The following is a 57,671-nucleotide window of genomic DNA, read 5'->3' on the forward strand; positions in this document are numbered from 1 at the left end:
CCGCGGCCGGGGCGGCGGACCTCCTCGCCCGCGCCACCGCGCACTGGCGCGGCACCCTCGTGGTCCTCGGCCAGCCGGCCGAGGAGACCCTGACGGGGGCGCGCGCGATGCTGGCGGACGGTCTGTACGAGCGGTTCGGCAGGCCGGACGTCGTCCTCGCCCAGCACGCGGCGCCGCTGCCGTCGGGCATGGTCGCGCACGGCACCCGGCACGCGCCGATGACCGCGGCGAGCAGCGCGCTCGACGTCGTCGTGCACGGGCGCGGCGGTCACGCCGGGACGCCCCACCTGGCCGTGGACCCGGTGGTGACGGCGGCGGCCGTCATCACCCGGCTGCAGACGATCGTCTCGCGCGAGAGCGCCCCCGCCGATCAGCTGACGCTCACCGTCGGCACGCTGCGCGCGGGCACGGCGGTGAACGTGGTCCCGGACACGGCGGAGCTGGGCATCGGCCTGCGGGCCCTCACCGACGCGTCCCTGGACCGCGCGCTCGCGGCGGTGGAACGCATCGTCCGGGCCGAGTGCGCCGCCTCCGCCTGCCCGCGCGAGCCCGGGATCACCACGGTCTCGCGCACCCCGGCCCTGTGGGGCGATCCGGTGGCGACCCTGGCGGTCCGCGCCGCCCACACGGCGCTGTACGGGTCCGCCCGGGTCGCCGACTGGCCGCCGTCGCTGGCCTCGGAGGACTTCCCGCTGTACGGCGGCGCGGGCGCGGCGCTCCACGGCGCGGGGGACGTCCCCCTCGTCTACTGGATGGTCGGCACCGCGAGCCCCCGCCAGTGGGCTGCGTCGGCGGGCCGGCTGCCGCCCAACCACTCGCCCCTCTTCGCCCCGGACCCCCGGACGGCCCTGCCGCCCGCCGTCACCGCCTTGGCGGCGGCGGCGCTCGACAGGCTGGCGGTGCCGGGGGTTCCGGGCTGAGCACCCCCGTCGCCGGGTCGTCGCGGCGCGGTCCCTCCGGTAGCGGCCCTCGCGAAGAGGGCGGAGCGTGGGGTGGGCGTGTGCGACGACGAAAGGCAGAACGATGACCGAAGGCCGACCCGCGACGACGACCGACTCCGGCGCGCCGGTGGAGAGCGACGAACACTCGCTGACCCTGGGGCCGGGCGGTCCCGTCCTGCTCCAGGACGCGTATCTGATCGAGCAGATGGCGCAGTTCAACCGGGAGCGCATCCCTGAACGCCAGCCGCACGCCAAGGGCAGTGGGGCGTTCGGCCGTTTCGAGGTCACCCACGACGTCAGCCGTTACACCAAGGCCGCGCTGTTCCAGCCGGGGACCCGCACCGACCTGGTCGCCCGGTTCTCCACGGTCGCCGGCGAACGCGGCAGCCCGGACACCTGGCGGGACCCGCGTGGCTTCGCGGTGAAGTTCTACACGTCCGAGGGCAACTACGACATGGTCGGCAACAACACGCCGGTGTTCTTCATCAAGGACCCGATGAAGTTCCAGCACTTCATCCGGTCCCAGAAGCGCCGGGCGGACAGCAACCTGCGCGACCACGACATGCAGTGGGACTTCTGGACCCTGTCCCCGGAGTCCGCCCACCAGGTCACCTGGCTGATGGGAGACCGGGGCATCCCCCGGACCTGGCGCCACATGAACGGCTACACCTCGCACACGTACATGTGGATCAACGCGTCCGGTGAGCGCTTCTGGGTGAAGTACCACTTCAAGACCGACCAGGGCGTCGAGTTCCTCCCGCAGGCCGAGGCGGACCGCATGGCCGGCGTCGACACGGACGCCCACGTGCGGGACCTGTTCGAGCACATCCGGGACGGGGACTTCCCGTCCTGGACCCTGCACGTGCAGGTCATGCCGTACGAGGAGGCGGCGGGGTACCGGTTCAACCCCTTCGACCTCACGAAGGTCTGGCCGCACGGCGACTACCCGCTGATCCCGGTTGGCCGGATGACGCTGGACCGCAACCCCACCGACAACCACGCGGAGATCGAACAGGCGGCGTTCCAGCCGAACAACTTCGTCCCCGGCATCGGCCCGAGCCCGGACCGGATGCTGCTGGGCCGCCTCTTCTCGTACGCGGACGCCCACCGGGCCCGCATCGGCACCAACTACCAGCAGCTTCCGGTGAACGCGCCGGTCGTCGACGTCCACACGTATTCGAAGGACGGGGCGATGGCGTACCGGAAGACCTCCGACCCGGTGTACGCGCCGAACTCCAAGGGCGGACCCGCCGCCGACACCGAACGGTACGGAAACCCGCCGAGCTGGAACGCCGACGGCGCGATCACCCGGGCGGCGTACGTCGCGCACCCGGACGACGACGACTGGGGCCAGGCCGGCACCCTCGTCCGCGAGGTCCTGGACGACGCGGCCCGCGACCGCCTCGTGGACAACGTGGTCGGCCACCTCCTCGACGGCGTCAGCGAACCCGTCCTGGCCCGCGCCTACACGTACTGGACCAACATCGACGCGGCCGTCGGCAAGCGCATCGCGGAAGGCGTCCGCGCCGGACGGCGCGCGTAGGCGACCACGGTCCCCCACCGCCCGTCCGGATCCCGGGCGGGCGGTTTCGACCGCCGCCGGGCGGGTCGGGCGAGCGCGATTTCGAGTCCGAGTACGGCTACGAGCCCCGACGCGTTCGCCACCCGTCCTTCACCCCGTCCCGGGGTCCCCCGCCAGGAGGGGCAGGCGGGCCCGGACCCGCTTGCCCTCCGGTCCGGGCTCCACGGCCACGCTCCCGCACACGGCGACGACGATCTCCAGGCCGTGCTGTCCGACCCGCGCCGGATCGTGCCCGTGGGGTACGGGGGCGGCCGCCGCGCGGTCGAACACCGAGATCTCCACGGCGTCCCGCCGCAGCTCCAGGAGGAGCCGGCAGGGGCCGGACGTGTGCCGGACCGCGTTGGTCACCAGCTCGCTGACCACCAGCGTCGCCAGGCCGACCCGGTCCTCCGGCACCGGCGGACGCCCGACCGCCGACGCGGCGGTGAGGAAGTCGGCGGTGAACGCGCGGGCGGACCCGATCGCGCCGCCGTCGGCGGCGCCGTCGAACACGGCACTCGCGGACAGCAGGGGGGCCGACGCGGCACGCTCGGCGGTGGCGGTGGCGGTGGTGGCGTCCGTCATGGCCCGGGAACTCCCCTCGTACGGATGGGCGGGCGCACTGGGCACCTCGCACTCCGCCCTTCCCCACTTCACGGTTTCCACACCGCCCGTATCGGGGATCACGTTCCGTCGGGTGCGCTCCAGTGCGGGTCCCGGCCGCTCAGGCCCACCGTGCGGTCCAGGAGGGGGGCCCGTTCGGGGACGGTCACCACGGGGCCGAAGATGCCGCCGCCGTCGTCGCCCTCCTCGGCCGCGGCCCGCAGGAACGCGTGCGAGGCGCGCAGGGCGGCCGGGTCGGGGGCGTAGTCCTGGCCGGTGGCGCGGGCGAGGTCCCAGCCGTGGATCACCAGTTCGTCGGCGGCGACCATCCCCGCGACCTCGCCGGGCAGGTCCACGCCGCCGGCGCGCGTGAGGCCCGTCCACGCGTCCGGGTCCCGCCATGCCTCGGCCAGTTCCGACAGGGCGCGGGGCAGCTCCGTGCGCCAGTCGGCCGGCAGGACCGGACGGGTGCTGCCGGGCGGGACGGCCGTGCTGGGGCCCAGGTCCTTGCGGGCGGCGTCACGGAACGCCACGGACAGGCCGGCCAGGTGTCCCAGCAGCTCGGTCACCGCGTACTCCGGGCACGGCGTGCGGGCGGCGAGCCGCGCCTCCGGAACGCCCGCAGCGAGCCGCGCCACGATCAGCGCCTGGGGTCCGAGGTCGAAATCGGTCGTGGGTGTCATCTGCCACTCCTCCGCGTGGACGGGTCTGGTGGACCGGTCTGGTGGACGGGTCTGAAGGGTGGACCGGCCGCGCGGCGCGAACTCATCGCGGACGGGTGAGGGAATCGTGCGACGCCCCACACCCGAGTGGCCCCGGTCGGGCACCAGGCGTGATCGAGCGGGCGCGGCCGGGAATCCCCGGCCCCCGCTCCCAGGGTGGGGCGGGGCGGCTCCGGACCACCCGGCCGGTGCTCACCCGATCTCCTCCGAGGGGCGCGCGTCGCCCCTGACGACGATCAGGGTGTCCTCGTGCGACCAGCGGCGGATCCCGGTCCTCGGCGGGTTGAGAAGCGGGGTCCGGGAGCCGCCGGGGCGGTAGCCGAGGGCGGTGGCGCCGCGGCGGCCGGCGGCCTCGACGAGCGCGGCGAAGGGGGCCTCCGTACCGGCGGGGACGTAGTCGGTGGCGGGGTCGAGGCGGACCGCGTTGCCCGTCGGGGAGAACAGCTCGTCGAACGCCGCCGCGAGTTCGGTGGTCTGCGAGACCTGGGCCATCAGCAGGCCGACGAGCCGTCCGCCGACCACCAGGTCCGTGTGCGGGCCACCCGGGGCGAGCGGGTGGTGGTGGGCGTCCGCCAGTTCGGCGACGGTGGGGGTACGGCGCCCCGACTGCCGTTCGGCGGCGCGGAGTTGGAGGAGGGTGACCAGGGTGTGCTCGTCGGGGTCGGGGTGCCCGTCGGGTCCGCCGAGGACGAGGACGTGGTCGGCGTGCCGGGCGTGGTCCGGGGCGGGGAGCGCCTCCTCGCGGATCGCCTCCCACCCGTTGCGGGCGAGGCCGTCGACGATCTCCGGGCCACGCCGGTTCCAGCCGAGGACGAGGACGCGGCGCGGGGGCGTGACGGTGGCGGCGGTGCCGGCGGGGCGGGGATGCGAGAGCTTGGCTGCCTTCCCCGCACGGGCGGGCTTGCTGCGCTTCGTCGGCGTCGTCCGCGCTGCGGAAGGCGGCGGGGGCGGTGCCGGGGGTGTGGTCCAGGTCGGTGGGCTCTCGTCCTCGGCCAGGACGACGACGGCGCCGCCGGGGGCGAGGACGGTGCGCGGCGGCGGATTGAGGAGCGGCGTGCCGTCCGGACGCACGAGGCCGACCACGCACGCGTCCGCGCAGGCCGCCCGCAGCTCGGCGAAGGTCCGGCCGCCGAGCCCGGGGACACGGTGGACGTGCAGCTCGGCGCCGGCGAAGTCGAGCAGGTCCTCCAGGACGAGCGCGAGGCCGGGTTCGAGGACGCACTGGACGAGGATCCGCGCCGCGATGCCGTCGACGTCGAGGACCACGGCGCCGGGCCCGGCCGCGAGCCGTGCCGTGGCCACGTGCCGGGTCTGCCGGACGGCCGCCACGACCCGTACCGGGCGCGCGTCGCCGACCACGGCCCGCAGCGCGAGCAGCGTCTTCACGACCTGGGTGTCGGCCTCGGGCGTGTCCGGCGGCAGCACCACGACCGCCCCCGCGGCGGCCGGGCTGACGCGGGCGAGGGCCACCGGGTCGGCGGGGCGGCCCCGGCGGCACAGCAGCCGGACCCGGCGGGCACCGGCGGCCGTGGCCACCGCCCGTAACTCCCGCTCCATGTCCAGCTTGTCGCGGTCGGCGAGGACCACGACCGCGCCGTACCGCCGCTGCGCGTGCGCGGCGAGGAGTTCGGCGACGAGCGTCGGGGTCTGCTCGGACCAGCCGAGGACCAGCGAGTGGCCGCGTTCCACGACGGTCGACTGGCCGCGGTGGAGTTCGGTCAGGCGGTCCGTGATGGCGGTCGTGACGAGGCCGACGAGCGTGGAGACGTACAGCAGGGAGACCAGGGCCAGCAGCACGGAGAGGACGATCCGCAGCGGCGGGCCGACCTCGCCGCCGAGCCGGAGGGTCTGGCCGACGGTCCGCCAGACCGTCTCCATCTTGCCCTGGACCGTGGCGGGCGAACGGCTGTCGGTCCAGACGAGGAGGACGCTCGCCGGCGCCACGACGGCCAGACTGACCAGCGCCAGCCAGCCCGCGACCGCGGTCATGCCCTTCACCACGGTCCGGTCGATCCAGTACCGGGTCCGGTCCCGCAGCGGCGGCCCCGGCCGGTACCGGGCCTGGCCGGGGACAGGCGGGGGCGGGACGGCCGCGGGGCGGCTCGTCCGCTGGGGCGGGACCGTGTACTCGCGCTCCTTACGCACGGCAGCAGCGTGACGGCGGCGCCGGGGCGAAACACCGTCGTCGGGCTCTGTTCATCCTTTCGGGCAGGCGGCCGGGAATCACGCGTTCGACCCGCGCGCGCCGCCGCGCTCCCTTACGCGCCTGGGGCGGGGCGGGATCGGGTGCCACCACGCCCACCGGCCGCCCCACCGGCCGCCCCACCGGTGGGCGGGGACGCCGGTGGGCGGGGACGGCGAGGCGGGGCCCCTGGTGGGCGGGGACGCCGATGACCGGGGGCGGCGAGGCGGGGCCGCCGGGGTGTCACCGGCGGACCGCCACCGCCGCCTGGTGGCCCGACGGCACGGCCACGTCGGCCAGGAGCCAGCCGGCCGGTGCGGTCGGGGCGGGGCCCGAGCCGACGTACTCGGACGAGGGGTCGGCGCCGAGCCCGACCCCGGTCCCCTTCAGGTACGCCTCCTTCCGCGTCCACACGCGGGCGAAGGCGGCCGGGCGCAGGTCCTGGGCGAGCGCCGCCAGTTCGGCGGACTCGGCCGGGTGAAGGACCTCGGCGAGTTCGGCGACCAGGTGCGGGGCCGGGATCCGTTCGATGTCCACGCCCACCGGGGTGGTCGCGACGGCGATCAGGCTCATCCCCTCGCAGTGCGAGAGCGAGAAGTGCAGCCGCCCGTCCGGGAGCACCGGCCGCCCGTGCGGTTCGCCGCAGCAGGGGCAGGGCGCCCGCTCCACCGTGACGCCGCGCGGTGCGACGCCGAGGTGGGCGCCGAGCAGCCGGCGCAGGCCGACGTGCGCGCACAGGTACGTCGCCCGGTCGCCCGGCCGCCGGAACTCCCCGGCCCGAGCCAGCTCCTCCGCGTCGAGGACCAGCGAGGCGTACCGGGCGGCGCTGTCCTCGTGCGTCTCGGTGGCGACCAGCCAGAGCTGCGGCCGGCCCGTCCCGGGCCCGGGCGGCAGCACCGGCGCCGCGGGCAGCGGCGGGAGCGGGGACGGACGGAGGAGTACGGGGCCGGGCCGGAGGTACGGCTCGGCCGGAGGGACGGACGGAGGGGCGGACGGGTCGAAGGACGGGACGGACAGGCCGGTCGCGCCGACTTGGGCGGCCGGGGCCGCGAGGACGGTCGACGGGACGGACAGGCCCGTGGCGCCGACTTGGGCAGTCGGGGCCGCGAGGACGGACGACGGGACGGACGGGCCCGGGACTCCGGCTTGAGCGGCCGAGGTCCCTGCTCCGGACGACGGGACGGACAGCCCCGTGGCGCCGGTTTGAGCAGCCGGGGCCCCGAGGACGGACGACAGGTCGGGCGGCGGGATGTGGAGGGCCTCGGGCCCGGGTGCGTACAGGGTGGGCCCAGGTGTCTGACGGGTGGACGGCGGTTCGGGGGTCTGGAGGGTCATGTCTGCCTCACACGGACGTGGCGGTGGTCTCCGGTGCGGTACGGATGCGGTCCTCGGTGCGCCGCTCGGCGGCCTTCCCCGTGGTGTCGGCGCGCAGCGCGAAGGCGGCGGCGATCGGGGAGACCAGGGCGAGGCCGGCGCAGAGCAGCCAGGTGCCGGTCACCCCGAGGTGCATCGAGAGCGGGGTGAAGACGGCGAGCGAGAGCGGGGCCGCGCCGATCCCGGACAGGGCGAAGGTCGACATCGCGGCACCCATCCGGCCTTCGGGCACGGCCTGCTGATACGCCGTGACCAGCGCGGGGCCGTTGAGGCCCGAGAGCAGGCCGACGGCTGCGGCGGCGCCGGCGAGCGTCACCGGCGACGGGACGAGGGCCATCGCGCCCATGCCGAGGGCCAGGCCGGTGCCCGTCACCACCAGCTTCAGGTGGGTCGGGATGCGGTGGGCGAGCGCGGCGCCGAGGGCGGCCGAGGCGAGCGCCCCCGCGCTGAACGCGGCCAGGACGAACGCGACCGCGCCGACACCCCAGCCCTGGTCGGCGGCGCGCAGCGGCAGCGCGACCTCCGCCGGCCACAGGAAGGCCAGGTCCATCGCGAAGCAGGCCACGAACATCCAGCGCAGGCGCGGGTGCGCGGCGAGCAGGCGGAAGCCGTCGCCCGAGCGGCTCAGCAGCGACGGGCCGCCGTTCCCCACGGCCTCGGGCCGCCGCATGCCGTGGGTGACGTGCGCGGCGCAGCCGAGCCAGAGGGCGGAGCCGACGGCGGCGGCCGTCATCGCGCCGGGCAGGCCGCCGACCACCACGAGCCAGGCACCGAGCGGGGAGCCCGCGATGGGGGCGAGCCGCAGCACCATGGAGTAGAGGGAGTTGGCGCGGCCCAGCTGCTCCTGGGGTGCCAGGTGGGGCAGCAGGACGCCGGAGGCCGGACCGCTGATGCCCAGCAGGATGCCGTCGACGAGGGCGATGACGATCAGCGGCCACAGGCTGTGGGTGGTGGCGGTGACGACGGTGCCCACGGCCAGGACGAGGACGCGGACGCTGGTGGCGCGCAGCAGGAGGGCGCGCGGGCCGAGGACGTCGGTCAGGGCGCCGCCGAAGAGGAGCAGCAGGGCGCGGGGCAGGGTGGCGGCGAGGGTGACGGCGGTGACGGCGCCTCGGCCGCCGAGCTGGACCGCGGTCCAGCTCATGGCGATGAGGAGCGCGAAACTGCCGGCTTGGACCGCGGCCTGGCCGACGACGAGGCTGCTGATGCGGCGCCAGTCGACGGTGGGGCCGGGCGGATCGGCGAGGGGCGTGGCCATGGGGTCGGCTTTCTGTGGGCGGGAGGCTGCGGGTGGACGGGGCCCGCGTCGTGGCGGGTCGGGCGGGTGCGGGTTCCCTCGGCCGCGGGGCGGAGGCGTACGGGGGCGGGCGGGTGCGGGTTCCCTCAGGTGCGGGGCGCGGTGGCGTACGTGGGTGGACGGGTGCGGGTTCCCCTGGGTGCGCGGGCGGGGGCGTACACGGGTCGGGCGGGTGCGAGTTCCCTCACGTGCGCGGGCGGAGGCGTACGCAGGTGGTCGGGGGTGCGCCGTGGAGGGTGGCGGCGACCGCCAGGGCCACGGCGCGGTCGGTGGCCCTGCGCAGGACGCGGGGGCCGAGGCCCCTGGGGGCGCGGAGTTCGACGTGGCCGCCGAGGTAGCCGCGGCCGGCCTCGCTGAGGGCGCGCTGCGCCGTGCGGCGGGCGGTGCCGTCGACGCCGTACGGCAGGGGGCCGGGGGCGCCGACGGTGACGCCGGGGGTCTCCCGCACCGAGAAGCGGGCGTGCACGGTGCGGGAGGCCCGGCGCCGGGGCGGCCTCAACACGGGACCGCTCCCTGGACCGGGTCCCAGAGGTCGTCCGGCCCCAGGGCGGCGGGCGCGTACTTGCCCAGGGCGCTGATGAGCAGCCGGAGTTCGAGCGCCATGGCCTCGACGAGGCGTTCCAGGCCGTGCTCGGGGTCCTCGTCCACGGCGACGAGCGCGGCGCGGCCGAGGCCGACGGCGGTGGCCCCGAGGGCGAGGGCGCGGACGGCCCGGCCGCCCTCCCAGATGCCGCCGGTGGCGAGGAGGCAGCCCTCCGGGCGCCCGATGCGGCGCAGGCACTCACCGAGGGGCAGTCCGACCTGGTCCAGGAAGACTCCGGGTGCCCAGCCCGTGCCGCCCTCGGCGCCGTCGACGGTGACGGCGTCCGCTCCGGCCGCCCACGCGGTACGGGCGGCCTTCTCGATGTCGCGGCCGGGGTGGAACTTCACCCACGTACGGGCCTTGGGGAAGTTGTTGCGCATGAAGCGGAGCTGCTGGCGGAGGATCTCCTCGGTGAACGTGCCGGGGGTCGCGCAGCGGAGCCGCTGCGGGGCGTCCTCGCCGAAGACCTCGCGGACCGTGAAGCGGCGGGCGAGCTGTTCGGCCTCGGCGCTGCCCACGACGGTCATGCCGCCGAGCCCGGGCTTGGCGCCCTGCCCCGTCTTCAGCTCGAAGGCGAGCCGGCCGGTCTCCAGGAGCGGGCGGAAGGCGGGATCGCTGTAGAGGAGGTTCCACACCTCGGAGTCGGCGTCCTCGGTGGACTGCTGGACGACGATGCCGCCGGCCCCGTCGGGCGCGGCCTCCAGGTAGGCCTCGACCCGGGCGCGCAGGGCGGAGCGGGTCGCGTCGCCGGCCTTGCGGTAGCCGTGGACGGGGACCATGTTCTCGCCGATGACCATGGGGATGCCCAGCCGGGCGGCCTGGCGGCTCGCGTGGACGGCGAGGTCGCCGCTGCCGGCCCGGGTGGAGCCGAACGCGGAGAGGTAGAGCGGCAGCCGGGCGGTGAAGCCGCCGACGCGGGCGGTGAGGTCGACGTCGCCGAACTCGGGCTCGCGGGCCAGGTCGATGAGCTTTTCCAGGCGCTCCGGCATGAAGACGGGCGGGACGATCCGCGTACGGTCCAGGGCGTCTCCGCCGAAGACGGCGGGGGCGGCGGGGGCCGCCGGCCCGAAGAGGTGGGCCCCGTACGCGGCGGGGTCCGGGAACACGGCCGCGGATCCGGTCCTGGCCCTCGCCCGCACCTGTGCCTCGGGGAACCCGGGGGCGGAGAGCCCGGACGGGACGGAGGGGGTGGAGGGTGCGGAGGGTCCGGAGGGGGTGGACGGGGCCGACACCGTGGCGGCGGCCGGGGTCGATACCGATACCGGGGCCGTGAGCGGCAGGTACGACGTAAGCGGGGCGGACGAGGCGGAGTCGTCGCCCCTCTGCTCCACGACGGGAGCGGCGGGGATCATGATGGTCACGGGGTCACCACACCGGGCAGCTTCGGGTAGGCGCTGACCTGCCAGAGGGCGTCGAAGCCGGTGAGGAAGCGGACCAGGCGCTGGAGGCCCATGCCGAAGCCGGCGCTGGACGGGATGCCCTCGCGGGCCTCCTTCAGGTACCAGGCGTACTTCGCGGGGTTCTCGCCGCTCTCCCGCATCCGGGTGACGAGGGTGGCGTAGTCGGCCTCGCGCTCGCTGCCGGAGACCAGCTCGCCGTAGCCGTGCGGGGCGATCAGGTCGAAGTTGCGGAGCACGCCGGGGCGTTCGGGGTCCTCGCGGTCGTAGAAGCCGCGCGAGCCCTTGGGGTAGTCGTCGACGAAGAAGGGCCGGTCGCTCTCCAGGGACAGGATGCGCTCGCCGGCCCAGTCGATCTCGCCGTCGGGGTTCTGCGGGTGGCCGAGGGACAGCAGCCGGTTCACGGCCTCCTCATGGGTGCGCACGTCGTACTTGCCGGCGCGGATGTCCCCGAAGTCGGCCTCCATGCGGCCGAGTCCGGTGAGGACCTCGGGGATGGTCGTCCAGACGTGCTCGGTGACGTGGGTGAGGAGCCCGGCGGCGATCTCCTGGGCCTCCTCGCGGCCCGCGTCGGCGATCTCGACGTCGATCTGGTGGAACTCGACGAGGTGCCGGCCGGTGGTGGCGGTCTCCTCGGGCTCCACGCGCACGTTGGGGGCGATGTAGAAGAGCCGGGGGAAGCCGCGCAGGGATGCCTGCTTGTAGAGGATGGCGCTGGTCATCAGCTTGTACGGGTGCCCGTAGTAGTCGACGTCCAGGGCCTTGGCGCCTCGGCCGCCCGGGTCGGTGACGGGGCCGACGAGCGGCGGGAGCAGCTCGGTGAAGCCCTGGCCCCGCAGGTAGTCGCGGGCGCCCTGGAGGGCCTCCTGCTGGACGGTCATCGCGGCCCGCAGCTCGGGCGAGCGCAGGTGCTCGCCGAGCGGGGGCGGGCTGGCCGGGGCGGAGGGGAAGGGTGCGGGCTGGTCCATGGCGGGGCTCCTGATCTCGTACGGGAGGGGCGAGCGGGTCGGGCGGAGTCGGGGCGGTCGGACGACCGTGCGGGTCGGGCGGGTCGGGCGGGTCGGGCGGGTCGGGCGGGTCGGGCGGGTCGAACAGTCGGAGTAGAGGCAGCAGTTGGGGCAGAGGAGCGGAGGCAGGGAGGAAGGGAGGAGCGGCTTACCGGATCAGACGGCCAGCGGCGTCACAGCCGCCCGACCGTCACGGCCGTCGCCGGATTCGTTCCGCCCGTCGGCGGGCTCCTGGTCGTACCGGTCGGCCACGTACCGCAGGGCGCTGAGCAGCCCCGCCGAGGTGAACGGGCTCGTGTCCGCGCCGCTGTCGGGGCGCAGGGGCATGGCGCCGGTGCGGGCCCAGCGGAGGCGGCCGGCGGGGTCGATGAAGCCGAGGGTGCGGCCGGCGTTGTCGGGGTGGAGGCAGAAGGGCACGTCGAGGAGGCCGCGGGCGAAGGCGAGGGGGAGGGCGCGGGCGAGGTCGGGGTGGAGGCCGAGGACGGTCTCCACGAGGGTGCGGGCCTCCTGGTAGACCTCGCTGTCCGCCGGGGCCCGGTCGGGGGCGGGGGCGCCGGCGAGCGCGGCCGCGGCGGCCGCGGTCTCCAGGGCGCGGACGTTCTCGTCGACGGTGGGGATGCGGTGCGCCTCGGCGGCGGTCTTGACGATGAGGCGCCCGGCTCCGGCACGGACGGCGAGGCGGGCGGACGCCTCCAGGAGCCGGAGGGCTCCGCTCTCGGTGCGGGGGTAGACGCCCATGTACGTGTAGAGGACGACGTGGTGTTCGACGCCGGCCGGGAGGAACTCGGCGGCGAGCCGGTGCAGGGCGAGCAGCGCCTCCTCGTCCTGGGTGGCGTCGGTCTGCTGGGCGTAGCTGAGGGAGACGCTGCGCAGCCCGTGCTGGGCGAAGAACAGGCACTCCAGGACGCTCATGGCGACGAGCAGGCCGGGCGGGCACAGCTGGCCGAGGAGGCAGCCGCCGAAGCTCTCCAGGTGCGGGGTGACCGCGCTCTGTTCCGCGAGGAGTTCGCAGGCGCGGACCCAGGCGGCGACGGACTCCCGCAGCGGGGTGCGGCCGTAGGGCAGGCAGTACGAGACGGGGCCGCCCTCGGTGGCGTCGAGGCCGGCGGCGGTGAGGGCGCGGATGATGGGCTCGGGGCGGGCGGAGCCGTGCCGGACCTGGACGGGGAAGTCGGGTCCGCGGAGTCCGGCGAGGACGGCGCGGGTGGTGTCCGGGGAGTGGGCGGCGATGGGGTAGCCGTTGAGGCGGGCTCCGTCGGCGACGGCGGCGCGGGCGGCGGCGAGGGCGCCGACGCGGGTGTAGCTGTCGACGGTGAGGGTGCCGGCGGTGTGGGCGGTGGCCGCGCGGGTGCAGGCCAGGCCGGTCCGCATGAGGTCCGGGTCGCCGAAGCCCATGCGGGGCTGGACGACGAGCCGGCCGGCCGCGGAGGCGGCGGCGACGAAGGCCCCGAAGCCGGCGCCGGGCGCGGTGGTGGCGGCGTCGGCGCTCACGCCAGGACCTCCGTACGGGCGCGGGCGGCGAGGAAGGACCGCAGGGCGTCGACGTCGTCGCCGAGGACGGCGTCGCAGCCGGCGTCCAGGAGGCGCTGGAGCTCTTCGTCCTGGCGGCGTCCCACGACGCCCAGCTTGCCGCCGAGCACCACGGGCAGTGCGGCGAGGGCGGGTTCGGCGCGGAGCGCGCGGACGGCGTCCAGGCCGTCGCGGTAGCCGTGCCCGTTGACGCTGCTGAGCACGACCGCGTCGGGGGTGTGACGCAGGCAGGCGTCGGCGAGCAGTCCGGCGTCGACGCAGGGGCCGAGGCCGACGACCTCGTGGCCGTGCTCCTCCAGGAAGAGCCGGAGGTACACGAGATTCCATGTGTGGGAATCCGAGGCGGTTCCGCTCAGGAGAATCTTCATGTCTGAAGAGTAATTTTCCGAGGGCTCCGGAAGGGGAAGTCCGAGCGGCAGCAACGACCGGCACTTTCGATTCCGATAAATGCCGGGGACGGCGCGGTAAAAGCACGCGGAAAAGGCGCCGCGCCCTGCTGCGGATGCAGGGCGCGGCGCCTTCGGGGCGTGCTCGGAGGGGACTGAGTCCAGGGGCGGGGCAGGGGGTCAGGCGTACTGGGCGACGAGGCTGCGCGGGCGGATGTCGGCCCAGTTCACCGTGATGAACTCCAGGGCTTCGCCCCGCTCTCCGGGGCCCCAGACGCTGGTCCAGCCGGCCGGTACGGCGGCGAACGTCGGCCACAGGGAGTGCTGGCCCTCGTCGTTGACGACGACGTGGAAGGTGCCCTCGGCGTTGTCGAACGGGTTGATGGAATCGCTCATGACTGAGTCCTCATTTCCTTCTTCTGGAGTGCGGAGAGCTTCTCCGCGAGAATGCTTCCGATGTGTGCGAGTGGTTCCGGTTCGGCCATCTGGAGATGTCCGTATTCGATGGTGTGGTTCTCGATGATTCCTTCGGTGAAGGGAATCCAGGTGGCGGCGAGCGCGCCTTCCGGTTCGGCCGGCCTGCGGGCGGTGAAGAACAGGAGGTCGGTGTCGGCGACGCCGGGGACGTGCCGGGCCATGAGACCGGCGTGGGTCTCGGAGGCGCGGAGCACGGCGCGCAGTTCGGAGGCGGTGAACCCGGCGAGGACCGGGTCCTCGCGGCGGATCCGTTCCATCGCCTCGGCGAGGTCGGCGGGCGGCTCGGCGGCGGCGCGCTCCTCGGGCGGCAGCACGGAGACGCTGCCGGGTCCGGTCTGGTGGACGTCCATGAGCGCGAGGAGTTCGACCCGCTCCCCCGCCTCCCGGAGCCGTACGGCGACGGCGTGGGCGACGAGGCCGCCGAAGGACCAGCCGAGCAGCCGGTAGGGGCCCCAGGGCTGGATGCCGCGGATCCGCTCCAGGTAGGCGTCGGCCATCTCCTCGACGCTGCCCGGCCGGTGGCCGGGGTCGCTGAGGGAGCGGGCCTGGAGGGCGTAGAGCGGCTGGTCGTCGCCGAGGTGCCGGGCGAGGCCGGCGTAGGCCCAGCCGACGCCGGTGCCGGGGTGGACGCAGAACAGCGGGCGGCGGGTGCCGCGGGTGCTGAGCGGGAGGAGCACCCCGAGGGCGGAGGCGTCGCCGCCCTCCGTTCCGGAGTCCTCGTGCGCGTCGAGGAGCCCGGCCGGGGTGGGCGAGCGGAACAGGTCGCGGACGGTGCGCTCGACGCCGAGGACGCCGCGCATCCGGTTGACGAGGCGGACGCCGAGCAGGGAGTGCCCGCCGAGGGTGAAGAAGTTGTCGTCGATGCCGACTTCGGGGACGTCGAGGATCTCGGCGAACAGCGCGCAGAGGACTTCCTCGCGGGCGTTGCGCGGGGCGCGGCCGCCGGGGTCGGCGGCGGGCCGGTGCGGGGCGGGCAGGGCGGCCCGGTCGGGCTTGCCGTTGACGGTGAGCGGGAGGGCGTCGAGGACGACGACCGCGGACGGCACCAGGTGCTCGGGGAGCTGGGCGCGGGCCTCGGCGAGGAGTTCGGCCTCGGTGACGGAGTCGCCCGCGCGGGGGACGGCGTATCCGACGAGGCTCTTGTCGCCGGGCCGGTCCTCGCGGACCACGGCGAGGGCCTGGCCGACCGCCGGGTGGGCGGCGAGCACCCGCTCGACCTCGCCGGGCTCGATGCGCACGCCCCGGAGCTTGATCTGGCCGTCGGCCCGTCCGAGGAAGCGGAGTTCGCCGTCCGCCGTCCACAGCACGCGGTCGCCGGTGCGGTACATGCGGCTGCCGTCGCCCTCGAAGGGGTCGGGGACGAACCGTTCGGCGGTCAGACCGGCCCGGCCGACGTAGCCCCGGGCGACGTGGCCGCCGGCGACGTACAGCTCGCCGGGGACGCCGGGCGGGACGGGGCGGAGGTGCTCGTCGAGGACGTGGCTGCGGGTGTTGTCCATGGGCCGCCCGAGGTGGAGTCCGGCACCGCTCAGGACGCGCCCTTCGCCGGGCTTCGTGGTGAACCACTGGTTGTGCGAGGCGAAGGTGGTCTCGGTGGGGCCGTACGAGTGCACGAGGACGGTGTCCGGGCAGTGGGTGAGGACCCGCTGGACGGCGGCCGGGGAGGCCACGTCGCCGCCGGTCCACACCTCGCGCAGCAGACGGAGGGTGTCGAGTCCCTCGTCGGCCATGACATGGAAGAGGCCGACGGTGAAGTAGGCGGTGGTGACGCCGTGGCGGCGGACGGCCCGGGCGGTCTCGTCCAGGTCGGTGCCGTCGCCGGCGAGCAGGACGAGGCTGCCGCCGCCGAGGAGCGGGGCCCAGATCTCGAACACGGAGGCGTCGAAGCCGGTCGCGGAGTGGACGAGCATGCGCCGGTCCTGGCCGAGGGAGAGGTCCCGGTCGGCGGCGAGTTCGACGACGTTGCGGTGGGTGACGCCGACGCCCTTGGGCCGTCCGGTGGAGCCGGAGGTGAACATCACGTACATGAGGTCGTCCTCGGAGGCGACGGCCTCCGGCGCGTCCGACGTGTCCGCTGCGTCTGCCATATCTGCCCCGCCCGCCGCGTCCACGCGCAGCACGGACGTGCCCTCCGGCGGGGTGTGGGTGCCGTCGGTGGCGACGAGGCGGACCCCGGCGTCCTCCAGCATGAGCCGGATGCGCGCCTCGGGCAGCCGGGGGTCGAGCGGCAGGTAGGCGGCGCCGGTCTTGAGGGCGGCGAGGGCGGTCACGACCAGGGGGACGCCCCGGCCGAGCAGGACGCCGACGGTGTCGCCGCGCCGGACTCCGGCCGCGCGCAGCCGGGCGGCGAGCGCGTCGGCGCGGGTGTCGAGACCGGCGTACGTGAGGGTCTCGTCGTCGGTGAGGAGGGCGGGCGCGTCGGGGGTGCGGGCGGCGCGGCGGGCGATCAGGCCGTGGACGGTGCCGCGTTCGGGCAGGACGGTGGCGGTGTCGTTGTAGTCGGCGACGAGGCGGAAGCGGTCGGCGTCGGTGAGCAGGGGCAGTTCCCCGATCCGTACGCCGGGGTCGGCGGCGGCGGCCCGCAGGGTCCGCTCCAGGTGGGCGGCGATCCGGGCGGCGGTGGAGGCGTCGAACAGGTCGGTGGCGTACTCCAGTCCGCCGGCGAGACCGGCGGGGCGGCCGTCGGCGTCGCGCCGCTCGTCGAGGGCGAAGGTGAGGTCGAACTTGGTGGTGACGGTGGTGAGGAGACCGGGCCCGTCCTCGCGGAAGAGGCGGGCGGCGGTGTCCGCGCCGGGGACGCCCCGCGTGTAGTCGTGGTGGAGCTGGACGACGATCTGCGCGAGCGGGTGGTGGGCGGTGGTGCGGACCGGGTTGAGGTCCTCGACGACCCGGTCGAAGGGGAGTTCCTGGTGGGCGTAGGCGGCCAGGTCGGTGCGCCGGACGCGGTCGAGCAGTTCGGTGAACGCGGGGTCGCCGGAGGTGTCGGTGCGCAGCACGAGCGTGTTGACGAAGAACCCGACGAGTCCGCCGAGGAGTTCGTCGTCGCGGCCGGCGGTCATGGTGGCGAGCGGCAGGTCGGTGCCCGCGCCGTGCCGGGTGAGGACGGCGGCGAGGGCGGTCTGGAGGACCATGAAGAGGGTGGCGCCGTTGTCGCGGGCGAGCTTCTCCAGGGCCTCGTGGGTGGCGGCGTCGACGGTGACGGGGGCCCGGTCGCCCCGGTGGCTGGCCTCGGCGGGCCGGGGTCGGGCGGCCGGCAGTTCGAGGGCGGCGGGGGCGCCGGCGAGGGTGCTGCGCCAGTGGTCGCGGTGGGCGTCGGCCCCGGGGCCTTCGAGGAGGTCGTGCTGCCACAGGGTGTAGTCGGCGTACTGGACGGGCAGCGGCTCCCACTCGGGGGCGCGGCCCTCGGCGCGGGCCCGGTAGGCGCCGGCGAGGTCGGCGAGGAGCGGTCCGGTGGACCAGCCGTCGGCGGCGATGTGGTGGACGACCAGGACGAGGACCTGCCCGGGCCCGCCGGATCGGTCGGTGCCGTCGGTCCCGTCGACGGCGTCGGCACGGTCGGTGCCGTCGGCACGGCCGGCGTCATGCGCACGGTCGTCACCGTCGGCACAGTCAGCGCCGTGCGCACGCTCGGCGCCGTCGTCCTCCGATTCGAGGAGGGCGGCCCGCAGCGGGATCTCCTCGGCGAGGTCGAAGACGTGTCCGGCGGCCTCGGCGGCGGCTTCGGCGAGCCGGCCGGCGGGGACGGTGCGCAGGTCGAGGGCGGGCCGGACGCCGGTCAGGATCTCCTGGTGGGGTTCGCCGTCGACGGCACGGTAGCGGGTGCGGAGCACCTCGTGCCGGTCGGTCACGTCGGCGAGGGCGTCGGCCAGCACGGCGGGGTCGAGGCGCTCGGCGGGGTGCAGGACGAGCGGGATGTTGTAGGAGGCGCTGGGGCCTTCGAGGGTGTCGATGAACCAGAGCCTGCGCTGGGCGTACGAGAGGGGGACGCGGTCCGGCCGGTCGGCGCGCGGGGCGGGCCGGGGCCGGGCGGCAGCGGCCGGTACGCCGTCGGCCGCGGCGGTCCCGTCGGCGGCCGTGGCGGCGGTCGCGGCGGTGATGCGGCGGGCGAGGGCTTCGGGGGTGGGGGCGAGGAGCAGGTCGCGGACCTGGATGTCGGCGCCGAGGCGGGCGCGGATGCGGTTGGCGAGGCGGACGCCGCTCATGGAGTGCCCGCCGATGGTGAAGAAGCCCTCGTGCGGGCCGACCTGGTCGAGCCCGAGGACCTCGGCGAACATCGCGCACAGCGTGTCGACGAGCTCGGCGTCGACGCCCGCACCGGAACCGGCGGTCCCGTCGGTGTCGGCCGTGCCGGCCATGTCGACGGGCGTCTCCGGGTCGCCCGTGCGGGCCCGGCGCTCGTCGAGGGCGCGGCGGTCGGCGGCGGCGACGAGGGTCTCGTCCGCCATCGCGGTGCCGGGGTCGGCGGCGGCGGCGCGCAGGGCGCGTTCGAGGGCGGTGAGCAGGAGCCGGGGCACCTGCTCGTTGGCGAAGACGTCCCGGGCGTACTCCAGGCCGAGGCGGAGCCCGGCGGGCGCCCCGTCGGCGTCGCGGGCGTCGACGCAGGCGGCGGTGAGGTCGAACTTGGTGGTGGCGGGGCCGTCCTCCTCGGCGAACCGGCCGGTGACCGGGCCGAACGGGAAGGCGCCCTGGTCGGGTCCGGTGGCGCGCAGGGTGAGCATCACCTGGAAGAGGGGGTGGACGCCGGGGTGCCGGGGCGGGTTGAGGTGTTCGACGAGCAGGTCGAAGGGGATCCGCTGGTGGGCGAAGGCGCCCAGGTCGGTGTCGCGGACGCGGTCGAGGAGCGTGCCGAAGGCGGGATCGCCCGAGGTGTCGGTGGGCAGCACGAGGGTGTTGACGAAGAAGCCGACGAGCTCGTCGAGGGCCTCGTCGTCGCGGCCGGCGACGGGGGTCCCGATGGCGACGGAGTCACCCGCGCCGGTGGCGCGCAGGGCCAGCCCGAGGGCGGACTGGAGGACCATCAGGAGGCTGGCGTCGTGCTCTTCGCCGAGGTGGACGAGACGGGCGTGGACGTCGGCGTCGAGGGCGGTCTCCAGCATGGCGCCCGCGTGGTCACGGACGGCGGGCCGGGGCCGGTCGAGCGGCAGCGGGGTGACGGCGGGCTGTCCCGCGAGGGCGGCGCGCCAGTGGGCGAGGCCCTGGGCGAGGACGGAGTCCGGGTCGGCGGCGTCACCGAGGACGTCGTGCTGCCACAGGGTGTAGTCGGCGTACTGGACGGGCAGCGGCTCCCACTCGGGGGCCCGGCCCCCGGCGCGGGCCGTGTAGGCGTGGGCGAGGTCGGTCATCAGCGGGGTGAGGGACCAGCCGTCGCCCGCCACGTGGTGGAGCAGCACGGCGAGGGTGGCGCCGGCCGCGTCCTCGGCGGAGAACAGGGCGACGCGCAGGGGGAGTTCGCGGGACAGGTCGAAGGTCTCGGCGGTGAACCGGGCGATCAGGCCGGGGAGTTCGGCCTCCGGGGCGTCGACCGTGCGGAGCCGGACGGCGGCCGGGGCGAGGATGTGCTGGTACGGCTCGTCCTCGGGGGCGAGGAAGACGGTGCGGAGCACCTCGTGGCGTTCGACGAGGTCCGCGACGGCGGCGGCGAGCGCGGCCCGGTCGGGGGCCGTGTCCAGGTGCAGGACGATCGGCATGTTGTAGGCGCCGGACGGCCCGTCGAGCTGGTCGAGCAGCCACAGGCGCCGCTGGGCGTGCGAGAGCGGGACGCGGTCCTCGGCGGGCAGCGGCTCCTCGTGGACGACCGGCAGCCGGGGGTCGGTGGTCCGCAGCACCTTGCGGTTGATCTTGCCGGAGCTGGTGCGGGGCAGGGCGACGACGACGGAGACGGTGGGGACCGCCGCGGCGGGCATCCGGTCCCGTACGTGGTCGCGGAGCTCCTCGGCGCCGGTGCCGCCGTCGGTGACGACGAAGGCGACGAGCCGCTTGACGCCGTCGGTGTCCTGCTGGGCGACGACGGCGGCCTCGCGGACGGCGGGGTGTCCGGCGAGGACGGAGTCGACGGCGGCGGGGTCGATGCGCTGGCCGCCGATCTTCACCTCGTCGTCGAGGCGCCCGTGGTAGAGGATCTGCCGGTCCTCGCCGAGGGTGACGAGGTCGCCGGTGCGGTAGGCGCGTTCGCCGTCGAGCTCGGTGAAGCGGCGGGCGTTCAGCTCGGGCCGGTGCAGGTAGCCCCGGGTGAGGCCGCCGCCGAGGAGCCACAGCTCGCCGCCGACGATCGCGGCCCGCACGCCGGGCAGCGGGCGCCCGATCGGCACCGGCCCGGCGGCGTGCCGGGTCAGGTCGGCGACGGTGGCGACGACGGTCGTCTCGGTCGGCCCGTACGCGTTGAGCAGCCGTACGGAGTCGCCGACGAGCCCGCGCCACTGGGCGATCCGCTCGGGCAGCGCGGCCTCGCCGTAGATGATGACGGTCCGCAGGCAGTCCGGGAGGCGGACCGAACCGGTGGTGAGGACGTAGACCAGCTCGTGCCAGTACGCGGCGGGCAGGTCCAGCAGGGTGATGCCGTGCCGGGCGCAGCCGGCGAGGAGCTCGGCGACGTCGAGCATGTCGTCGGTGCGCAGCACGAGGGTGCCGCCCGCGCCGAGGGTCGCGAAGACCTCCTGCACGCTGGCGTCGAAGTGCAGCGGGCTGAACTGGAGGACGACCGCGTCGGCGTCGATGCCGTACGCGGGGGTGGCGCCGGCGATGAAGTGCGCGAGGGAGTCGTGGGCGACGACGACGCCGTTGGGGACGCCCGTGGAGCCCGACGTGTAGATCACGTAGGCGGCGCCCGCGTCGGTGCCGGGTCCGCCGAGGACCAGTTCGCCGTGGCGGGCCACCTCGGACGGGGCGGGCGCGGCGGCGCCGCAGGCGTCGTTGAGGATGGCCTCGTTGCGGGCGTCGGGCGCCTGGACGTCGAGGGGCAGGTAGGCCGCGCCGGTCGCGAGGACGGCGAGCAGGCCCACGATCGCGTCGATGCCGCGCGGCCGGTGCAGGGCGACGAGCCGGCCGGGACCGGCCCCGTCGGCGGCGAGCAGGGCGGCCCGGGCACGGACCGCGGCGCCGAGCTCGGCGTACGTCAGCCGCGCGTCGGCGTGGACCAGGGCGACCGCGTCGGGACGGGTCCGCTCCTGGCGGGCGATCAGATCGAGCACGGGCGGGGCGGGGGCGGGAGAGGCTCCGCCGTCGAGCAGGTCTTCCGTTCTGCTGGGGGCCATGCTGACTTCCTCCGGTGACTGGGGCCGAGAGACCGGGGCGAACGGTTCCTCTCGCCTCCGTGCCGTCCACGCTAGGTGCGCCCCGGGCGCTCCCGGGGCAGTAGACGCGGCAGCTCCGGGCGGCAGAAGTGCCGCCCGGAGCTGCCGGTGCGCGGGATGCCACGGGGTGGGTGGACCCCGGTGTCGCCGGGCCTCGTGGGGCCGGGACGGGTGGGTGGCCTGGTGCGGCCGGAGGGTGGAACGAGGAGGGGCCTTGTGGGCCGGGGGCGGGTGGTGGCCTGGTGTGACCGGGGGGCGGACTGACGGCCTCGTGGGCCCGGGTCGGGCGGTGCGGCCTGGTGCGGCCGGGGCTGACTGGGGGCTTCGTGGGCCCGTGGACGGGCGGTGCGGCCCGGTGCGGCCGGGGAGGGATCGGCGGGCCTTCTGGGCCCGAGGACCGGCGGTGTGGCCGGGGAGGGATCGGTGGGCCTCGTGGGCCCGGGGGCAGGTGCTGGCCTTGAGGTGTCGGCCGGCCCCGGGGGTCAGCGGCCCTGGCGGCTGCCCGCTCGGGTGCGGCGCTTGAGGGTCGGGGTGGGCGGGACGGGGCGGCCCGGGGTGGGGATGGGGGGCTTCGGGGGCGTGGGGTTCTTCGGGTCGGGGTGGGGCGCGGTCTGGTCGGTCGTGGGGGTGGCGAGGCGGCGGGCGAGGGAGGCGGCCGTGGGGTTGCGGAAGACGTCCCGGAGGGTGAGGTCCTGGCCGAACTCGCCGCGGATGCGGTTGAGGAGGCGGACCGCGAGCAGTGAGTGCCCGCCGTTCTTGAAGAAGTTGTCGTGGCTGCCGAGCTGCCGTCCGCCGAGCACGTCCCGGAAGAGCCCGAGCAGTCGCTCCTCCCGCTCCTGCGCGGAGGCGTCCGCGCCGGGTGCGGCCTCCGTCGGGGGCTCGGCGGGCGGGGCGCCGGTGAACTCGATCCGGGCCGGTGCGAGGTACTCGGGCAGCCGCTCGGCGGCCCAGTCGAGCAGTTCCTCCGCGGTGGCGTGCGTACCGGCGGCCCGCGTGACGGTGGCGTGCAGGCGGGCGTCGCGGACCTCCACGACGGCGCCGGTCACGGCCGGGTGGCCGTGAAGGACCTCCTCCACGCGGCCGGGCTCGACCGGGTATCCGGCGACCGTGAGGGTGGCGACCGTACGGAGGGAGCCGTCGGCCGTGGCGTACGCCCTGCGGCCGGTGGCGCGCAGCCCGCCGCCGGGGTTCGGCTCGTACACCTCGCCCGGCACCCGTACCGGCGCCCGGCGGCCGTGCTCGTCGAGGACGGTCCCGGCACCGAGCGGTGCGGGCGTGACCGTCTCCGGCGTGGCGTACCGCGGGGCGGAGAGGGCGAGTCCGGGGTCGGCGGCGAAGGCGTCGAGCGTCTCGACGAGGCGCCGGGCGAGGAGCCGGGCGGTCTCCTCGTCGTAGAGGGCGGTGGCGTACTCGAGGGCGCCGGCGAGTCCGGCGGGCGTGCCGTCGGCGTCGGCGCGTTCGGTGAGCGCGAAGGTGAGGTCGCTCTTGGCTCCGGTCCCCTGGAAGCCGACCGGTTCGCCTTCCAGCGCGGACGGGCGGGACGCGCCCTCCGCCGGGCCGGCCGGGGTGGCGGCGGCGTGGACCTGGAGCATGACCTGCACCAGCGGTGCGTGCGCGGCGGACCGCTGCGGGCTCAGGTCCTCGACGAGCCTGTCGAAGGGCAGGTCCTGGTTGCTGTAGGCGGTGAGCCCGGCTTCGCGGACCCGCCGGACCAGGTCGGCGAAGGCGGGGTCGCCGGAGGTGTCGGTGCGCAGGACGAGCGTGTTGACGAAGAAGCCGACGAGCGGGTGGAGGGCGTCGTCGGCGCGGCCGGCGACGGTGGTGCCGAGGGCGACGTCGGTGCCGGCTCCGTGGCGGGCGAGGAGCGCGGCGAGGGCGGCCTGGACGACCATGAAGAGGGTGGCGCCCTGGGCGCGGGCGCAGCGGAGCAGGGCCCGGTGGGTGGCCGCGGTGACCTCGAAGCCGGTGAGGGCGCCGGAGCCGTCGCTCTCCAGCGGGCGGGGCCGGTCGGTGGGGAGGGCGATGAGCGGCGGCATTCCGGCGAGGGCGGTGCGCCAGTGGGCGAGCTGGTCCTCGGCGAGGCCGTGTTCGCCGTCGAGGAGGTCCCGCTGCCAGAGGGTGTAGTCGGTGTACTGGACGGGCAGCGGCTCCCACTCGGGGGCCCGGCCCTCGGCGCGGGCCGTGTACGCGGTGTCGAGGTCGGCGAGCAGGCAGGGCGTGGACCAGCCGTCCCCGGCGATGTGGTGGGTGAGCAGGACCAGGGTCTGCCGCCCGTCGTCGCCGGTGACGAGCGTGGCGCGGAAGGGGAGTTCGGCGGCGAGGTCGAAGACGTACCCGACGGCGCTGTCGACGGCCGACCGCACCTCGGCGTCCCCGCCGGCGAGGATCCGGTCGAGTACGGGCCGGGCGTCGTCGAGCACGAGCTGGTACGGCTCGCCGTCCGCCGCCCGGTAGACGGTGCGGAGCACCTCGTGGCGCGCGGCGACGTCGGCGAGGGCGGCGGCGAACCGGGTGTGTTCGACGGGGCGCCGCAGCCGGGTGACGACGGAGATGTTGTAGGTGGCGGAGGGCCCTTCGAGCCGGTTGACGAACCACAGGCGCCGCTGGGCGTAGGAGAGCGGGATCCGGGCCGGGCGCAGGGCGTCCGGTACGGGGCGGAGCGCGGGCCGGGCGGGACCGCCGCCCTGCTCGTCGAGCCGGCGCAGCAACTGCCCCGGCGTCGGCGCCAGGAACACGTCCTTGATCGCCGCCTGAAGCCCGAGCGCACCCCGGATCCGGTTCGTCAGCTTCCCCGCGAGGAGCGAATGCCCGCCCTGCTTGAAGAAGTTGTCCCCTTCCAGGATGTCGTCCCGGGCCAGGACCTCGGCGAACAGGCCGCGCAGGATCTCCACCCGGGGGTCGGCGGTCGCCGTACCGGGGCCGCTCCCCCGCTTCCGGTCGCCCGTCGGGGCCTCGGCGGCGGCCGCCCGGGCGAGGGCTTCGTGGCGGGTGTCGAGGGCCTTCCGTTCCTCGTCGGTCGTCCACGGCACCGCGCTCAGCCGCGTGTCGCCGTCCTCCCTGCCGAGGGCGGCGAGGGCGCGGTGGAAGAGCCCGAGCAGGAGCCGGGCGGTGGGCTCGTCGTACAGGTCGGTGGCGTACTGGAGCCCGATGAGCAGCGGTCCGGCCTCGCCCTCGGTCCCCTGGGTGCCGGCGCAGTGGAAGGAGAGGTCGAACTTGGCGCTGCCGAGGTCGGCGCTGTCGAGCGTGCCGGGGATCCCGCCGAGGGAGACCGTGCTGTCGCCGTCGGCGTCCTGGGCGCTGACCATGACCTGGAAGAAGGGGTGGCGGCCGAGGGATCGCTCGGGGTTGAGGTCCTCGACGAGGAGGTCGAAGGGCAGGTCGTCGTGGGCGAAGGCGGCGAGGTCGGCGTCCCGGACCCGGCCGACGAGTTCGGCGAGGGTGGGGTCGCCGGAGAGGTCGGTGCGCAGGGCGAGGGTGTTGACGAAGAAGCCGACGAGGTCGTGCAGCGCCTCCTCCGGCCGTCCGGCGACGGGTGTGCCGACGACGAGGTCGGACCCGGCCCCGGCGGCCCGCAGGGCGAGGGCCAGGGCGGCCCGGACGACCATGAAGAACGTGGCCCGCTGCTCCTTGGCGACCTTGGCCAGCGCCCGGTGGGCCGCCGCGTCGAGTTCGCCCGTGACGACGGCGCCCCGGTTGCTCGGCTCGGTGAGCCTGGGCCGGTCGGCGGGCAGCCGGGTCTCGCCGGGAATGCCGTCCAGCGCCTGCCGCCAGTGCGCCAACTGCGCTTCCTTGACGCCGTGTTCGCCGTCGAGCAGCTCACGCTGCCAGAGGGTGTAGTCGGTGTACTGGACGGGCAGCGGCTCCCACTCGGGGGCCCGGCCCTCGGCGCGGGCCGCGTAGGCGGTGTCGAGGTCGCCGAGCAGACCGGCGAGGGACCAGCCGTCGGTGGCGACGTGATGGACGGACAGCACCAGCACGGCACCTCCGACTCGCGCGTCACCGTCCACGTCGCCGTCCGTGTCGCCGTCCACCTCGCCGCTTACCTCGAAGAGACGTACCCGCAGCGGCAGTTCACGGGTGATGTCGATCGGCAACCGCGCGAACTCGGTCACCCGGGCATCGACCTCACCCACCCCCACACCGACGACCTCCACCGGTACCACCGCACCGGCCACGATCTCCTGATACGGCTCCCCGTCCACCGCCGGATACACCGTCCGCAACACCTCATGCCGCTCCACCACATCCCGCAGCGCCGCCTCCACCACCGACACCACCGGCCGCCCGGCGAGCCGCAGCACCACAGGCGCGTTGTAAGCCGCCGAGGAACCCTCCAGACGGTTCAGGAACCACAGCCGCCGCTGGGCATAGGAGAGCGGGATCCGGGCCGGGCGCAGGGCATCCGGTACGGGCCGGAGCGCGGGCCGGGCGGGACCGCCGCCCCGCTCGTCGAGCCGGCGCAGCAACTGCCCCGGCGTCGGCGCCAGGAACACGTCCTTGATCGCCGCCTGAAGCCCGAGCGCACCCCGGATCCGGTTCGTCAACTTCCCCGCGAGCAGTGAATGCCCGCCCTGCTTGAAGAAGTTGTCACCCTCCAGGACCTCGTCCCTCCCGAGGACCTCGGCGAACAGGCCGCGCAGGATCTCCACCCGGGGGTCGGCGGTCAGCGGGCCCGCGCCCTTCGGCCGGGCGCCGTCGCCCCGCAGGCGGCGGGCCTCCGCCTCCGCTCCGGCGTCCGCGGCGGCCTTCGCGGCGGCGGCCGCGTCGGCGAGGGCCCGGTGGCGGCGGTCGAGTCCGGTGCGCTCGTCCTCCGTCGGCAGGGTGACGGCGCTGAGCCGGGTGTGGTCCGGCCGCTCGGCGAGCGTGGTGAGGGCGCGCCGGAAGAGGCCGAGGAGGAGGTGGGCGGTGGGCTCGTCGTACCGCTCGGTGGCGTACTGGAGGACGAGCGCGAGGCCGCCGGGTTCTCCGGAGGCGTCGCTCCGCTCCAGGCAGTGGAAGCTGAGGTCGAACTTGGCGGTGGCCAGGTCGGCTTCCACGAGGGTGGCGGGGATGCCGCCGAGTGTGTGCTCCTTCTCCGGCCGGCTCTGGGCGCTGACCATGACCTGGAAGAAGGGGTGGCGGCCCAGGGAGCGCTCGGGGTTGAGGTCCTCGACGAGAAGGTCGAAGGGCAGGTCCTCGTGGGCGAACGCGGCGAGGTCGGTGTCGCGGATCCGGCCGAGGAGTTCGCCGAGGGTGGGGTCGCCGGAGAGGTCGGTGCGCAGGGCGAGGGTGTTGACGAAGAAGCCGACCAGCTCGTGCAGGTCCTCCTCGGGGCGGCCCGCGACAGCCGTGCCGACGACGAGGTCGGACCCGGCACCGGCGGCCCGGAGCGCGAGGGAAAGGGCGGCCCGGACGACCATGAAGAAGGAGGCCCGCTGCTCCTTGGCGACCTTGGCCAGCGCCCGGTGGGCCGCCGCGTCGAGCTCCGCCGTCACCGCGGCGCCCTCGTGGGTCGGTTCGGTGGTGCGGGGGCGGTCGGCGGGCAGCCGGGTCTCGTCGGGGATGCCGGCCAGGGCGCCGCGCCAGTGGGCGAGCTGCTCGTGGGCGGTGCTCTCGGGGTCGGCGGGGTCCCCGAGCATGTCGTGCTGCCAGAGGGCGTAGTCGGCGTACTGGACCGGCAGCGGCTCCCAGTCGGGGGCCCGGCCCTCGGAGCGGGCCGTGTAGGCGGTGTCGAGGTCGCGGAGGAGGAAGCCCACGGACCAGCCGTCGGTGGCGATGTGGTGGACGGACAGCACCAGCACGGCACCTCCGGCTCCCGCGTCACCGTCCACGCCGCCGGCCGCATCGCCGGGTGCCTCGCCGTCGACCTCGCCGTCCACCTCGAAGAGGCGTACCCGCAGCGGCAGTTCACGGGTGATGTCGATCGGCAACCGCGCGAACTCGGTCACCCGGGCGTCGACCTCACCCACCCCCACACCCACGACCTCCACCGGTACCACCGCACCGGCCACGATCTCCTGATACGGCTCCCCGTCCACCGCCGGATTCACCGTCCGCAACACCTCGTGCCGCTCCAGCACGTCCCGCAGCGCCGCCTCCACCACCGAGACCGCCGGCCGCCCGGCGAGCCGCAGCACCACAGGCGCGTTGTAGGCCGCCGAGGAACCCTCCAGGCGGTTCAGGAACCACAGCCGACGCTGGGCATAGGACAGGGGGATCACGGTTGCTGCTCCTCGTGGATGGCGGAACGGGTGGGGTGGGCCGGAGACGGAGGGCGGGGCGCCGGTCGGGCCGGCGGTCAGGCGTCCCGCGCGGCCGTCAGTTCCTCGATGTGGGCGGCGAGGTCGCGCAGCCGGGGGTTGGCGTAGACGGCCTTGACCGGCAGGGCGACGGAGAGTTCGGCGCGGACCCGGGAGACCAGCTTGATGGCGAGCAGGGAGTGGCCGCCCAGCTTGAAGAAGTTGTCGTCGGGGCCGATGGAGGCGGCGCCGAGGACCTCCTTCCACACCCGGCCGATGAGCTCCTCGGCGCGGCCTTCCAGGCCCGTGTCGGAGGCGGTGTCCGCCGGGGCGGCGGCGGGCGCCTCGATGCGGGTCGGCAGGACGGAGCGGTCCAGCTTGCCGCTGGGGGTGGTGGTGAAGCGCTCGACCGGTACGAAGGCCGCGGGCAGCATGTACGCGGGGAGGGTGGCGGCGAGGCCGGTGCGGAGGGCCTCGGGGTCACCGCCCCGGTGGTAAGCGATCAGCGCCGGGCTGCCGGAGGCGTCCTCGCCGAGGACGACGGCGGCTTCGGCGACGCCGTCCTGGCGGGTGAGGGCCGCCTCGATCTCGGGGAGTTCGATGCGGTGGCCGCGCAGCTTGATCTGGCCGTCGGCGCGCCCGAGGTAGGCGAGCCGGCCGTCGGGGAGGAGGCGGCAGCGGTCGCCGGTGCGGTACATGCGGCCGCCGTCGGCGGCGTCGGCGGCCGGGTCGGGGTCGGCGAGGAAGCGTTCGGCGGTGAGGACGGGCCGGTTGCGGTAGCCGCGGGCCACGCGCGGTCCGGCGAGGTACAGCTCGCCCGCCTCGCCGGGGGCGACCGGGGTCAGCTTCTCGTCTAGCAGGCGCATCCGCAGGCCGGGCAGGACGGTGCCGATGTGGGCCTGGCCGGGCCGGTCGATCCAGCCGGCGGTGGCGTCGACGGTGGTCTCGGTCGGGCCGTACACGTTGAGGGCGCGCAGCAGGCCCGAGGTGTGGGCGGCGGCCAGCCGGTCCCACAGGGCGGGGCTGATGGCCTCGCCGCCGACGAGCAGGGTCAGCGGGCGGGGGCCGCCGTCGGGGGTGAGCAGGTCGAGCAGCGGGTCGGCGTGGGAGGGGGTGATGTCGAGGTCGGTGAGGCCCTGGGCGTCGATGAAGGCGGCGAGGAGGGACGGGTCGCGGCGGGTCTCCTCGTCGATCATGACGAGGGTGTCGCCGCGGCAGAGGCGTACCCACTGCTGCACGGAGGCGTCGAAGGACGGGGAGGCGTTCCAGCCGACGCGGGCGGCCTCGCCGGTGGCGGCGCCGACGCCCTCCAGCTCGGCGAGGAGCAGGGAGGCGGCGCCGCGGCCGATCTCGACGCCCTTGGGGCGGCCGGTGGAGCCGGAGGTGTAGATGACGTAGGCGAGGGTGCCGGCGGTCACGGGCGCCGGGCGGTAGGCGGCGTCGGCGTCGGGGGCGGCCGTCAGTTCGGCGAGGGTGACGGTGCGGGCGCCGGGCGCCGGGGACTCGCCCGGGGCGTCGAGGACCACGAGGTCGGCGCCGGAGTCCTCCAGGAGGTAGCGGCGGCGGTCGGCGGGGAGCGCCGGGTCGACCGGCAGGTAGGCGGCGCCCGCGGTGAGGGTGCCGATGAGGGCGGTGACGAGTCCGGCGCCGCGCGGCAGGCAGAGCGCGACGACGCTCTCCGGGCCGGCGCCGAGGGCGGTGAGGCGGGCGGCGACGGCGGTGGCCTCGGCGCGCAGTTCGTCGAAGGTGAGGCTGCGGTCGGCGGCGACCACCGCCGTACGGCCGCCGGGGGCGGTGGCGAGCCGGGCGAGGAGGTCGGCGTGGCCGGTGCCCGCGGCGCAGGCGGCGCAGGCGCAGTCGGCGGGTCCGGTGAGCGGCGCGGCGGCGGAGGGCGCGGCGAGGGTGGCGGGCTCGGGGAGGACGGCGGTCATGGCGGGGCTCACATTCCGAACGGGGTGGCGGAGGGGGCGACGGTGGGGGCGCAGTCGGCGAGCGGCACGGGCTCGCCCATGGCGACGAGGATCTTGCGGGCGCCGGTGTACGCCTCGCGGCCGTGGGCGCAGAGGATGTTGTCGACGAGCATCAGGTCGCCGTCCTGCCAGGTCTCGCGGACGGTGACGGCCTGGTAGGCGTCGATGATGGCGTCGACCTCGGCGTCGGTGAGGGCGGTGCCGTCGCCGAGGCGGGTGTCGAAGGGGAGGCCGTCGGCGCCGAAGGTCTCGGTGAGGACCTCGCGGACGTCCTCGTCGAGGCCGCGGGCGTTCCAGAAGGCGAAGTGGTTGAACCAGACGCGCTCGCCGGTGACCGGGTGGGTGATGACGGCGGAGCGGAGCTGGCGGGTGCGGAGGGTGTCCTCGTCGAGCCACTCGTAGCCGATGGCGTGCTCGTCGCAGTACTCCTCGGCGCCGGCCGGCTCCTCCGAGGAGAACGCCTTGCGCCAGGGCATGCCCGCGAGGTCGGAGTAGTTGCGGACGAGGAGCCAGCCGGCCTCGGTGAAGCGGGCGACGAGCTCGTCCGGGAGGAGCGCGAGGGCGCGCCGCATGTCGCCGACGGTGGTGGCGCCGCCGGTCTCGGGGGCGGTGACGCAGCCGAAGAGCAGGACGCCCGGGAAGTCGAGGGTGTAGCTGTTCTCGTTGTGGAGGCGGATCGGCTGGATGGCCGGCAGGTCGGTGGAGGAGAAGACGCCCTCGCCGAAGTCGGTGCGCGGGGTGGCCTTCTCCTTGTATCCGGCGCGGGTGGCGATCAGCGCGTCGCGGGCCTCGGCGAAGGTCTCCGCGTCGGTCATGGGGAGGCCGCGGAGCAGGACGGCGCCGGAGCGGTGCAGCTCGGCCTGGATGTCGGCGCGCCGGGCGGTGAGCCAGCCGGTGGCCTCGGCCATCGTCGCGTGGCGGGGGACCTGGACGACGGCGGGCTTGCCGGGCTCGCGGACGACGCTGATGCCGTCCTCGGTGACGGCCGGGTTCGGGGCGAAGGTGGTCATGGCGGGGTTCCTCTGCTTCACGGGGTACGGGCGGGGCGGGGCGGGCGGGGTCGGGCGGGGTACGGGCCGCGCGGGCCCGGGGTGTCCTGGGGCGGGGTCAGGCGGCGGTGGCGGGCGCGCCCTGGAGGGAGGTCAGGACCGGGTTGAGGCGGGCGAAGAAGCCGGCCAGGTCCTGCTGGAAGTAGAAGTGGTCGCCGGGCAGCACCACGGGGGCGACGTCGTTCCCGGCGACGAGGGCCCAGCCGTCGAGGAGGCCGACGGGCACGATCGGGTCGACGTCGCCGCCGAAGACGGCCACCGGGCAGTCGAGCCGTACGTCGGGGGCGGTGCACTGGTAGGCGTCGTCGATGGCGAAGTCGGCGCGGATGGAGGGCAGGACGATCTCGCGGAGCTCCGGGTCGTCGAGGATGCCGTCGTCGGTGCCGCCGCGCTCCTTGATGGAGGCGACCAGCTCGTCGTCGTCGAGCCGCTCGGGGTGGACGGGCGCCTGGTTGGGCAGGACGGGGGCCCGGCAGGCGGAGGCGACGAGGCCGAGCGGGGTGCGGCCGGCGGCCTGGAGCGTGCGGACCACCTCGAAGGCGACGAGGGAGCCCATGCTGTGTCCGAGGACGACCAGCGGGCCGGTGTCGGCGGGGAGGGCGTCCACGACGGGGAGGGCGAGGTCGTCGACGGAGCCGGGCAGGTCCTCGCAGTAGCGGGCGCCGCGGCCCGGGTACTGGCCGATGAGCAGCCGGACGTCGGCCGGGAGGTGCTCGCGCCAGGCGCTGTAGGCGTGGGCGTTGCCGCCGGCGTGCGGCAGGACCAGCAGGGACAGGCGGTGCGGGGCGTCGCCGGGCAGGTCCCAGACGACGTCCTCGGGGGCGGGCGTGAAGGCGGGGGTGGCGTGGGTGCTCATGAGCTGATCCGATCCGTGTCGTTGCGGCGGCGGAGGGCGGGGCGCGCCTTCCTGGCCGGAGCGGTCCTGAGGGAGTCGATGTGCGCGGCGAGCCGGGCGGGGGTGGGGTGCTGGAAGACGTCGCGGACGGTGAGCCGTACGTCGAGGGCTCCGGCGATGTGGTTGGTGAGGCGGGCTCCGAGGAGGGAGTGGCCGCCGTGGTGGAAGAAGTCGTCGTCGACGGTGAGGGCGGTGGTGGTGTCGAGGGTGCGGGCGAAGAGGCCGAGGACGGTCTCTTCGAGCGGGGTGCGCGGGGCGCGTCCGCCGCTGGAGAGGGCGGCCGGGGCGGGCAGGGCCCGCTTGTCGATCTTGCCGTTGGGGGTCAGGGGCAGCCGGTCGAGGACGGTGACGTGGCTGGGGACCAGGTGCTCGGGGAGCCGGTCGGCGACGTGCCGGCGGATGTCCTCCGGGGCGACGGCCTCGCCTTCCACCACCAGGTAGGCGGCGAGCCGTTCGGCGTGCACGGTCACCACGGCCTGGCTCACCCGCGGGTGCGTGAGGAGCGCGGCCTCCGTCTCGCCCGGCTCGACCCGGAAGCCCCGGATCTTGATCTGGTCGTCGGCCCGGCCCTCGTACACGAGGCGGCCGTCGCGGTCGAAGCGGACGAGGTCGCCGGTGCGGTAGAGGCGGGTGCCGGGCGGGCCGTAGGGGTCGGGGACGAAGCGGGTGGCGGTGAGTTCGGGCCGGCCGAGGTAGCCGTGGGCGAGTCCGTCGCCGGTGAGGTACAGCTCGCCGGTCACGCCGGGCGGGCAGAGGTTCAGGGAGGGGTCCAGGACGTAGGCGCCCTTGTTGAGGAGCGGGACGCCGATGGGGACGAGGGTGTGGGGCCGGTCGGCGGGCGGGACGAGGTGGGTGGTGGTGAAGCCCATGGACTCGGCCGGGCCGTAGCCGTTGACGACCTCGATGCCGGGGCGGATCTGGTGCAGTTTGTGGACGTGGGCCGGGGAGGCGGCCTCGCCGCCGGTGTAGGCGACGGTGACGGTCCCGAAGGCGCCGGGGTGTTCGTCGACGAGGAAGTTGAAGAGGCTCGCGGACAGCTGGAGCATCGTCACCCCGTGGCGGCGCGACAGCTCCTCGATCAGTACCGGTTCGGGCCGCTGGCCCGGCTGGAGGACCGTGGTCCCGCCGTGCAGCAGCGCGCCCCAGAACTCCAGGCTGAACGCGTCCCACGACACCGGCGAGCACTGGAGGAACACCTCCGCCTCGTCGAACCGCCCGTACGTCTGACCGCTCACCGTCGACACCAGGTTCCGGTGCGAGGACAGGATGCCCTTCGGGCGGCCCGTGGAGCCCGACGTGAACATGAGGCAGGCGGGGTCGTCGGGCCCGAGCGGGACGCCCAGGTCGGCGGCGTCCGCGTCGGCGGGCCGGTCGGCGGCGTGGGTGACGGTCCAGGGGCCGGAGACCCGCCCGGCCAGGGCCGGGGAGGTGACGAGGTGGCCGATGGCGGCGTCGGAGGCGGCGGAGCGCAGGCGCTCGTCGGGGAAGTCGGGGTCGAGGAGCGTGTAGGCGGCGCCGGTCTTCAGGACGGCGAGGACGGAGATCGCGAAGTCCGCGCCCCGGTCGAGCAGCACGCCCGCCATGTCCCCCCGCCCCAGGCCCTGTTCGGCCAGGTGGCGGGCCAGACGGTTGGCGGAGGCGTTGAGTTCGGCGTACGGGATCCTCCGGTCGCCGTCCACCAGCGCCGTCCGCTCCGGAACCCGGGCGGCCTGCTCCTCGAAGCGTCCGACCAGCGAACCCTCCCCCGCTCCTGGGGCCTTGGTCCCGGCCCAGGAGCCGGTCAGCAGCTGCCGCTCCTCCTCGGTCAGGACGTCCAGGGCGGAGAGGGCGAGGTCGGGCTCGGCGAGCGCGTGGTGGAGGACCTGGCCGAGGACCGAGGCCGTGCGCCGGACCGACTCCGCGTCGAAGAGGTCGGCGGCGAAGAGGACGGTGGCGCGCAGGCCGTGCTCGTCGTCGGAGCGGAGGAAGAACTCCAGGTCGAACTTGGCGGAGCCGCTGGTGATGTTCTCCATGGGCGCCGGCGCGACTCCGGGGAGCACGAGGGGCTTCGAGGTGCCGGCGCCGCTCTCCACGGTCAGGCAGATCTGGAAGAGGGGGTGCCGGGACAGCGTCCTGGTCGGGTTGAGCGCTTCCAGGACGAGGTCGAAGGGGGCTTCCTGGTGGGCGAAGGCGTCCAGGTCGGCGGTGCGGACGCGGCCCAGGAGCTCGCGGAACGTCGGGTCGCCCGAGCTGTCCGTGCGCAGCACCAGCGTGTTCACGAAGAACCCGACGAGATCGTTCAGCGCCTCGTCGTTCCGGCCCGCCACCGGCGAGCCGATCGCCAGATCCGGACCGGCGCCCAGCCGTGCCAGCGCCGCCACGAGAGCCGCGTGCACCACCATGAAGGGGGTGCAGCCCTCCTCCCGGGCGAGCAGCCGCGCCCGTTGGAAGAGGTCGGCGCCGAGGTCGAGTTCGACCTGGCCGCCACGGTGCGAGGCGTGGGCCGGCCGGGGGCGGTCGAGGGTGAGGCCGTGCGCCTCGGGGAGGCCGGCCAGGTTCTGCCGCCAGAAGTCGAGTTCGCGTCCGAGCAGGCTGTCCGGCTCGTCGGCGGGGCCGAGGACACGGCGCTGCCAGGCCGCGTAGTCGGCGTACCGCACCGACAGCGGTGCGAGGACCGCGCCCTCGCCCGCCGCACGGGCCGCGTAGGCGCGCTCCAGGTCGGCGAAGAACACCCCGTTCGACAGGCCGTCCGTCGCGATGTGGTGGAGGAGCAGGGCCAGCACCACGGATCCGTCGGGGAGTTCGAAGGCGGTGGCGCGGACGGGGAGGTCCGACGCCAGGTCGAAGACGTGTCCCGCGGCCTCGGCGAGGCCCGCGTCGAGGGCGTCGGCGTCGGTCCGGCGGCGCTCGATCGTCGGGCGGGCCCGCTCCGGGTCGAGGACCCGCTGGAACGGTTCGCCGTCCACGGCCTCGAAGACCGTCCGCAGCGGAGCGTGCCGGGTGACCACGTCGTGGAGCGCGGACTCCAGTACGGCGAGATCGGGGCCGGGGCCGTCGAACCGGACGACCGTGGGCACGTTGTAGGCCGCGCTCCCGCCGTCCAGCTGGGCCAGCAGCCACAGCCGCCGCTGCGCGTACGAGGCGGGCACCAGCTCGCCGTCGCCCTCCCCCGGCACCAGCGCGGGCAGCGCGGTGGTGCCCGGGGACTCGCCGCCGCGTTCCACGATCAGCTCCGCGAGCGCGGCGACGGTCGGGTGTCCGAAGACGTCCCGGATGGTCAGCCGCACGCCGAGGGCGTCGGCGACGCGGTTCGTGAGCCGGGCCGCGAGGAGGGAGTGGCCGCCGAGGGCGAAGAAGCTGTCGTCGATGCCGATCGTGTCCGGGTCGGTGTCGAGGGTCAGCCCGTACAGGCCCGCGAGGACCTCCTCGGTGCGGTGGCGCGGGGCGCGGCGGACGGTCAGGAGTGCGGCGGGGGCGGGCAGGGCCCGCTTGTCGATCTTGCCGTTGGGGGTCAGGGGCAGCCGGTCGAGGACGGTGACGTGGCTGGGGACCAGGTGCTCGGGGAGCCGGTCGGCGACGTGCCGGCGGATGTCCTCCGGCTCCGCGCCCGCCTCGTCGACCACCAGGTAGGCGGCCAGGCGTTCTTGATGGACCGTCACCACCGCCTGGGTGACCCGCGGATGGGTCAGGAGCGCGGCCTCGACCTCCCCCGGCTCGACCCGGAAGCCCCGGATCTTGATCTGGTCGTCGACGCGGCCCTCGTACACGAGGCGGCCTTCCGCGTCGAAGCGGACGAGGTCGCCGGTGCGGTACAGCCGGCCGCCCCGGGCGGTGCCGAACGGGTCCGGTACGAAGCGGGTCGCGGTCAGGTCGGGCCGGCCGAGGTAGCCGTGGGCCAGGCCGTCCCCGCTCAGGTACAGCTCGCCGGTCACGCCGGGCGGGCAGAGGTTCAGGTACGGGTCGAGGACGTGGGCGCCCTTGTTGACCAGGGGCGTTCCGATGGGGATGACCGTCTCCTCCGTGTCCCCCGCCGACGGCGCGTGCGTGGTGGTGAAGCCCATCGACTCGGCCGGGCCGTAGCCGTTGACCACCTCGATGCCGGGCTTCAGCCGCTGCAACTTGCGTACGTGGACCGGGGAGGCGGCCTCTCCGCCGGTGTAGGCGACGGTGACGGTGTCGAAGGCGCCGGGGTGTTCGTCGACGAGGAAGTTGAAGAGGCTCGCGGACAGCTGGAGCATCGTCACCCCGTGGCGGCGCGACAACTCCTCGATCAGCACCGGCTCCGGACGCTGGCCCGGCTGCAACACCGTCGTCCCGCCGTGCAGCAGCGCGCCCCAGAACTCCAGGCTGAACGCGTCCCACGACACCGGCGAGCACTGGAGGAAGGTCTCCCCCTCGCCGAACCGCCCGTACGTCTGGCCGCTCACCGTCGACACCAGGTTCCGGTGCGAGGACAGGATGCCCTTCGGGCGGCCCGTGGAGCCCGACGTGAACATCACGCAGGCGGGGTCGTCGGGGCCGATCGGCACGCCGAGGTTCTCGGCGACGGCGTCCGGGCCGGGGCGAGATCCGGCGTGGGTGACGGTCCAGGGGCCGTCGGCGCGGGCGGCGAGGTCCGGGGTGGTGACGAGGTGGGTGATGCCCGCGTCGGAGGCGGCGGAGCGGAGCCGCTCCTCGGGGAAGTCGGGGTCGAGGAGGACATGGCCGGCGCCGGTCTTGAGGACGGCGAGGAGAGCGGTGGCGAAGGGGATGCCGCGCTCCAGCAGGACGCCGGCCAGGGCGCCGCGCCCGAGGCCGCCGTCGCGCAGTGCGCGGGCGAGGTGGTTGGCGGAGGCGTTGAGCTCGGCGTAGGTGACGGCGCCCTCGCTGTCGATCAGGGCGGTGCGGTCGGCGTGCAGCCGTACCCGCTCCTCGAAGCGGGCGACGAGACCGGTCTCCACCGGCTGCCCGACGGGCCCCGCCCAGGCGCCGGTGAGCAGCGCGCGCTCGTCGTCACCGAGGAGCGCGAGGCCGGCCACGGTGGCGTCCAGGGCCTCGTCGTCCGCGAGGAAGCGGGTGACGAAGGCGGTGAAGCGGTCCTGGTGGGCGGCGATCAGGGCCGGGTCGACGTCCTGGACCGGGGTGTCGAAGTCGATGCGCAGGCCGTGCGCGGGGCCCAGGTCGAAGACGGCGAGGCTGAGGTCGTCGACGGGGCCGTTGCTGACGTTGTGGTTGACGGTCGGATGGCCGCCGACCGTCAGTTCGCTCTGGAAGCCCATGATGTTGAGGACCGGGGTGGCCAGGCGGCGGGTGCCGTCGATGACGCCGGCGTCGCGGCCGAGGTCCTCGTACCGGGTCCGCTGGTGGCGCAGGCCGTGCTTCACCTCGGCGGACACCGTGCGCACCAGGTCGGCGAGGCGGTCCTCCGGGCGGACCCGCAGGCGCAGCGGGACGATGTTCGACATCATGCCGGGGGTGCTGCGGGCGGCCCGGGTGGTGCGGCCGGTGACGGGCAGGGCGATCATCAGCTCCTGGCGCCCGGTGACGCGCTGGACGTACGCGGCGAAGAGCGCCACGAACAGCACGGACCAGGAGACGCGGGAGGCGCGGGCGACGGTGCGGAGACGTTCGGCGTCGGCCGGGGAGACCGGGACGCTGCGGCGCCCGAAGGGCAGCCCACCGTGGGCGGACGGCACCCGCTCGCGGCCCCGGACGAGACCGGCGGGCGCGTCGGGGGCGCCGGCCAGGTGGGTGCGCCAGGCGGCCCGGTCGGCGACGGCCTCCTCGGAGGCGCGGTAGGCGGCGTCGTCGGCGAGCAGCTCGGCCAGGGTGCCGAACGGGGTGTCGCCCCACGGCTCGCCCGCCACGGCCCGCTCGTACAGCTCGACCAGACGGGCCAGCGCCATGGAGGCGCCGACGCCGTCGACGACCAGGTGGTGGAAGCCGTAGAAGTAGAAGAAGCGGTCCTCCGCCAGCTTGATCAGCGCGCACCGGACGGGGGACTCGCCGGTGAGGTCGAAGGGGGTGCCGATCAGGCCGTCGACCAGGTCCCAGGCCGCGCCCTCGGGATCGGCGGCCCCGCTGAGGTCGGTGAAGGCCAGCGCGCGGTCCCCGGCGTCGGCGTCGAGGAGCTGCCAGACCTGCTCGCCGTCCTCCACGAAGCCCCGCACCCGCAGGAAGTCCGCCTCCTCGACCAGGCGCCGCCAGGCGGCCGCCATCAGCTCCGGGTCGACCGGGCCCTGGATCTCCCGGCACTCGCCGACGTTGTACGTGATGCCGGTGGGGTCGAGGAGGTGGGCCGTCCAGATGTCCCGCTGGGCTACCGAGAGCGGCAACCGGACGGCGGCCGGTGCGGAGGCGACGGGCTGGTCGAACGGCATGGGGGCTCCTGGTGGGTGACCGGGGTCGGTGGCCGGGTCGACGGCCGGGAACGACGGGAAAGACGGGGACGCGCGGGAACGGCGGTGACGTCGGTGACGCGGTGCCGTCGGCCGCCGCGTTCGGCGGCCGGGCAAGCGCCATACAACCCGTGCGGGAGCCCCGCGAGCGGCAGTTGATCCGGCGGTACGGCAGCGGATCGGCGGCGCTGCGGCAGTCAGGCGGCAGGGGCGGGGGCAGCGGCGGCCGGAACCTCCGCCGCCGTGGCGCCGGCGCCGTCGGCCTGGCCCAGGGCGGCGCGGACCACGCACAGCACCCGGAAGCCGGAGCGGCCGTGATCGGTGCTGGGACGGATGAAACCGCCGATGAGCAGGGCGCGGACCATGCGGCCGGCGTCCGCGAGGGTCCTGCCGGTCAGCCGGACGACGTCGACGAGCCCGAAGTCCGGGGCCACGGAGCTGTCCTGGGCGGCGCAGAGCGTGGTGAGCAGGTTCCGCTGCTCCGGCGGCAGGGCGGCGAGGGTGTGGGCGACCCGGTCGCGGAGGCGGGAGCCGCCGTGTCCGTCGGCGAGGTGGTCGAGGACGGCCGCGGGGTCGGACTCGACGATGTCGCGCAGGGTGGGCAGGTCGCAGACGCCGAGCCAGGAGGCCGCGGCGGCGAGCGCGCGGGGGTGCCCGTCGAGGCGGTGGGCGATCCAGGCGGTGTGGGCCAGGGTCTGCTCGTCGGGGAGGAGTTCGGGGCGCATCCGGCGGAGCCGGGCGAGGAGGAACCGTACGGCGGGCGCGTCCGCACCGGTGCCGGGGGCCGCGGGGCCCGCCGGAAGGGGCGCGTCTAGCGGGGCGAGGAGGAAGAGGCGCTCGCCGGGGACGTCCCAGGGGGTGTCGGCCGTGAGGAGGAGGCGCAGGCCGGGGAGTTCGCGGCGGAGCCGCGTGAGGCGGGAGAAGTCGAGCCCGGCGGTGTCGACACCGTCCAGGACCAGCAGCGCCTCACGGTCGCCGAGCGCGGCGGCGAGGGCGAGGGGCGGCAGCTCGCCGGAAGAGAGGGAGGAGGGCGAAGGGGAGGCTGTGCCGCCCCAGGGTCTGTGCCCGTCTGCGGAGCCGTACGGGTCGGCGACGGCCCGCGCCGCGGGGGCGGCGCCCGCGTGCGGACGGCCCGTCTCCGCGCGCGTACCGGCGGTGCCGGCGCCCTGGAGATAGGCGGCGCAGTCGGCGACGAGGGCGGCGAGGGGGGCCTCGTCGGCCGGGGGGAGGCAGTCGGTGACGGCGTCGGGGGCGGTGTGCCAGAGGACGGGGAAGCCGCTCGTGTGCAGGCGGGCCGCGGTCTCCAGGGCGAGTCGGGTCTTGCCGACGCCGCTCAGGCCGACGACGGTGACGAGCCGTTCGGCACCGGAGCGCAGTTCCTCGGCGAGGATCGCGGCCTCGGCGTCCCGGCCGATCAGCGGGTGCAGCGGGACCGGCGGGGCGCAGCGCTCCGGGAGGAGCGAGCGGCCGGCGCCGCCCTGGTGGCCGCGGGAGACGGACTCCTCCAGGGCGGTGCGGGCCCGCGGGCCGAGCCGGAGCGCGTCGCCTATCAGCCGGATCGTGTCGGCGCGGGGCCGCAGGGCCTTCCCCTTCTCCAGGTCGCGGATGGCGCGGACGCTGATGGTGGAGAGGTCGGCGAGCTCGCGCTGGGTGAGGCCGATGCGGCGGCGGTGTCCTTGGATGAGGGTGCCCAGTGCGGCGGTGGCCGTCGGCGCGCCCTCAGGAGAGAGACTGGTGGTCATGGAGAGCTCCCGCTGGTCAGGTGGGGGCGAGGGCCGGAAAGCGGCCTGGTCGGGGCTGCTTCGGGCGGCGTCTCGCCGGCTGCTGGGAACCATCCTCCGAATGCGCCTATCCGGGGGGCATCCCGCCACTAACCGGCATCGGGGGCGGGTCGGGCGTCCGGGACCGTCCCGCGATAGCGCGACGGCGTCGGGGATAGCGATGCCGGGGCCGTGATAGGGGGTGCGGTCCGGTGATAGCGGGGTGATAAGGCTGCGGCCGGTGCGGTGAATCCGCTCGTTCCTAAGTTGGTGTCCAGAAGGAAACGCCAGCCCCGAACACTACGGAGAATCCGATGTCGAAGACCGCCGCCACCACCCGCACCGCCCTCCGCGCCGCCGTCACCACCGCGCTGATCGTCCTGGTGACGGGCGCCGGCCTCCAGACCAGCTGGGCCGACGAGCCGGTCCCGGCGACGGGCACCCCGGGGACCGCCGCCACGGCGAACGCCACCACCCCCGAGGGCTGCGTCCCGGCCGGAACCGGCACCGGCACCACGGGTACGGGCACCCCCGGCACCACCCCCACCTGCACCGACAACAACCCCTGGGACTGACCCACCCCGGGGACCGACCGACCCCTGGGACAGTCCCACCCCGTACGACGAGGGGGCGTCCGCGTCTCAGCAGGCGCCGAGCAGTCGCTCCGCCTCCGTGAGTTCCCGGGCCATGCGCCGGTCCCGGAAGACCTCGACCGCCGGGGTGAGCAGTTCCCGTGAGCGACCCGGCTCCGTCGTCAGGAGCCGTGCGAGGTCCAGGCGCGCGAGTGCGCCGCCACCGAAGTCCATGATCTGTTCCCGCGCCGAGACGGCGCGGTCGAAGAAGTCCCGCGCCCGGTCCGGCCGTCCCATCACGGTGAACGCGTGACCGAGGTCCCGCAGCAGGTGCCCTTCGCCGATGGCGTCGCCGGAGTCCCGGCAGAGTTCGAGCACTTCGGTGAAGGTGAGGACCGCGAGGTCGCTCCGGCCCTGTTCGAGGAGGAGCTGGCCGACGCGGCGCAGGGTGCGTGCCCGGCCGCCGGTGTAGCCGATGCCCTCGTAGATGTCGAGCGCCTCGTCGAGCTGCCGCTGCGCGCTGTCGCTCTCGCCCTGGCGCATGCGGATCTGGGCGCTCTGCGTGAGGACGATCGCGCGGCCGACGACGTCGCCGGCCCGGTCGAAGTCCGCGAGGGAACGCCCGTAGAGCTCCAGTGCCGTGGTGTCGTCGCCGCCGCTGCGCGCGATGAGCGCCATGTCGCGGCGGCAGAGGGCCTCGCCCATGGGTTCGTCGAGGGCCTGGAAGACGTCGAGGGCCGAGTTCAGTGCCTGGCGGGCGGTGTCGTACTGGTTGCGGCTCATGTAGAGCGAGCCGAGCGAGGCACGGACGGCGGCGGTGCCGCGCAGGTTTCCGGCCTTGCGGACGGCGGCGAGGGCGATCTGGTGGGTCCGCTCCCAGAGGTCGTAGTGACCCCGCACCTCGAACAGGGTGACGAGTGAGGTCGCGAGGTCCCAGCTGAGGTCGTGGAGGCCCTCCTCCGCGGCGTGCTCGACCATGCCGCAGAGGGCGCCCTGCTCGGCGTCGAGCCAGGCGAGCGGGTCGGCCAGCGCCTCGTCGGTGTAGGCGGCCGGGGGTTCCCAGCGGGGCGCGTCGCCGTGCAGGACGGTGAAGTCGCCCCCGTACACCTTGCAGTGGGCCTGCTGGGCGAGGTGCATCCAGCCGCCGGCCATGCGGGCGAAGGCGGCCTTCCGCTCCTCGGGCGGGTGCTGGACGGCGAGCTGCTCGCGGGCGTAGACCCGGATGATCTCGTGGAAGCGGTAGCGGAAGCCTCCGGTCTCCATTCCGGCCACGTCGAGCATCTGCATGTCGACGAGGGGTTCGAGGAGGTCCGAGGGGAAGGGCCGGCGGTCGTCGAGGAGGGCGCCGGCGAGCCAGCTCGGCAGGGTGGGCGCCTGGGCCATGCTGAGAAGCCGCAGCAGCCCCCGGTCGCCGGGCGCGAGTCCCTCGTAGGTGAGCGAGAGGCTCGCGCGCATCGTCATCTCACCGTGTGCGAGTTCGTCAAGTCGGTGGCGTTCGTTGGCGAGCCGGTGGACCATGGACGCGAGGGTCCAGTGCGGCCGGGCGGCGAGCCGGGCGGCCACGATGCGCAGGGCGAGCGGCAGCCGGCCGACGGTGCGGACGAGCGCTTCGGCGGCGGCGGCCTCGCCGGTGACGCGGTCCTGCCCGATGATGCGGGAGAGCAGTTCCAGCGCGCGGTCCTCGTCGAGCACGTCGAGTTCGACCCGGTGGGCGCCGGGCAGCGCGGTGAGGCGGGCGCGGCTGGTGACGAGGACGGCGCAGCCCCGGCTGCCGGGGAGCAGCGGGAGGACCTGGCCCTCGCCGGCGGCGTCGTCGAGGACGACGAGGACGCGGCGGGAGGCGAGCCGGGTGCGGTACATCTCGGCGCGCTCGTCGAGGGATTCGGGGATGAGCTGGCCGGGGATGCCGAGGGCGCGCAGGAAGCGTCCGAGGACCTCGACGGGGGTGGCGGGGGCGCCGGTGGTGCCGCGCAGGTCGCAGTAGAGCTGTCCGTCGGGGAAGCCGGTCTCGGCGAGGGCGTGGGCGACGTGGACGGCGAGGGTGGACTTGCCGGTGCCGGGCTTGCCGGTGATCGCGGCGAGGGGGACGGTGCCGCGCCCGTCGCCGCCCGCGAGGGCCTTCTCCAGGGCGGCGAGGCGCTGTCCGTCGGCGACGAAGTCGGCGATGTCGGCGGGCAGCTGGTGCGGGACGGTGTCCTGCCGAATCGTTTCAGCAGTGGGCGCCGCAGGGGCCTCGGCGGAGGTCGGCGGCTGCTCCGGGCGTGCTTCGGGGGCCGGGCCGGCGGGTCTCGCGCCGGGTCTCGCACCGGCTGCGACGGCAGGCGCGGCGGCGTCCGGCGGGGGGAGTTCGCCCGCGAGGATGGCGGCTTCGAGCTCGCGGAGTTCACGGCTCGGTTCGAGTCCCAGTTCCTCGGCGAGGTAGCGGCGTGCGGTGCGGAAGGCTTCGAGCGCCTCGGCCTGGCGTCCGGACCAGTAGAGGGCCTGGATGAGCTGTCCGTGCAGCTTCTCGCGCAGCGGGTGCTCGTGGGTGAGGCGCTGGAGCTCGCCCACGAGCCGGTCGTGCCGGCCGAGTTCGAGCTCGATGCGGATGCGCAGCTCGACGGCGGCGAGGCGCTCCTCGTTGAGCTGGCGGGCCTTGTTGGCGAGCGGGCCGCTGTCGAGCCCGCTGAGGCACTCGCCCTGCCAGAGGGTGACGGCGGACCTGAGGAGGCCGACGGCCTGCTCGGCGTCGCCGCTCTCGCGCAGCGCGCGGGCGCGCTGGACGAGGCTGGTGAAGAGGGCGGCGTCGACGTTCCCCGCGCCGGTGTGCAGCACGTAGCCGGGCGGCCGGGTCACCAGGGCGACCTCGCCCTCGGCGCCGGCGAGCAGCTTGCGGAGCCGGGAGACGCAGATCTGCACCTGCGTGCGGGCGGTCTCCGGCGGGTTGTCCTCCCAGATCAGGTCCACGAGCTGGCTGGTGCTCACGACCCGGTTGCTCTCCAGGAGCAGCGCGGCGAGGATCACCTCCTGCCGGCCCGGCGGCACCCGCAGCGGCCCGCCGGAGCCCTGGACCTGGAGCGGCCCCAGCACCCGGAAGGTCAGGCGCGGCCCGCCCTGGACGTCCTCGTCCGCTAACCCACCGGCGGCAGCAGCCACTGATCCCCCACCCAAACAAGAAGAAGTCGACTCGCCAGGACCAGACCGGCCACGCCGGGATGTCAGGCTCAAGTGAGGACAGTCTCCACATCTCTTCCCGCCCTGTCCATGCCGTGTAGAGCCCGGTCGGGGATAGGGAGGCGATAACGCGGAGTTGGGGAGGCGCCGCAGAATCCTGGAGCGAGAGTGAAGGGGGTTGACACCGTTGAACAGCCATGACGACACGAGGACCGTGTGGGCCGACGGAAAGGGGGCGGTGGATCTGGTGACCGCCGCGGGGATCGACCACGTGCGGCTGGTCTACGACTACCTCGACGCGGGCGACCTGGACGGCTGCGCGTCCCTGTTGCACGACGCCGTGGTCTTCGAGCTGCCGGGCCTGCCGCCGGCCCGGGGCCGCAGCGAGGCGGTGCGGGCGCATGTGGGCCATGTGCTGCCGACGGCGCGCCACGAGGTGGAGCGGCTGGTGGCGCGGGACCGCACGGTGATCGCCACGGGCCGCCGGGTCCCGGCGCCGACGGCGGCGGCGCCGCAGCCGGCGGACCACCGTTTCGTGGACGTGTTCACCATCGCCCCGGACGGGATGGTCCGGACCTGTGTGCGCTACTACCACGCGACGCCCTGAACGGAGCGCTGGAGTCCGCTTCCGGTTGGCCTCCGCTTGATCCCGACAGGGGGTCAGGACGACAGGAATCATGGGGCAATTGGAAACTTTCCCATCACTCCGGATGCCAATCGGATCACACAAGTTCCGAAATGATCAAAGACGCCTCTATAGTGCGGTCGTCCCCGCACCTCCCCTGCCTGCTCTTGAGAGTCCGGTTGATGTCGGCGTCACCCAGCCCGTTCCGTCCCGCCCTGACCGCCTCGCTGCTCACCGCCGCCGCGGGCGGTGCGCTCACCGTCGCCGCGGTCACCGCGGCGCCGGCCGACGTGCGCTCCCCCATCGCCTGGTTCGCCGCCTGCGGCGTCCTCCTCCTGGCCGCGGCCTCGTTCGCGGTCACCTGGTACGCGCGCGCCCTGCGCGCCCTGACCAAGCGGGCCGACCGGCTCGCCGCGCAGGTCTCCTCCCAGGACGCCTACGCCGCCCACCGTCAGGCCGCCGCCGACAGCGAGGCAGCGGCCCTGAGGGAGCGTCACGAGGCCACCGCCGCCGCCGAGGCCGCCGCGCACGCGGCCCGCACCGGCGCCCTCGCCCAGCGGCACCGCGCCGAGGCCGAGGAGCTCGTCCGAAGCCACCGCGAGGAGGCCGAGCGGCTCGCCACCGAGCACGCCGTCGGCCTCGCGCGCATGGAGGAGCGGATCCGCCGCGCCGAATCGGCCCGCTCGGCCGCCCTGGCCGCCGCCGCCAACGCGGCCGGCCGGATGCAGGCCCTGGCCACGAGCATGATGGCCGACCTGCGGGAGATGGAGCACCGGCACGCCGACGAGGACGTGCTCACCGACCTGCTCCACCTCGACCACCGCACCGCCCAGGCGGGCCGGCTCGCCGACTCCGTCGCCGTCCTCACCGGCGCCCGCTCCGGCCGCCGCTGGGCCCGCCCCATCGTCATGGAGTCGATCCTGCGCGGCGCCATGGGCCGCATCGCCGGCTACCAGCGGGTCCGGCTGCACTCCAGGAGCGAGGCCGCCGTCGCCGGGCACGCCGCCGAGGGCGTCATGCACGCGCTCGCCGAGCTCCTCGACAACGCTGCCAACTTCTCCCCGCCCAGCGCCGAGGTCCACGTGTACGTGGAGGAGGTCCCCGCCGGTGTCGTCATCACCGTCGAGGACAGCGGCCTGACCATGAGCGACGTCCAGCTGCGGCGCGCCGAGTCCGCCGTCGACACCGCCGCCCAGGACCTCGGCCGGCTCTCCGGCACCCGCCTCGGCCTGCACGTCGTCGGCCGCCTGGCCCGCAAGCACAACCTGTCGGTCTCCTTCCGGCCCTCCGCCCGCGGCGGCACCGGCGTGGTCCTGATGCTCCCCCAGGAGATCATCAGCCGGGGCGCCGAGACGCCCACCGCGCCCGTGCCCGTACCGGCACAGCGGACCGCGCCGCCGGCCGCCCCCGCGGCCACCCGGGCCGCCGAGCCCGAGACCGCGCACACGTCGCCCGCCGACACCGGGGCGCAGCCCGAGGACGCCCCGGGGGACATCGTCCTGCCCCGCCGCCGGCGCGGGAAGACGCTCGCCGCGCACCAGGAGGCCACCCGCCCGGCCGCCGAGCGCGCGCCCCGCACCGCCGACGCGCCCACCGTCTCGATCCGCTTCGGCGGCTTCCACAAGGCCGTGCGCGGCGCGGAGTCCGCCCCCGACGAGGCCGCCCGCGAGGGCTCCGCACCCGACGAATCCGTACCCGACGGCCCGGCACCCGACCAGGCGGCCGCGCCCGCCACGCCGCCGTCCTCGAACCACCCCCATTCGGAAGGCGATCCCCGATGACCGGCACCACCACCGACGAGAAGCTGAGCTGGCTCCTGGAGGGGCTCCTCGAACGGACCCCCGGCACCCGGCACGCCCTCGTGCTCTCCCGTGACGGCCTCAAGCTCTGCCGCACCACCGGGCTCTCCGTCGACCAGGCCGACCAGCTCGCCGCGATCGCCGCGGGCATCCAGAGCCTGTCGCACGGCGCCTCCGTCGAGTTCGGCGACGGCACCGGCGGAGTGCGCTCCGCGATGGCCGAGTTCTACGGCGGCATCCTCTTCATCGTCGAGGCCGGGGAGGGCGCCCACCTCGCGCTCATCGCCGACGAGGAGGCCGACGCCGGCCTCGTCGGGCACAACATGACCGAGCTCGTCGAGCAGCTCGGCGAGCACCTCGTCGCGAGGCCGCGGGGATGAGCCGCGTCAGGCCGGGTCGGGACGACTCCCCCGACCGGCTCTACACCCTGACGGGCGGCCGCAGCCGCAGCGGGTCCACCGCCTTCGACGTGGTGACGCTCGTGGTCGCCGAGAGCGACCCGGTGCCCGGCATGCAGTCGGAACACGCGGCGATCCTGCGCATGTGCCGCTTCCCCACCGCCGTCGTGGAGGTCGCGGCCGGGCTCGGGCTGCCCGTGTCGATCACCCGGATCCTGCTGGCCGACCTGCACGACACGGGCCGGATCAGCGCGCGGCACCCCCGCCCCTCCTCGTACCGCCTTCCCGATCACGACATCCTGGAGCAGGTGCTCGTTGGACTCCGTAACCTCTGAACCGCATCCGACCGCACCCCCGCACCAGACCCTCAGCAGCACCGCCGACAACGGACTGAAGATCGTCGTCGTCGGCGGCTTCGGGGTCGGCAAGACCACCCTGGTCCGCTCGGTCAGCGAGATCCGCCCGCTGAACACCGAGGAGACGATGTCGCAGGCCGGCGAGGACATCGACGACACCGACGGCGTCGCGGCGAAGACCGCCACCACGGTGGCCTTCGACTTCGGCCGGATCTCGCTCGACACCCGCAACGTGCTGTACCTGTTCGGGGCGCCCGGCCAGGAGCGGTTCTGGTTCCTGTGGGACCGGCTGTTCTCCGGGACGCTCGGCGCGGTCGTGCTCGTCGACACCCGGCGGATCGCCGACTCCTGGTACGCCGTGGACCGGCTGGAGCACCACGGCACGCCGTTCGTCGTGGCCTGCAACGACTTCGGCGGCCCCGCGCACGCGCCGGCCGACGTCCGGGAGGCGCTGGACCTCGGCGAGGACGTGCCCCTGGTCTTCTGCGACGCCCGGTCCCGCGAGTCGAGCAAGCAGGTCCTGATCGCCCTCGTCGAGCACCTCAAGGCGATCACCGAGCCCAGCGGCCGCCCGCACGCGTCCCACCCGCGGACCCACCCCGAGCCGATACCGGAGCACGCCCCGTGACCACCACCGAGCCCGCGCCCGTCCCCCTGAGCGGACCCAGGTTCCACACCGACCCCACCGAGCTGTACCGGCGGATCCGGCGCGAGCACGGCTCCGTCGCCCCGGTCGTGCTCGACGGCGACGTGCCCGCCTGGCTGGTGCTCGGCTACCGCGAACTGCACCAGGTCACCAGCGACCCGGTGCTCTTCTCCCGCGACTCCGAGCTGTGGAACCAGTGGGACGCGATCCCCGCCGACTGGCCCCTGCTCCCGATGATCGGCCGCAGGCAGCCGTCCATCCTCTACACCGTCGGCGAGCGGCACCGCGAGCGCGCCGGGGTCATCTCGGCCGCGCTGGAGGGCGTCGACCCCTTCGAACTGAAGCGCCGGGCCGAGCACTTCGCCGACGAGCTCATCGACGCGCTCTGCGCGAAGGGCTCCTGCGACATCATCGCCGAGTACGCGACGCTGCTGCCGGTCCGGGTCCTCGCCAGCATCTACGGCTTCGCCGACGAGCAGGGCCCGGCGCTGGTCACCGCCATGAACGACATGATCAACGGCCGGGAGAACGCGCTGGCCGGCCAGCAGCACCTGGCCTCGTCGATGGGGGCGCTGCTGGCCGCCAAGCTGGCGGAGCCCGGCGACGACGTGGCCTCCCGGATGCTCGGCAACACCCTGGGCTTCACCGTCGAGGAGGTCGCCCAGGACCTCATGGTGATGCTCGCCGCCGGACACCAGCCGACCGCCGACTGGATCGGCAACTCGCTGCGCCTGATGCTGACCGACGACCGCTTCGCGGCCTCGCTGTCGGGCGGCCGGCACAGCGTCGGCGAGGCCATGAACGAGGTCCTGTGGGAGGACACCCCCACCCAGAACGTGGCCGGCCGGTGGGCGTCCCGCGACACCCAGCTCGGCGGGCGGCTGATCGGCCAGGGCGACCTCGTGCTGCTCGGCCTCGCCGCCGCCAACGCCGATCCGCACGTACGGGCCGACGCCGGGTCCGCCCTCACCGGCGGCAACAACGCCCACCTGTCCTTCGGACACGGCGAGCACCGCTGCCCCTTCCCCGCCCAGGAGGTCGCCGAGACCATCGCGCGGACCGGCATCGAGGTGCTCCTCGACCGGCTGCCCGACGTGGACCTGGCGGCCTCCGAGGACAGCCTCACCCGCCGCCCGTCGCCGTGGCTGCGGGGACTGACCGCGCTCCCCGTCACGTACACCCCGACCCCCGCCCTTGGAGCCCACGCATGACCTGCCCGATGGACCACACCGCCGGATCCGGCACCGAGCCGATCGTCCTCGACCCGTTCGTCTCCGACCTCGACGGCGAGAGCGCCCGGCTGCGCGCGGCCGGGCCGCTGGCCCGCGTCGTGCTGCCCGGCGGCGTCCCCGTCTGGGCGGTGACCCGGCACGCCGAGGCACGGGCCCTGCTCACGGACTCCCGGCTGGTGAAGGACATCGGCGTGTGGGGCGCCTGGCAGCGCGGCGAGATCCCGCTGGACTGGCCGCTGATCGGCCTCGCCAACCCCGGAAAGTCCATGCTGACCGTGGACGGCGAGGAGCACCGGCGGCTGCGGACCCTGGTCGCGCAGGCGCTCACGGCCCGCCGGGTGGACCGGCTGCGGGCCGGGATCGAGGCCCTGACGACGGGCCTGCTCGACCGGCTCGCGGAGCGTCCGGCCGAGGGGCCGGTGGACCTGAAGGCCGAGTTCGCCTACCCGCTGCCGATGAACGTGATCAGCGAGCTGATGGGCGTGGACCCGGCGGACCACCCGCGGATGAAGGCGCTGTTCGACAAGTTCTTCTCGACGCAGACGCCGCCGGAGGAGGTGCCGCAGATGATGGCGGACCTCGGCGCGCTGTTCGCCGGGATCGTGGCGGCGAAGAAGGAGACGCCGGGCGACGACCTGACGAGCGCGCTGATCGAGGCGTCCGAGGACGGCGACCGGCTGACCACCGAGGAGATCACCAACACCCTCCAGCTCATGGTGGCGGCCGGTCACGAGACCACGATCAGCCTGATCGTGAACGCCGTGGTGGCCCTGGAGACCCACCCCGAGCAGCGCGAGCTCGTCCTCAAGGGCGAGGTGCCGTGGGAGAACGTGATCGAGGAGACGCTGCGCTGGTCGACGCCGACCTCGCACGTCCTGATCCGGTTCGCCGCCGAGGACATCGAGGTCGGCGACCAGGTCCTGCCGCAGGGCGAGGGCCTCGTGGTGTCCTTCGGCGCCATCGGCCGCGACGAGGCGCAGCACGGCGGGACCGCCGGCGACTTCGACGTCACCCGCACCCCGAACCGGCACATCTCCTTCGGCCACGGCCCGCACGTCTGCCCGGGTGCGGCCCTGTCCCGCCTGGAGGCCGCGGTGGCGCTCCCGGCGCTCTACGCGCGTTTCCCGGGGCTGCGGCTCGCGGTGCCGCGCGAGGAACTGCGGAACAAGCCGGTCGTCACCCAGAACGACCTCTACGACCTGCCGGTCCACCTGGCCTGACCCGAACCTCGCCCGGCCCGGCCGGCCGGCGGTTCAGCCGGCGGTTCAGCCGCCGGGACGGGCGCCCTCCGGGGCGCCCTGGGCGGGCCCGAGGTCGACGCGGGCCGCGACGGGGAGATGATCGCTCGCCGTCGCGGGCAGGGTCCACGACCCGGTGGCCCGCACCCCCTTGACGAGGATCTGGTCGATCCGTACGAGCGGGAGGCGGGCCGGCCAGGTGAAGCCGAACCCGTCGCCGGACGCCGACTGGGCCGACACCCTGCCGGTGGTGAGCGGGCGCAGCCCGTGGTCGTCGGTGGAACCGTTGAAGTCGCCCAGGACGAGGACCCGCGGGGAGCGCTCGGCCCGCAGGAATCCCGCCAGGAGCGCGGCGGCGGCGTCGCGGCCGCCCGAGGTGAAGCCGGTCGCTCCGACGCGGACGGACGGAAGGTGGGCGACGTACACGGCCACCGGGCCCTCGGAGGTGTCCGCCGTGGCGCGCAGGGCCCGGGTCCACGGCATGATCGGCACGGCCCGCGCGTCCCGCAGCGGGCGGGTGCTCCACAGGCCGACCGTGCCCTCGTAGAAGTGGTGGGGGTACGCGGCGGCCAGCGCGCGTTCGTAGGCGGGCGCGGTGTCCGGGGAGAGTTCCTGGAGCGCGACGATGTCGGCCCCGGAGGCGATCAGGCTCCGCGCGGTGCCCCCGGGGTCGGGGTTGTCCTGGTTGACGTTGTGGCTGACGACGGTGAGGTCCCCGCCGGGCGTCGACTTGTCGACGAGGGTGCCCGCGAAGACCGTCAGCCAGGCACCCACCGGAAGGATCAGGGCCGCCGTCGCCGTCCGTGACCGGCGCAGCAGCGCCGGGGCCGCGAGCACGGGGATCGCGAGGGCCGTCCACGGCAGCAGGGTCTCGGCCAGACTGCCGAGGTGACCGGGAAGGTCGGGAAGACCTCCGTGTCCGGCGAGGACGATGACGAGGGCGAGCAGGGCGGCGCAGAGCACGAGGGCGGCCGTACCCCGGCGTCCCGCCCGCGCCGGACGGGCCTCCGCGCCCCGCTCCGTCGTCGGGGTGTCCGCCGGACGGATCGTGGTCGTCACGGTTCACCCCTCCCGGGTCAGGCTGTCGCGAAGTCCCGTGATCAGACGGCGGCTGCCGTCGACGGCCTCCCGGAGCCCCTCGGCGGGCGTGGTGTCCGCCCGCTGGTGGAGGACCGCGCCGACGAGCAGGCGGGTCGTGCCGCCGACGCGCACCTCGCAGGCCCACAGCAGGTTCCCGCCGGCCGGGGTGCTGGAGCCGGTCTTGATGCCGACGACTCCCGGCGTGTCCAGCAGCGGGTTGGTGTTGGTGATCGTGCCGACGCCGGGCACGGTCACGGACCGGGTGGCCACGATGTCGCGGAAGACGGCGTTCCTCATCGCCTTCCGGGCCAGGGCGAGCTGGTCCGTCGCGGTGCTCGTGGTGGTGGCCTCGATCCCGCTCGCCCCGGTGTACGTCGAGTGGTTCATGCCCAGCCGGGCGGCGGCGCGCCGCATCTTCTCCACGAAGGCCTCCTGGCTGCCGGCGTCCCAGCGGGCCAGCAGCCGGGCGACGTTGTTCCCGGAGGGGATCAACAGCAGCTCCAGCAGCTGACGTTGGGAGTAGCGCCGCCCGGCCTGGAGCGGCACGGTGGACTCGCCGCCGACGCCCACCTCGTACGCGGCCTGCTGGTCCACCTCGATCAGGGGACCCGACTCGCCCGGTTTCAGGGGGTGTTCCTCCAGGATGACGTGCGCGGTCATCACCTTCGTCAGGCTCGCGATGGGGACCGGCCGCCCGTCGCCCCGCGTGCCGACCGGGCCGGACCCTTCGAGGACGACGGCGGTCTGCCCGCCCGCCGGCCACGGGAGCGCACCGTCGTCGACGACGACCCGGGGCCGTCCGCCGTCCTGGTGCGGCACGGAGGCCGAACCGCCCGCCGTCCCGGCCACGGCGACACCCAGGCCCGTCACGAGGAGCAGGGCCAGCGCGCCACCCGCGACGCGGTTGCGGTGCGAGGGGGAAAGGGACATGGGGGCCACCTCCGGGGCTGCCGTACAAGATCGGTACGACAGTCAGGCTGCGGGACCGGTGTGTCCGGACGGCGGAGGCGAGGGCTTCACGGGGGCTCGGGAAGCCGTCGGTCGTGTATCGGGCGTGTATCGGGGCCGGGGCTCGGGGCCGGGGCTCGGGGCCGGGGCGCGGGGCCGGGGCACGGGGCCGGGCACGGGGCCCGGGGAGGCTGACCTACGGGCCGGCCGTGCCGGGGCCCGCCTCCGGCAGGCGCAGCGTCGCCACCGCTCCCCCGTCCTCGGGATGGTTCGCGAAGGTCAGCACCGCGCCGATCACCGCCGCCTGGCCGCACGCGATCGTGAGGCCCAGGCCGTGCCCGCGGCCCCGTTCGGCGCTGCCCGTCCGGAACCGCTGGGGACCCTCGGCGAGGAGGTCCGCCGGGAAGCCGGGGCCGTGGTCCCGGACCGTGACGGTCCGGTCGGAGACGGTGATCTCCACGGGGCCGGCGCCGTGGCGGTGGGCGTTGACGACGAGGTTGGCGACGATCCGGTCCAGGCGCCGCGGATCCGTGTCGGCCACCGCCGTCTCGTCGGCGGTCACCCGGGCCGTCGTCCCGGTCCGCGCCACCGACTCCCGGACCAGCTCCGCGAGGAGCACCGGCCGGAACCGGGGCTCCTCGGCCCCGGCGTCGAGCCGGGAGATCTCCAGCAGGTCCTCGATCAGGTCGCGCAGCACGCCGATCCGGTCCCTGACCATGTCGGTGACCTCGCCCTCGGGCAGCAGTCCGGCCGAGGTGACGAGGCCCATCAGCGGGGTGCGGAGCTCGTGCGCGACGTCGGCGGTGAAGCGCTGCTCGCTCGCGATGCGCTGCTGGAGGCTGTCGGCCATCGAGTCCACGACGGCCCCGATCTCCCCGATCTCGTCGACGCCGCCACGGCTCGTCTCCGTACGGGCGTCCAGGTCGCCGGCCGTGATGCGGCGCGCCGTGCGGGCCACCCGGCGCAGCCGCCGGGCCGGCAGTTCGGTCGCGAGGACCGTGACGGGGACGACGATGCCGAGGGTGAGCAGCGAGTACTTCCACATGTGCCGGTCCAGGGCCTGCCGGGTGAGCAGGTCGGCGGTCATGTCGACCCTGGTCGCGTAGAGCTGCCCGTCCTGGGTCCGCGCGGCCCAGAAGACGGGGGCCGGCGGCCGGTTCTCGTACAGGGTCGCGACGCCGTCGCTCTCGACCTGTCGCAGCAGGGCGTCGGGGAGTTCGCCGGGCTGGGTCGTGGTGCCCGCCCGTACGACGGGTTCGAGGGCGGCCAGCGCCTTGCCCGCGCCCTCGTGCATCGACCGCCGCAGGGTCGACTCGTGGACGAGCACGCCGACCGTGAGGGCCATGGCGGAGCAGGCGAGTCCCACCAGCAGAACGATCTTCCAGCGCAGCGACCGGAGGTTGAGCAGCGCGCGTACGGGGGCCATCCGGAGCTCCTCCCTCAGCGCCGCAGCTTGTAGCCGAAGCCCCGGACCGTCTCGATGCGGTCGGCGCCGATCTTCTTGCGCAGCCGCTGGACGCAGAGGTCGACGACCCGGGTGTCGCCGTCCCAGCCGTAGTCCCAGACCTCGCGCAGCAGGGTCTGGCGGTCCAGCACGATCCCGGGGTGGGCGGAGAACTCCAGGAGCAGCCGCAGTTCGGTCGGGGCCAGGGCGAGCTCGCGGCCGTCCCGGCGCACTTCGAGGGCGGCGGGGTCGATGGTGAGGTCGCCGAAGGCGAGGAGTCCGGCCGGGCCGGAGGCGTCGGGGCCGGCGGGCGGCGGGGAGGCGGCGGAGGCCCGGCGGAGCAGGGAGCGGATCCGGGCCACCAGGACGGCGGTGTCGACGGGCTTGACCACGTAGTCGTCGGCGCCCGCCTCCAGCCCGGAGACCACGTCGAGGGCGTCGCCGCGCGCGGACATCATGAGGATCGGGGCCGTGCTGGTCTCCCTGATCCGGCGGCAGAGCCCGATGCCGTCCAGGGCCGGCAGCATGACGTCGAGGAGCAGCAGGTCGTGCTGTCCCTCGCGGAAGAGTTCGAGCCCGGTCAGTCCGTCGCCCGCGACGGTCATGCGGTAGCCGTAACGTTCCAGCGCCATCGCGACGGACCGGCGGATCACCTCGTCGTCCTCGACGAGCAGGATCGTCACGGGGGTGGGCTCGGGCTCAGGCATGGGCACGCATCGCATCTCGGGGGTCGTCGGCGGGCCTCCCATCATGCCGCACCCGCGGAAGACGACGGGGCCTCCCCCACCGGTGGTGGGGGAGGCCCCGTGCTCGGTCATGCCGGGTCCGGTCCGGATCAGCGGTGACGGCACCGCCGCTCCGGATCGGACCCTCGCGCGGTCACGCCACGGGCAGCATGTGCACCGTGCCGCCGACCGGAGGGTAGGCCGCGGCCTCCTCCTTGTTGTCGGCGTCGAGCGGACTCGGCAGCGTGAACGGGACGGGCACCAGGAACTCGGCCCAGCGCGCCTTCCCCGCCACCACGTAGCTCTCGACGGAGTCCGGCTCCAGGAGGAAGACCTCGCCCCAGCGGAGGGGCCCGATCCGCTCCTCCAGCGCGCTCCGCTCGTCGGCGCTCGCGATCCTCAGGTGCAGGGGTCCGATGTCGCGCCCGCAGGCCACCCGCTGGACGCCGTTGAAGCAGACGTCCAGGACGGTGCCCTCACCGTTCTCGACCACCAGGTCGTCGAAGGGAGGGAACCCGCGCAGGATCACCTGCGCGTGGCTGTGCCGGTAGCCGATGAGGCTGAAGCTCCGGCCGTCCGAGAATCCCGTGCCCGGCGATGCCGTCATCAGGTGGCCACCCTCCTGTATTCGTTGAACCGCCGGTTCCACCGGTAGAAGTCCACCGTATCCATCAGTCCGGCGTCGGCGACCTGGACCAGCTCCCATTGTGTGGCCAGGGGGCCGCCCTTGGCGGTCATCGCCTCTCTCGCGAGCTTCAGCGCCTTGGCCGGACCCTGGCTGGCTCCTGGCAGGCCGTCGAGCAGGAAGGAGATCCGCGCCTCGCCCCGGGACGTGGCGGCGACGGCGTCGAGGACGTCCGCCTGCCAGTCGGTGGAGCTCATGAAGTGGCGCGCGCCCACCGTCTCGGCGAACTTCGTGACGCTGGCCGTGCCGTCCTTCATCTCGCGGCCGAGCGCGACGTGGTCGAGCTCGTCGGCCGCGCCGTCGGCATCCGCGGACTCACCGCAGTTGTGGACGAGGAACGGGGTGGCCCCCGCCAGCACGTAGTAGGTGTGGACGTCCGAGACGGTCAGGTTGTGGACGGCGGACCTGACCTCGGACCACCGCTCGATCGCGGAGATCTGGACATGCGTACCGCTGCTCGTCCGAAGCCACTGGCCCGACTTCAGGTCGGTGGCCTTGACCCAGTCCCGAAGCTCCGGGACCCAGATCGGGTGCCCGTCGGTCGCGGTGACCCGGGCCGTCTTCGAACCCTTGGCGCCGTCGACGTCGATCGTGATCCTGACCAGGTGCTTGAGGCCCTGGCCCTTGATCTCGGCGGTGACCGTCTCGGTCCGGGTCTCCCCGGTCCCCGGGTCGGTCGCCAGGACCTCGTCACCCGTCCTGACCTGCTCGATCGGCTTGGTGGAGCCGTCGGCCATCAGCACCTTCGTGCCGGGCACGAAGCTGTTGCACTTCCCGCCCTCGGCCTTGCCGGAACCGCCGCTGCCGCTGGTGCCGCCCTTGCTGCGAGCGGAACCGCCGGACTTGCCGCCGCCTCCGCCTCCGGAGCTCTTGCCGCCGGCGGAGCTCTTGCCCCCGCCACCGCCGCGCTTGCCCCCGCCGGACTGCGAGGAGACCTTCGGCGCGGACTTGGTCTGGGCCTTCTTCTGGGGGGCGTTACCCGTCTTGCGTTTCGCGGCGGCTGCCGCGTCGGCCTTTCTCTTGGCCTCCTCGGCGGCCTTCTTCTTGGCTCTCTGGGCCGCCTCCTTCTTGGCCTTCTCGATCGCCAGCTTCTTCGCCCGTAGCGCGGCCTCCTCGGCGGCCTTGGCCGCCTTCAGGACGAGCTCGGCGGCCTTCTTCGCCACCTTGAACGCCTTGATGGCGTCGATGGTGCGGTTGACCGCCTTGATCACGGCCGGGATCTTCCCCAGCTTCGACCACGGAATGGCGTCGACCACGATGCTGACGCAGGACCACATGTCGCCGCCGAAGCAGGCGATGGCGTCGTTGATGCCGATGAAGTCCTTCAGCGTCTCCCACGCCACGGCGAGGATGACGGAGGTGAGGGACTTGCCCTGCATGGCCTCGGCCTGCGCGACCTGCGCCGCCGAGAGACCCGCGCCCGCGAGGGCCGCGGCCCGCTCCGAGGCCGTCAGGACGATCGACTCACCGGTCGGGTCGGAGTACGTGGCCGGGTTGTTCTGCGCGTAGACGTACCCGTTGGCCTGCAGCGGGTCGTTCAGGTCCAGCACCGGGTCGGCGGACAGGAAGCGTCCGACCAGCGGGTCGTAGAGACGGGCGCCCAGCGGCTGGAAGCCGGAGGCGTCGTCCCGCGTCTTGCCGAGGAAGCCCCGGCTGTTCTGGACGTTCTGGCCGGCCGTGTCGGCGCCGCGCTGGTTGCCGAACGGGTCCTGCTTGCGCACCCGGACCGGCATGCCGCTGTAGAGCCCGACCTCGGTGTAGGCGCTGCCCTGGTGGTCGGCGGTCTGCGCGACCAGCGTCTCGCCGCCCGTGCCGTTGGCGTAGCGCATGACCGCGCCGCCGGGGGCGGCGTAGGTGCGCTCGGTACGGACCAGGACGCCGCCCTGCTGGACGGTGACCTGGGCCTCGCCGAGGTTGAGGGTGGCCTGCTTGCCCTGGATGGTGAGCAGCCGCTCGCCGTCGGGGCCGTAGATGTGACGGGTGTCGTTCTGCGGCAGCCACTGCTGGGCCGCGGAGGCGGCGTCGCAGGTGGCGAGCACGATCGGCGTCTGGTTCACGTTCGCCGCGCCCTGGACCGCGAGGCACAGGCCGGAGGCGACGTGGGTGAGCTGGCCGGACGCGTTGCGCTTGAGCTGCTGCGCGGTGGTGCCGTTGCACTTCTGGAGCACCGCGGCCGAACCTGCCGTGTTGGCGGCCGGCTGGACGCACCAGGTGCCGTACACCTGGAGCGTGCCGAGGTTGGCGTCGGCCTGGCCGGGGGCCGGGTCGAAGTGCCAGGACTGCGCGACGGTGCCGTTGCAGCCGTAGAGCTGCGTCGGCTGACCGGCGGCCGCGAGACCGGACTTGAGGTCGAGGCACTTCTGGCCCAGACCCACGTAGGGGGTCTTGCCGTTCGAGCCCTGACCGGTGATCCGGTCGACCTTGCCGTCATAGGTCCAGGCGATGTCCTGCTTGTCGCCGTTCTGGACCGAGGTGACGGACTTCGTCTCGCCGGTCAGCTCGTACAGACGGGTCGCCTCGGCGGTGACCTGCGCCCCCGCGGGGGTCTTGTACGCCTTCGTCACCTTGGTCAGCGTGTGCGGCTGGTCCTTGGCGGCGTTCTTGCCGTACGTGTACGTCGAGACGGCGTTCTTGGTGGTGTCGCCGGTCAGGTCGTTCTCGGTCAGCTTGGTGCGGTTGCCGAGCAGGTCGTACTCGTACTCCTGCCAGTAGCCGGAGCCGTCCGCGCCCGCGGCGACCCGCATCGTGCCGTCGGTGTTCTTGTTCAGCGAACCGTCGGCGTTGCGCGGGTTGACACAGGTCGTCTGGTCCTTGGAGGTCCAGGCCGACTTCAGCTGGCCCAGCGGGTCGTACGCGAAGCACTGGCGCTCCTCGATCCCGACGGACTTCTCCTGGATCGAGGTGACGTTGCCGGCCGGGTCGTAGGAGTACCCGCGGTTCGACACCAGGTTGCCGCCGACCAGGGAGGCGTCGTTCTTCTCCCGGTAGACCGCCTGTTCCTTCAGCTCACCGCTGCCCTCGTCGAAGGAGCTCTGCGTCCACACCCGGTAGGGCTGGGAGCCCAGGGTGGAGCGCAGGACCTGGCCGTACGGGGAGTAGACGGTCTCGGCGCCGTACCAGTCCTTGCCGGAGATGGAGAGCGGCTTGCCGTCCTTGTTGTAGCGGACGACCAT

At 74.8% G+C, this 57,671-nt stretch carries 35 protein-coding genes (2 of these 35 running past the window's edge); 10 read left to right on the forward strand and 25 right to left on the reverse strand.

Annotation, left to right across the window (positions count from 1 at the left end):
* Both AB0Q96_RS28640 and AB0Q96_RS28645 read left to right on the forward strand, forming a co-directional pair.
* Nucleotides 1-920, forward strand: the 3' portion of a protein-coding gene (locus tag AB0Q96_RS28640) for an amidohydrolase (protein WP_365330465.1). It extends 310 nt beyond the left edge of the window; 920 of the gene's 1,230 nt are visible here — the last part of the coding sequence; its start codon lies off the left edge, out of view; the stop codon is at nt 918-920.
* A 103-nt stretch (nt 921-1,023) separates the two neighbouring features.
* On the forward strand, nt 1,024-2,484 hold the full coding sequence (locus tag AB0Q96_RS28645; protein WP_365330399.1) for a catalase: 1,461 nt from the start codon (nt 1,024-1,026) through the stop codon (nt 2,482-2,484).
* 129 nt (nt 2,485-2,613) lie between these two features.
* On the opposite strand, the gene AB0Q96_RS28650 is transcribed toward AB0Q96_RS28645, so the two are convergent.
* The 18 genes from AB0Q96_RS28650 to AB0Q96_RS28735 all read right to left on the reverse strand — a co-directional run bounded on the left by AB0Q96_RS28650 (nt 2,614) and on the right by AB0Q96_RS28735 (nt 39,579).
* Nucleotides 2,614-3,087 carry an ATP-binding protein gene (locus AB0Q96_RS28650; protein ID WP_365330401.1) on the reverse strand — a complete coding sequence of 158 codons (474 nt, stop codon included), beginning with the start codon at nt 3,085-3,087 and terminating at the stop codon, nt 2,614-2,616.
* 98 nt (nt 3,088-3,185) lie between these two features.
* Nucleotides 3,186-3,788, reverse strand: a complete 603-nt coding sequence (locus AB0Q96_RS28655) for a TIGR03086 family metal-binding protein (protein WP_365330403.1) — start codon at nt 3,786-3,788, stop codon at nt 3,186-3,188.
* 231 nt (nt 3,789-4,019) lie between these two features.
* Nucleotides 4,020-5,972, reverse strand: coding sequence for an NAD-binding lipoprotein (locus tag AB0Q96_RS28660; protein WP_365330405.1), 1,953 nt, complete (start codon nt 5,970-5,972; stop codon nt 4,020-4,022).
* Nucleotides 5,973-6,252: 280 nt separating this feature from the next.
* Nucleotides 6,253-7,344 carry a 4'-phosphopantetheinyl transferase superfamily protein gene (locus AB0Q96_RS28665; RefSeq protein WP_365330407.1) on the reverse strand — a complete coding sequence of 364 codons (1,092 nt, stop codon included), beginning with the start codon at nt 7,342-7,344 and terminating at the stop codon, nt 6,253-6,255.
* Between the two features lie 7 nt (nt 7,345-7,351).
* Nucleotides 7,352-8,641: an MFS transporter gene (locus AB0Q96_RS28670; protein ID WP_365330409.1), complete on the reverse strand. Its 1,290-nt coding sequence runs from the start codon at nt 8,639-8,641 to the stop codon at nt 7,352-7,354.
* Nucleotides 8,642-8,864: 223 nt separating this feature from the next.
* Complete coding sequence (locus tag AB0Q96_RS28675) at nt 8,865-9,182, reverse strand: hypothetical protein (RefSeq protein ID WP_365330411.1); 318 nt, start codon at nt 9,180-9,182, stop codon at nt 8,865-8,867.
* Nucleotides 9,176-10,615, reverse strand: coding sequence for a glutamate synthase-related protein (locus AB0Q96_RS28680; protein ID WP_365330467.1), 1,440 nt, complete (start codon nt 10,613-10,615; stop codon nt 9,176-9,178). Before AB0Q96_RS28680 ends, AB0Q96_RS28675 begins: the two co-directional genes overlap by 7 nt.
* 5 nt (nt 10,616-10,620) lie before the next feature.
* Nucleotides 10,621-11,628, reverse strand: coding sequence for an asparagine synthetase A (locus tag AB0Q96_RS28685; protein WP_365330413.1), 1,008 nt, complete (start codon nt 11,626-11,628; stop codon nt 10,621-10,623).
* Nucleotides 11,629-11,823: 195 nt separating this feature from the next.
* Nucleotides 11,824-13,158 (reverse strand): methylaspartate mutase, encoded by a 1,335-nt coding sequence (locus AB0Q96_RS28690; protein ID WP_365330415.1) that lies wholly within the window; start codon nt 13,156-13,158, stop codon nt 11,824-11,826.
* Nucleotides 13,155-13,565 carry a cobalamin-dependent protein gene (locus AB0Q96_RS28695; protein ID WP_365330417.1) on the reverse strand — a complete coding sequence of 137 codons (411 nt, stop codon included), beginning with the start codon at nt 13,563-13,565 and terminating at the stop codon, nt 13,155-13,157. The genes AB0Q96_RS28690 and AB0Q96_RS28695 overlap by 4 nt, the downstream gene beginning before the upstream one ends.
* Nucleotides 13,566-13,763: 198 nt before the next feature.
* Nucleotides 13,764-13,979, reverse strand: a complete 216-nt coding sequence (locus AB0Q96_RS28700) for an MbtH family protein (RefSeq protein WP_365330419.1) — start codon at nt 13,977-13,979, stop codon at nt 13,764-13,766.
* Nucleotides 13,976-21,310, reverse strand: a complete 7,335-nt coding sequence (locus tag AB0Q96_RS28705) for an amino acid adenylation domain-containing protein (protein WP_365330420.1) — start codon at nt 21,308-21,310, stop codon at nt 13,976-13,978. Before AB0Q96_RS28705 ends, AB0Q96_RS28700 begins: the two co-directional genes overlap by 4 nt.
* Nucleotides 21,311-21,831: 521 nt before the next feature.
* Nucleotides 21,832-27,549 carry a condensation domain-containing protein gene (locus AB0Q96_RS28710; protein ID WP_365330421.1) on the reverse strand — a complete coding sequence of 1,906 codons (5,718 nt, stop codon included), beginning with the start codon at nt 27,547-27,549 and terminating at the stop codon, nt 21,832-21,834.
* 77 nt (nt 27,550-27,626) lie between these two features.
* Nucleotides 27,627-29,498, reverse strand: a complete 1,872-nt coding sequence (locus AB0Q96_RS28715) for a non-ribosomal peptide synthetase (RefSeq protein ID WP_365330423.1) — start codon at nt 29,496-29,498, stop codon at nt 27,627-27,629.
* Nucleotides 29,499-29,506: 8 nt separating this feature from the next.
* Nucleotides 29,507-30,547 (reverse strand): TauD/TfdA family dioxygenase, encoded by a 1,041-nt coding sequence (locus tag AB0Q96_RS28720; protein ID WP_365330425.1) that lies wholly within the window; start codon nt 30,545-30,547, stop codon nt 29,507-29,509.
* Between the two features lie 97 nt (nt 30,548-30,644).
* Nucleotides 30,645-31,442: an alpha/beta fold hydrolase gene (locus AB0Q96_RS28725; protein ID WP_365330427.1), complete on the reverse strand. Its 798-nt coding sequence runs from the start codon at nt 31,440-31,442 to the stop codon at nt 30,645-30,647.
* A complete protein-coding gene (locus AB0Q96_RS28730) occupies nt 31,439-37,819 on the reverse strand; it encodes an amino acid adenylation domain-containing protein (protein ID WP_365330429.1) in 6,381 nt (2,126 codons plus the stop codon). Before AB0Q96_RS28730 ends, AB0Q96_RS28725 begins: the two co-directional genes overlap by 4 nt.
* A 215-nt stretch (nt 37,820-38,034) precedes the next feature.
* Complete coding sequence (locus AB0Q96_RS28735; protein ID WP_365330431.1) at nt 38,035-39,579, reverse strand: AAA family ATPase; 1,545 nt, start codon at nt 39,577-39,579, stop codon at nt 38,035-38,037.
* 332 nt (nt 39,580-39,911) lie between these two features.
* Between AB0Q96_RS28735 and AB0Q96_RS28740 the strand changes: the two genes are divergently transcribed.
* Nucleotides 39,912-40,172, forward strand: a complete 261-nt coding sequence (locus tag AB0Q96_RS28740; protein ID WP_365330433.1) for a hypothetical protein — start codon at nt 39,912-39,914, stop codon at nt 40,170-40,172.
* Between the two features lie 66 nt (nt 40,173-40,238).
* Here the strand turns inward: AB0Q96_RS28740 and AB0Q96_RS28745 are convergent, their stop codons facing one another.
* Nucleotides 40,239-43,238, reverse strand: coding sequence for a BTAD domain-containing putative transcriptional regulator (locus AB0Q96_RS28745; RefSeq protein ID WP_365330469.1), 3,000 nt, complete (start codon nt 43,236-43,238; stop codon nt 40,239-40,241).
* 271 nt (nt 43,239-43,509) lie between these two features.
* Between AB0Q96_RS28745 and AB0Q96_RS28750 the strand changes: the two genes are divergently transcribed.
* From AB0Q96_RS28750 to AB0Q96_RS28780, 7 genes are all read left to right on the forward strand, one after another.
* On the forward strand, nt 43,510-43,929 hold the full coding sequence (locus tag AB0Q96_RS28750) for a nuclear transport factor 2 family protein (RefSeq protein ID WP_365330435.1): 420 nt from the start codon (nt 43,510-43,512) through the stop codon (nt 43,927-43,929).
* Nucleotides 43,930-44,129: 200 nt separating this feature from the next.
* Nucleotides 44,130-45,728: an ATP-binding protein gene (locus AB0Q96_RS28755; RefSeq protein ID WP_365330437.1), complete on the forward strand. Its 1,599-nt coding sequence runs from the start codon at nt 44,130-44,132 to the stop codon at nt 45,726-45,728.
* Nucleotides 45,725-46,126, forward strand: coding sequence for a roadblock/LC7 domain-containing protein (locus AB0Q96_RS28760; protein ID WP_365330439.1), 402 nt, complete (start codon nt 45,725-45,727; stop codon nt 46,124-46,126). The genes AB0Q96_RS28755 and AB0Q96_RS28760 overlap by 4 nt, the downstream gene beginning before the upstream one ends.
* Entirely contained in the window at nt 46,123-46,479 is a 357-nt protein-coding gene (locus AB0Q96_RS28765; RefSeq protein ID WP_329418403.1) for a DUF742 domain-containing protein, read from the forward strand. The genes AB0Q96_RS28760 and AB0Q96_RS28765 overlap by 4 nt, the downstream gene beginning before the upstream one ends.
* The gene (locus AB0Q96_RS28770) at nt 46,460-47,128 is read left to right on the forward strand and encodes an ATP/GTP-binding protein (RefSeq protein ID WP_365330440.1); all 669 of its coding nucleotides are present in this window, start codon (nt 46,460-46,462) and stop codon (nt 47,126-47,128) included. Before AB0Q96_RS28765 ends, AB0Q96_RS28770 begins: the two co-directional genes overlap by 20 nt.
* Nucleotides 47,125-48,357, forward strand: coding sequence for a cytochrome P450 (locus AB0Q96_RS28775; protein WP_365330442.1), 1,233 nt, complete (start codon nt 47,125-47,127; stop codon nt 48,355-48,357). Before AB0Q96_RS28770 ends, AB0Q96_RS28775 begins: the two co-directional genes overlap by 4 nt.
* The gene (locus AB0Q96_RS28780) at nt 48,354-49,598 is read left to right on the forward strand and encodes a cytochrome P450 (RefSeq protein WP_365330444.1); all 1,245 of its coding nucleotides are present in this window, start codon (nt 48,354-48,356) and stop codon (nt 49,596-49,598) included. Before AB0Q96_RS28775 ends, AB0Q96_RS28780 begins: the two co-directional genes overlap by 4 nt.
* A 45-nt stretch (nt 49,599-49,643) precedes the next feature.
* Here the strand turns inward: AB0Q96_RS28780 and AB0Q96_RS28785 are convergent, their stop codons facing one another.
* The 6 genes from AB0Q96_RS28785 to AB0Q96_RS28810 form a co-directional block, all read right to left on the reverse strand.
* The gene (locus tag AB0Q96_RS28785) at nt 49,644-50,675 is read right to left on the reverse strand and encodes an endonuclease/exonuclease/phosphatase family protein (protein WP_365330446.1); all 1,032 of its coding nucleotides are present in this window, start codon (nt 50,673-50,675) and stop codon (nt 49,644-49,646) included.
* Nucleotides 50,676-50,678: 3 nt separating this feature from the next.
* A complete protein-coding gene (locus AB0Q96_RS28790) occupies nt 50,679-51,626 on the reverse strand; it encodes a D-alanyl-D-alanine carboxypeptidase (RefSeq protein ID WP_365330448.1) in 948 nt (315 codons plus the stop codon).
* 214 nt (nt 51,627-51,840) lie between these two features.
* The gene (locus AB0Q96_RS28795) at nt 51,841-53,070 is read right to left on the reverse strand and encodes a HAMP domain-containing sensor histidine kinase (RefSeq protein WP_365330450.1); all 1,230 of its coding nucleotides are present in this window, start codon (nt 53,068-53,070) and stop codon (nt 51,841-51,843) included.
* Between the two features lie 14 nt (nt 53,071-53,084).
* The gene (gene cseB, locus AB0Q96_RS28800; protein ID WP_365330452.1) at nt 53,085-53,795 is read right to left on the reverse strand and encodes a two-component system response regulator CseB; all 711 of its coding nucleotides are present in this window, start codon (nt 53,793-53,795) and stop codon (nt 53,085-53,087) included.
* A gap of 172 nt (nt 53,796-53,967) precedes the next feature.
* Nucleotides 53,968-54,420, reverse strand: a complete 453-nt coding sequence (locus AB0Q96_RS28805; RefSeq protein ID WP_365330454.1) for a hypothetical protein — start codon at nt 54,418-54,420, stop codon at nt 53,968-53,970.
* Nucleotides 54,420-57,671: part of a ricin-type beta-trefoil lectin domain protein coding region (locus tag AB0Q96_RS28810; RefSeq protein ID WP_365330456.1), annotated on the reverse strand (this coding region is incomplete at its 5' end). The annotated region continues 3,056 nt past the right edge of the window; the window shows 3,252 of its 6,308 annotated nt. The genes AB0Q96_RS28805 and AB0Q96_RS28810, both read right to left, overlap by 1 nt.

Source organism: Streptomyces sp. NPDC093111 (genome assembly GCF_040683955.1).
Lineage (GTDB): Bacteria > Actinomycetota > Actinomycetes > Streptomycetales > Streptomycetaceae > Streptomyces.

Excerpts from the sequence above, each read along its gene's own strand:
- AB0Q96_RS28655 (WP_365330403.1), bottom strand. The coding sequence starts at position 3,788 with ATGACACCCACGACCGATTTCGACCTCGGACCCCAGGCGCTGATCGTG.
- AB0Q96_RS28715 (WP_365330423.1), bottom strand. The coding sequence starts at position 29,498 with ATGACCGCCGTCCTCCCCGAGCCCGCCACCCTCGCCGCGCCCTCCGCC.
- AB0Q96_RS28725 (WP_365330427.1), bottom strand. The coding sequence starts at position 31,442 with ATGAGCACCCACGCCACCCCCGCCTTCACGCCCGCCCCCGAGGACGTC.
- AB0Q96_RS28685 (WP_365330413.1), bottom strand. The coding sequence starts at position 11,628 with ATGGACCAGCCCGCACCCTTCCCCTCCGCCCCGGCCAGCCCGCCCCCG.
- AB0Q96_RS28700 (WP_365330419.1), bottom strand. The coding sequence starts at position 13,979 with ATGAGCGATTCCATCAACCCGTTCGACAACGCCGAGGGCACCTTCCAC.
- AB0Q96_RS28720 (WP_365330425.1), bottom strand. The coding sequence starts at position 30,547 with ATGACCACCTTCGCCCCGAACCCGGCCGTCACCGAGGACGGCATCAGC.
- AB0Q96_RS28645 (WP_365330399.1), top strand. The coding sequence starts at position 1,024 with ATGACCGAAGGCCGACCCGCGACGACGACCGACTCCGGCGCGCCGGTG.
- AB0Q96_RS28795 (WP_365330450.1), bottom strand. The coding sequence starts at position 53,070 with ATGGCCCCCGTACGCGCGCTGCTCAACCTCCGGTCGCTGCGCTGGAAG.
- AB0Q96_RS28705 (WP_365330420.1), bottom strand. The coding sequence starts at position 21,310 with ATGGCCCCCAGCAGAACGGAAGACCTGCTCGACGGCGGAGCCTCTCCC.
- AB0Q96_RS28735 (WP_365330431.1), bottom strand. The coding sequence starts at position 39,579 with ATGACCACCAGTCTCTCTCCTGAGGGCGCGCCGACGGCCACCGCCGCA.
- AB0Q96_RS28650 (WP_365330401.1), bottom strand. The coding sequence starts at position 3,087 with ATGACGGACGCCACCACCGCCACCGCCACCGCCGAGCGTGCCGCGTCG.
- AB0Q96_RS28680 (WP_365330467.1), bottom strand. The coding sequence starts at position 10,615 with ATGATCCCCGCCGCTCCCGTCGTGGAGCAGAGGGGCGACGACTCCGCC.
- AB0Q96_RS28780 (WP_365330444.1), top strand. The coding sequence starts at position 48,354 with ATGACCTGCCCGATGGACCACACCGCCGGATCCGGCACCGAGCCGATC.
- AB0Q96_RS28805 (WP_365330454.1), bottom strand. The coding sequence starts at position 54,420 with ATGACGGCATCGCCGGGCACGGGATTCTCGGACGGCCGGAGCTTCAGC.
- AB0Q96_RS28755 (WP_365330437.1), top strand. The coding sequence starts at position 44,130 with ATGTCGGCGTCACCCAGCCCGTTCCGTCCCGCCCTGACCGCCTCGCTG.
- AB0Q96_RS28765 (WP_329418403.1), top strand. The coding sequence starts at position 46,123 with ATGAGCCGCGTCAGGCCGGGTCGGGACGACTCCCCCGACCGGCTCTAC.
- cseB (WP_365330452.1), bottom strand. The coding sequence starts at position 53,795 with ATGCCTGAGCCCGAGCCCACCCCCGTGACGATCCTGCTCGTCGAGGAC.
- AB0Q96_RS28760 (WP_365330439.1), top strand. The coding sequence starts at position 45,725 with ATGACCGGCACCACCACCGACGAGAAGCTGAGCTGGCTCCTGGAGGGG.
- AB0Q96_RS28790 (WP_365330448.1), bottom strand. The coding sequence starts at position 51,626 with ATGTCCCTTTCCCCCTCGCACCGCAACCGCGTCGCGGGTGGCGCGCTG.
- AB0Q96_RS28695 (WP_365330417.1), bottom strand. The coding sequence starts at position 13,565 with ATGAAGATTCTCCTGAGCGGAACCGCCTCGGATTCCCACACATGGAAT.
- AB0Q96_RS28670 (WP_365330409.1), bottom strand. The coding sequence starts at position 8,641 with ATGGCCACGCCCCTCGCCGATCCGCCCGGCCCCACCGTCGACTGGCGC.
- AB0Q96_RS28740 (WP_365330433.1), top strand. The coding sequence starts at position 39,912 with ATGTCGAAGACCGCCGCCACCACCCGCACCGCCCTCCGCGCCGCCGTC.
- AB0Q96_RS28665 (WP_365330407.1), bottom strand. The coding sequence starts at position 7,344 with ATGACCCTCCAGACCCCCGAACCGCCGTCCACCCGTCAGACACCTGGG.
- AB0Q96_RS28730 (WP_365330429.1), bottom strand. The coding sequence starts at position 37,819 with ATGCCGTTCGACCAGCCCGTCGCCTCCGCACCGGCCGCCGTCCGGTTG.